Source organism: Arachnia propionica, assembly GCF_003859805.1.
Lineage (GTDB): Bacteria > Actinomycetota > Actinomycetes > Propionibacteriales > Propionibacteriaceae > Arachnia > Arachnia propionica_C.
On sequence record NZ_RQZG01000004.1, the window covers coordinates 1 to 57,671 of the forward strand.

Annotated in this window: 38 protein-coding genes and 2 tRNA genes (1 of these 40 running past the window's edge); 22 read left to right on the forward strand and 18 right to left on the reverse strand. The window is 68.4% G+C overall.

Going from position 1 to position 57,671, the window contains the following annotated elements; genetic code table 11:
- The 4 genes from EII34_RS04400 to EII34_RS04415 form a co-directional block, all read right to left on the reverse strand.
- Positions 1 to 745, reverse strand: a 745-nt coding sequence (locus EII34_RS04400) for a hypothetical protein (protein WP_221620197.1), incomplete at its 3' end; no start/stop codon positions are given.
- Positions 746 to 843: 98 nt separating this feature from the next.
- A complete protein-coding gene (locus EII34_RS04405) occupies positions 844 to 5,106 on the reverse strand; it encodes an FtsK/SpoIIIE domain-containing protein (protein WP_124843337.1) in 4,263 nt (1,420 codons plus the stop codon).
- Positions 5,107 to 5,109: 3 nt separating this feature from the next.
- Complete coding sequence (locus EII34_RS04410) at positions 5,110 to 6,414, reverse strand: ABC transporter substrate-binding protein (RefSeq protein WP_124843339.1); 1,305 nt, start codon at positions 6,412 to 6,414, stop codon at positions 5,110 to 5,112.
- A gap of 44 nt (positions 6,415 to 6,458) precedes the next feature.
- On the reverse strand, positions 6,459 to 9,212 hold the full coding sequence (locus EII34_RS04415) for a coiled-coil domain-containing protein (protein ID WP_185711176.1): 2,754 nt from the start codon (positions 9,210 to 9,212) through the stop codon (positions 6,459 to 6,461).
- 238 nt (positions 9,213 to 9,450) lie between these two features.
- Between EII34_RS04415 and EII34_RS04420 the strand changes: the two genes are divergently transcribed.
- Complete coding sequence (locus EII34_RS04420; RefSeq protein ID WP_185711177.1) at positions 9,451 to 11,385, forward strand: serine/threonine-protein kinase; 1,935 nt, start codon at positions 9,451 to 9,453, stop codon at positions 11,383 to 11,385.
- A 113-nt stretch (positions 11,386 to 11,498) separates the two neighbouring features.
- Positions 11,499 to 11,780, forward strand: a complete 282-nt coding sequence (locus tag EII34_RS04425) for a pyrophosphorylase (protein WP_124843346.1) — start codon at positions 11,499 to 11,501, stop codon at positions 11,778 to 11,780.
- Positions 11,781 to 11,872: 92 nt separating this feature from the next.
- Here the strand turns inward: EII34_RS04425 and EII34_RS04430 are convergent, their stop codons facing one another.
- Together EII34_RS04430 and EII34_RS04435 are read right to left on the reverse strand one after the other, a co-directional pair.
- Positions 11,873 to 12,937, reverse strand: a complete 1,065-nt coding sequence (locus EII34_RS04430; RefSeq protein ID WP_124843348.1) for a CobW family GTP-binding protein — start codon at positions 12,935 to 12,937, stop codon at positions 11,873 to 11,875.
- A complete protein-coding gene (locus EII34_RS04435) occupies positions 12,934 to 13,182 on the reverse strand; it encodes a type B 50S ribosomal protein L31 (RefSeq protein ID WP_124843350.1) in 249 nt (82 codons plus the stop codon). Before EII34_RS04435 ends, EII34_RS04430 begins: the two co-directional genes overlap by 4 nt.
- 83 nt (positions 13,183 to 13,265) lie before the next feature.
- Between EII34_RS04435 and rpmB the strand changes: the two genes are divergently transcribed.
- The 6 genes from rpmB (at position 13,266) to zupT (ending at position 16,538) form a co-directional block, all read left to right on the forward strand.
- The gene (rpmB, locus tag EII34_RS04440) at positions 13,266 to 13,502 is read left to right on the forward strand and encodes a 50S ribosomal protein L28 (protein WP_124843352.1); all 237 of its coding nucleotides are present in this window, start codon (positions 13,266 to 13,268) and stop codon (positions 13,500 to 13,502) included.
- 1 nt (position 13,503) lies between these two features.
- Positions 13,504 to 13,671 (forward strand): 50S ribosomal protein L33, encoded by a 168-nt coding sequence (rpmG, locus tag EII34_RS04445; RefSeq protein ID WP_124843354.1) that lies wholly within the window; start codon positions 13,504 to 13,506, stop codon positions 13,669 to 13,671.
- Entirely contained in the window at positions 13,671 to 13,976 is a 306-nt protein-coding gene (gene rpsN / locus EII34_RS04450; RefSeq protein ID WP_124843356.1) for a 30S ribosomal protein S14, read from the forward strand. Before rpmG ends, rpsN begins: the two co-directional genes overlap by 1 nt.
- Before the next feature lie 211 nt (positions 13,977 to 14,187).
- A complete protein-coding gene (locus EII34_RS04455) occupies positions 14,188 to 15,303 on the forward strand; it encodes an Ig-like domain-containing protein (protein WP_124843358.1) in 1,116 nt (371 codons plus the stop codon).
- Positions 15,287 to 15,685 carry a hypothetical protein gene (locus tag EII34_RS04460; protein ID WP_124843360.1) on the forward strand — a complete coding sequence of 133 codons (399 nt, stop codon included), beginning with the start codon at positions 15,287 to 15,289 and terminating at the stop codon, positions 15,683 to 15,685. Before EII34_RS04455 ends, EII34_RS04460 begins: the two co-directional genes overlap by 17 nt.
- Before the next feature lie 61 nt (positions 15,686 to 15,746).
- Positions 15,747 to 16,538: a zinc transporter ZupT gene (gene zupT / locus EII34_RS04465; RefSeq protein ID WP_124843362.1), complete on the forward strand. Its 792-nt coding sequence runs from the start codon at positions 15,747 to 15,749 to the stop codon at positions 16,536 to 16,538.
- Between the two features lie 10 nt (positions 16,539 to 16,548).
- Here zupT and EII34_RS04470 read toward each other — a convergent pair whose 3' ends face one another.
- The 8 genes from EII34_RS04470 to EII34_RS04505 are packed head-to-tail and all read right to left on the reverse strand — an operon-like array spanning position 16,549 to position 40,459.
- Positions 16,549 to 18,087 carry a hypothetical protein gene (locus tag EII34_RS04470; RefSeq protein ID WP_124843364.1) on the reverse strand — a complete coding sequence of 513 codons (1,539 nt, stop codon included), beginning with the start codon at positions 18,085 to 18,087 and terminating at the stop codon, positions 16,549 to 16,551.
- Positions 18,084 to 21,401: a DUF5682 family protein gene (locus EII34_RS04475; protein WP_185711191.1), complete on the reverse strand. Its 3,318-nt coding sequence runs from the start codon at positions 21,399 to 21,401 to the stop codon at positions 18,084 to 18,086. The genes EII34_RS04470 and EII34_RS04475 overlap by 4 nt, the downstream gene beginning before the upstream one ends.
- A gap of 4 nt (positions 21,402 to 21,405) precedes the next feature.
- Positions 21,406 to 22,497 carry an ATP-binding protein gene (locus EII34_RS04480; RefSeq protein WP_124843368.1) on the reverse strand — a complete coding sequence of 364 codons (1,092 nt, stop codon included), beginning with the start codon at positions 22,495 to 22,497 and terminating at the stop codon, positions 21,406 to 21,408.
- Positions 22,494 to 26,108 carry a hypothetical protein gene (locus tag EII34_RS04485; RefSeq protein ID WP_124843370.1) on the reverse strand — a complete coding sequence of 1,205 codons (3,615 nt, stop codon included), beginning with the start codon at positions 26,106 to 26,108 and terminating at the stop codon, positions 22,494 to 22,496. The genes EII34_RS04480 and EII34_RS04485 overlap by 4 nt, the downstream gene beginning before the upstream one ends.
- A complete protein-coding gene (locus tag EII34_RS04490) occupies positions 26,105 to 30,478 on the reverse strand; it encodes a hypothetical protein (RefSeq protein WP_124843372.1) in 4,374 nt (1,457 codons plus the stop codon). The genes EII34_RS04485 and EII34_RS04490 overlap by 4 nt, the downstream gene beginning before the upstream one ends.
- Positions 30,478 to 35,067 (reverse strand): hypothetical protein, encoded by a 4,590-nt coding sequence (locus tag EII34_RS04495; RefSeq protein WP_124843374.1) that lies wholly within the window; start codon positions 35,065 to 35,067, stop codon positions 30,478 to 30,480. Before EII34_RS04495 ends, EII34_RS04490 begins: the two co-directional genes overlap by 1 nt.
- Positions 35,064 to 39,617 (reverse strand): hypothetical protein, encoded by a 4,554-nt coding sequence (locus EII34_RS04500; protein WP_124843376.1) that lies wholly within the window; start codon positions 39,615 to 39,617, stop codon positions 35,064 to 35,066. Before EII34_RS04500 ends, EII34_RS04495 begins: the two co-directional genes overlap by 4 nt.
- A complete protein-coding gene (locus EII34_RS04505) occupies positions 39,614 to 40,459 on the reverse strand; it encodes a DUF4132 domain-containing protein (protein ID WP_124843378.1) in 846 nt (281 codons plus the stop codon). The genes EII34_RS04500 and EII34_RS04505 overlap by 4 nt, the downstream gene beginning before the upstream one ends.
- Before the next feature lie 129 nt (positions 40,460 to 40,588).
- Here EII34_RS04505 and EII34_RS04510 point away from each other — a divergent pair, with 129 nt between their 5' ends.
- On the forward strand, positions 40,589 to 41,875 hold the full coding sequence (locus EII34_RS04510; protein ID WP_124843380.1) for a hypothetical protein: 1,287 nt from the start codon (positions 40,589 to 40,591) through the stop codon (positions 41,873 to 41,875).
- A gap of 220 nt (positions 41,876 to 42,095) precedes the next feature.
- Complete coding sequence (locus EII34_RS04515) at positions 42,096 to 43,418, forward strand: hypothetical protein (protein WP_124843382.1); 1,323 nt, start codon at positions 42,096 to 42,098, stop codon at positions 43,416 to 43,418.
- 7 nt (positions 43,419 to 43,425) lie between these two features.
- Here EII34_RS04515 and EII34_RS04520 read toward each other — a convergent pair whose 3' ends face one another.
- A complete protein-coding gene (locus tag EII34_RS04520) occupies positions 43,426 to 44,463 on the reverse strand; it encodes a 2-oxoacid:ferredoxin oxidoreductase subunit beta (protein WP_124843384.1) in 1,038 nt (345 codons plus the stop codon).
- Positions 44,463 to 46,328, reverse strand: coding sequence for a 2-oxoacid:acceptor oxidoreductase subunit alpha (locus EII34_RS04525; RefSeq protein ID WP_124843386.1), 1,866 nt, complete (start codon positions 46,326 to 46,328; stop codon positions 44,463 to 44,465). The genes EII34_RS04520 and EII34_RS04525 overlap by 1 nt, the downstream gene beginning before the upstream one ends.
- Before the next feature lie 103 nt (positions 46,329 to 46,431).
- On the opposite strand from EII34_RS04525, the gene EII34_RS04530 reads away from it, so the two are divergent.
- From EII34_RS04530 to mptB, 4 genes are read left to right on the forward strand one after another with little or no spacing between them, the layout of a single operon-like run.
- Positions 46,432 to 46,818 carry an NADH-quinone oxidoreductase subunit B gene (locus EII34_RS04530; RefSeq protein WP_124843388.1) on the forward strand — a complete coding sequence of 129 codons (387 nt, stop codon included), beginning with the start codon at positions 46,432 to 46,434 and terminating at the stop codon, positions 46,816 to 46,818.
- Complete coding sequence (locus EII34_RS04535; protein ID WP_124843390.1) at positions 46,811 to 47,338, forward strand: NADH-quinone oxidoreductase subunit C; 528 nt, start codon at positions 46,811 to 46,813, stop codon at positions 47,336 to 47,338. Before EII34_RS04530 ends, EII34_RS04535 begins: the two co-directional genes overlap by 8 nt.
- Positions 47,335 to 47,649: a 4Fe-4S binding protein gene (locus EII34_RS04540; protein WP_124843392.1), complete on the forward strand. Its 315-nt coding sequence runs from the start codon at positions 47,335 to 47,337 to the stop codon at positions 47,647 to 47,649. The genes EII34_RS04535 and EII34_RS04540 overlap by 4 nt, the downstream gene beginning before the upstream one ends.
- A complete protein-coding gene (gene mptB / locus EII34_RS04545) occupies positions 47,646 to 49,142 on the forward strand; it encodes a polyprenol phosphomannose-dependent alpha 1,6 mannosyltransferase MptB (protein WP_124843394.1) in 1,497 nt (498 codons plus the stop codon). Before EII34_RS04540 ends, mptB begins: the two co-directional genes overlap by 4 nt.
- Here the strand turns inward: mptB and EII34_RS04550 are convergent.
- Positions 49,118 to 50,035 carry an exodeoxyribonuclease III gene (locus EII34_RS04550; RefSeq protein WP_124843396.1) on the reverse strand — a complete coding sequence of 306 codons (918 nt, stop codon included), beginning with the start codon at positions 50,033 to 50,035 and terminating at the stop codon, positions 49,118 to 49,120. The genes mptB and EII34_RS04550 overlap by 25 nt on opposite strands.
- Positions 50,036 to 50,082: 47 nt before the next feature.
- Here EII34_RS04550 and EII34_RS04555 point away from each other — a divergent pair, with 47 nt between their 5' ends.
- The 4 genes from EII34_RS04555 (at position 50,083) to EII34_RS04570 (ending at position 54,004) form a co-directional block, all read left to right on the forward strand.
- Entirely contained in the window at positions 50,083 to 51,054 is a 972-nt protein-coding gene (locus tag EII34_RS04555) for a hypothetical protein (protein ID WP_124843398.1), read from the forward strand.
- A 42-nt stretch (positions 51,055 to 51,096) separates the two neighbouring features.
- The gene (locus EII34_RS04560; RefSeq protein ID WP_124843400.1) at positions 51,097 to 51,999 is read left to right on the forward strand and encodes a DUF808 domain-containing protein; all 903 of its coding nucleotides are present in this window, start codon (positions 51,097 to 51,099) and stop codon (positions 51,997 to 51,999) included.
- A 173-nt stretch (positions 52,000 to 52,172) separates the two neighbouring features.
- Entirely contained in the window at positions 52,173 to 52,784 is a 612-nt protein-coding gene (locus tag EII34_RS04565; protein ID WP_124843402.1) for a class I SAM-dependent methyltransferase, read from the forward strand.
- A 35-nt stretch (positions 52,785 to 52,819) separates the two neighbouring features.
- On the forward strand, positions 52,820 to 54,004 hold the full coding sequence (locus EII34_RS04570; protein ID WP_124843404.1) for a winged helix-turn-helix domain-containing protein: 1,185 nt from the start codon (positions 52,820 to 52,822) through the stop codon (positions 54,002 to 54,004).
- A gap of 224 nt (positions 54,005 to 54,228) precedes the next feature.
- Here EII34_RS04570 and EII34_RS04575 read toward each other — a convergent pair whose 3' ends face one another.
- Positions 54,229 to 54,720: a YajQ family cyclic di-GMP-binding protein gene (locus EII34_RS04575; protein ID WP_124843406.1), complete on the reverse strand. Its 492-nt coding sequence runs from the start codon at positions 54,718 to 54,720 to the stop codon at positions 54,229 to 54,231.
- An 84-nt stretch (positions 54,721 to 54,804) separates the two neighbouring features.
- On the opposite strand from EII34_RS04575, the gene EII34_RS04580 reads away from it, so the two are divergent.
- The 4 genes from EII34_RS04580 to EII34_RS04595 all read left to right on the forward strand — a co-directional run.
- A complete protein-coding gene (locus EII34_RS04580; RefSeq protein ID WP_124843408.1) occupies positions 54,805 to 56,634 on the forward strand; it encodes a glycerophosphodiester phosphodiesterase family protein in 1,830 nt (609 codons plus the stop codon).
- A gap of 62 nt (positions 56,635 to 56,696) precedes the next feature.
- Positions 56,697 to 56,780: transfer RNA gene (locus tag EII34_RS04585), tRNA-Tyr, on the forward strand.
- Positions 56,781 to 56,846: 66 nt separating this feature from the next.
- Positions 56,847 to 57,557 carry a purine-nucleoside phosphorylase gene (locus EII34_RS04590; RefSeq protein ID WP_124843410.1) on the forward strand — a complete coding sequence of 237 codons (711 nt, stop codon included), beginning with the start codon at positions 56,847 to 56,849 and terminating at the stop codon, positions 57,555 to 57,557.
- Between the two features lie 54 nt (positions 57,558 to 57,611).
- A tRNA-Thr gene (locus tag EII34_RS04595) sits at positions 57,612 to 57,671 on the forward strand (it continues 13 nt past the right edge of the window).

Genomic DNA, 57,671 nt, shown 5'->3' on the forward strand with positions numbered 1-57,671 from the left:
TGGCATTCGCCACCGTCACCACGCCATCCCCACCAGCAGCCTCAAACGCCCCCGCCACCACATTCGCCCACGACACATCATTGTCATTCGCCGTGATGTAGGACTCAAAACCCGAGAACACCCCAGCAGCATCCAACCGACCCCAACCACAACTCCCCACAAAATTCGTGTAGGCCGTCTTTGCCGTGGCAGCCTTCGGTCTCAGCTCGTTGTTGGCACCAGCCGAGCTCGTGGCAAAACTCCGCAAATTCGCAGGACGCCCCGACGACGTGTCGGTATACCCCGACCCCTCCAAAGGAGGCCGATACTGCGGTGTCACCGCCGTCACCGAGAACTGCGGCTGCGGATCAGGCGGCCCCACCGGGGGAGCCTCACCGCCGGTGAACCAGTCCGCCACATGATCCCAGAAACCCCGCTCATCCTGACGCTGCTTCCACGCCCTGGCCGTCTCCCGACGCTCCTGCTCCGCCCTCGCAGCCCTCTGAAGATCCCCCACCGCAGTCGCCACCTCACGCAACCGGGTCACCACCAGCGATGCATCCGAGGCCTGAACCTTGCCGTTCTGCTCGAACAACTGGGCGTAGTACCCCGAGAAGTCCTCCAACCCGTGTGACAGCCAAGCAGAGCGGGAGGAAGTCTGATTCTCAACCGTGTCCGCAGCATCAGTACACGCCGTGATCAACGCATCAGCATGCTCATGATTGAACTGAACATTCTCCGAGATACCCTGCATCACATCACTCACGCTGCGTTCTCCTGACTCTGTGTGGACGATGAAGCTCCGGGAGCAGCGGGCCTACCGCTGCTCTGCTGGCGTGCTGAGGTCATGCCAACACCAGACCCTCAGGGGCTCGGCTGGACCGCTTGGATCAGCTCCACCGTGCCACCGGAACAGGCATAGCCGCGCCCCGTGCTGATCCGCACCGGGGCCCGACGGGGGAGCTGTGCCCCCAGGATCTCCCCGTCGAAGTCGACATTGGGCTGCAGCAGGACACCACAGCGCGACTTCCGCAGGGTCTTCGTCCAGTGGTTGTAGAGGCCGCGCAACTCGTCGGAGCGTCCCGAGGCGATGATGTGCAGATTCGGCGGAGTGTTCTCGACCAGGGAACCAAGGGTCTTGTCGGTGTCCGCGAAACGTTCTCCATCGTCGATCAGCAACAGCACAGGACCGGTGTGCAACCTGATCGCCGCGAGCACCGATGCCGTGGCATCCGGGGAGTCGGCCACCTGATCGAGTCCTGTCGCGGTGGCGAGTGGGGAGCGCCGGGTGCACAGACCGAACACCTTCACCCCGGGGTGCGCGGCACGGGCCCCCTCCGCGATCGCCAGCAGCACTGACGACTTCCCGGAGCGTGCAGGACCAGCGATGATGGCGTGTTCCCCCTCGAAGAGTTCCAGACAGTGCGGTTGCAGGTCGGATGCCCGCAGCCCCACCGGGAGCTGCCAGGGCTCACCGGTGAGGACCGCCGTGGCATCCAGGTCCCCCGGAGTGATCGACTCAGGCAACCTACCCACCACGGACTGCTTCGCGAGGGCATCCGGGTACTGCGCCGCCACCTGGGTCACTGCCTCCGGCAGGGAAGCAGTCGGGGTCGCGACATGGGTCTGCAGCTTCGTCTCCACCAGCACGGCCCGACCGGGGCCACCCAACGGGGCATCCTCTCGACGAAGACCGGAATTGGTGTAGTCGTACGGATCAGCCAGCTTGAACAGCCACTTCTGGGTGGTCACCTCATCCATCGCGGGTGGGATGGTCTTCGCCCGCGTGGTGGCCACGGCGATGTGGATGCCGACATCCACACCGTCGGCGTACGACCGGTACAGGCCATCCAGGAGAGGCTGACCGACGTAGTCCTGGTACTCCTCCCTGAGGGTTGCCATGCCATCGATCAGGACCAGCAACTTGCGGTGCGACGTGTTGCCGACACTGCGTCTGTCGAACTCCTCACGGATGTACTTCAGCAGCCGGGTCTGCTCCTCACGCGCCGCCGATCCGGGACCGACGTAGGCGATGGTGTGGGGAAGATCCTTCAGCGGCTCCAGATCCCGGTTCGAGACGTCGAAGAGCACCAGGTCCAGTTCATGGGGCGGGAAGTGCGCACACATCATCAGCGCGATGCTCGCGAGGGTCGTCGTGGTTCCTGAACCGGGAATGCCGGCGCAGATGAGGTTGCCCCGTTCGAAGTCCCAGCCGGCCGGGATCTGCCGCTGGTTGCTCGGATCATCGGAGACCGCGAACCACACGTGTGATCCGGCCACACTCCCCACCACCGGCATGTCCTCGTGCCCCGGCTCCCCGAAACCTGCCAGCTGCACCCGCTCGCCCAGCGCCTCCGGCCAGACCTTCCGGGGGCGGGCGTAGCCGCGTTGCGCATTCGCCTCGACGATGGCGTCGATCAGTTCGTCCATGTCCGTCTCATCGGACCTCGTCGTCGACGGCTTGCGTGACGGCGGCGGTGGCGGCGGGCCGAAGACCACCTCGGTGAGCTCCAGCTCGACGGCTTCCTCCTCCTCCACCCGTCCGGTCACCAAGGCCGTCTGGACCGGGGTGATGTCCTCCTCACCCAGTTTGACGTAGGCGCGCCCGCGCTGCTCCCGACCGATGGCGGAGGCGTGGGGCACGCCGATCACGTTGGAGGAGTCCTCCCGGCTCTGCACCCTGAGCGCCACCCGGAGGTTCGTGTTCGCCAGGATGTCGTTGTTGACCACACCGGCCGGACGCTGTGTGGCGAGGATCATGTGGACACCAAGGGTACGACCCACCGCCGCGACGCTGACCAACGCGCTCAGCACGTCCGGATAGTCCTTCGCCAGCATCGCGAACTCGTCGACGACCAGCAGCAGCCTCGGCATGGGCTCACTCGGGCCGGTGGCCCAGTAGGCGTCCAGGTTGTCCACGCCCTCCCCGGCCGCGGCGAACTTCTCCATCCGGTACCGCATCTCGGCCTCGAGGGCGAGCAGGGCGCGCTCAGCGAGCTGTGCGTCGAGGTTGCTGATCGTGCCGATGGTGTGCGGCAGCTGCTCCAGTGCCTTGAACGCGGCACCGCCCTTGAAGTCGATGAGGATGAAGGTCAGGCGCGTGGGGTCATGACGTGCCGCCAGGCCGCTGACCACCGACCGCAGGAACTCGGACTTGCCGGACCCCGTGGTGCCTCCCACCAGGCCATGGGGGCCGTCGCGCACCAGATCGAGCTCGAAGGAACCCTTCTCGCCGACACCGATCGGCGTCGAGAAGTCCCGGGAACGACTCCAGAACCCCAGGATGTCCTCGGCGGTGAGTCGGTGCACGCCCAGCAACGGGTTGAGCCTGGTCATCCGTGGGATCGACGCACCGGGCGTGAACAGTTCCGGGTCCTCGAAACGGGCGAGGCTCATCGCCACCTCGCGGGCCAGCTCCAGGCCCATCCCACTGCCGAGCACCTCCTCGATGTCCACCCGACGCTCCGGGTACGAGATGGTGCACTCGGCGTCGTCACCCACGGTGATGATCGACGTGCACATCGCCGGGAGCTGCTCCAGGGTCGGCGCGATCACGATCCCGGAGATCTCCAGCACCGCCCGGTCACTGCTGCTGGGACGCTGATCGCGGCCCTGGCCGAGAAGCTGGCGGGCCGTGGACTCGCGGCCCTCGGTGAGGACGTCGGAGTCCAGCAGGAGCAGCATCGCCGGCGTGGTGAACCCCTGCGCGGAATCCCGGATCGTGCGCAGCAGGGCATCGCTGCGCGCACGTTCGTGACTCAGCCAACGATCCCCGTTGGAGGACTGCAACATGCGGGTGTGCGGCAGCCACTTGGTCCACTCCCACTCCTGCTCGCGGCCGGGGTCGACGAAGACCCCGACCGTCAGGTCCGCCGGGCCACAGTGCACGACGGCCTGGACCAGCAGGGATCGGGCGAAGGCCAGGGCGGTCTCGCGTCCACCGACGATCCCCACCACTCCGGCGTTGGAGAGGTCAGCCACGATCGGCGCGGCCGGGATCACCGTGTCCGCGAGAACCTGTTTCACCTCCTCGTCACGGTTGGTGGGTGAACGATCGATCAGCGGCGGGGACCACGGAACGTTGCCGAGACCGACGTGCAGGGCCAGGAAGTCCGAGGTGCCGTGACGGCGCTCCCACAACCTCGTCGTGGGCAACGTGGCCCGCAATCGAACCGTCGCCACGTCCGGAACCAGGTCCTGCATCCGGGCACGTTCCTCCAGAGCTGCGTCACGGATCCCGGAACGCAGCACCTCGAGTTCCTCCTCGAACTTCTTGGCGGACTCACGGCGCTCCTTCTTCCCACGTGACTTCTGGTCGAAGAACGAGCCGACGGCCATGAGCGGTGAGAGCCCCCCGATGATTGCGTACCGCCAGCTGCCCATCACGCTCACCATCACGACGGCCATGAGCAGGGGCGACAGCACCATGATGAGTGGGAACCGGCTCTGGACGTTCACCTCCTTGCGCTTCGGCACGCTCAACTGCTCCGGCTCGGGGTAGCTGCCGGGCCTGGGTGGGCGGTTGAACGGCACGGTGCCGACGGGGGTGACGTTCGGCAGCGTTCCCGGCCTGGGGGCCAGGGTCTCCTGGTACCCGGAACTGACGGTCAACGAGTTACCGCCGGCGACGATGACGGCCCCGTCACCGAGCTCGCGCGAGTCCTCCCCCTCGACGAGGAGCCCATCGACGAGGGTGCCGTTGGTGGACTCGTCATCATGGATCCTGACGACGTCATCGGCGATCTCGAGTGAGGCGTGCCCCCAGGAGACGCTGTCGGACTCCAGGGGCACATCGGCCTTGGGGGAGCGGCCGATGACACTCGTCCGTCCTGTGGCCAAGGGCACTGTACGGCCGGCGGTCAGGGTGCCACCCAACCTCAGGTGCCATCCCGTCGGGGGATCGGGCACCGGGACCGGTGTGCGGGAGATCGTCACGGCCTCCAGCAACCGGACCTCGTCCAGCGGGGTGTCCGCGCGGAAGGCACGATCCGCCACGTGGATGAGCTCGTCATCGGCCACGCCCGCTCCGGTCACGTGCTCGACGAGGGTCTTCAGCGTCGTGGACCCGGCGACCGTGAGCAGCTCCAGTTCATGGATCACACCGTCCCACTCGACTGCCACCCGCATGGCTCACGAACCCCTTGCGGCTTCGAACCACCGCAGCATGGGGCCCTGACCAGGACGTTCAGTGGCGTGATCGGTGGTGCCGACGAGCGGTACCGGGCCACCGTCGACGAGTGCGGCTGGTCGGGAGAAGTTCAACGACGGCCCCACCAGCCCGTGGTCATGGGTGGCCGACATGCCCGGCAGCGTCGCCAGGACGATCTTCGGATCGCTGCTCCCGGCCTGTGCAGCCGCGGTCACGAGGGCGACGGTCGCATCGTGACTGGCCGCATCGGCCGCGTAGGCCACATCCGAGAACGGTGACTGTTCGAAGTACCGGGTGGCCTCGGGATTCTGGGCGGTGCTGTGGATGGCGTTGAGGAACGCCGTGACGGAACTCCCGGTGGCATCCGGACGCGACCCGGCGGGATCGTCGGTGGGCAGCCCCACGGTCCAGTAGGTTCCGTTCAGGCTTCCGGTGGTCTCCAGGAGCGTCGTGGAGAAGGTCGGGCTGGTGGCCGCGTTCGTGAGGATGATCGGGAGACCGAGCCCGGAACTGCGCACGGCAGCGGTGGCGAGCGCCGAGGTGGTGGCGTCACCGAGGATCACGATGGTGTCGGCCCCTTCGGCCGCGGCCTCCGTCAGTTCCTTCAGGAATTCGTCGTGGTCCTGGGCGCCGGGGTCGAAGTAGACCTCGTCCTGTGGTGCGAACCTCAGCGGTTTGATCGATCCCGGGGCGGTCACCTGGATCACATGGCTCCCTCCTTGGACCTCGAGGGTCTGGTGGAACGCCTCGTCGTGGGTGGACCGCAGCAGGCCCGTCGCCCAGGCCCCGTCTGCGAGGTATCTGTCCTCGGTGAGGTAGGGCAGCAGCACCGCGGTGTCATGTGTCCGGGCGGCTGCGATGGCATCGACCACATGCGTCCCGGAGGTGGCCAGGACGATGCCGGAGACCCCTTGGGTGACGAGTTCATCGACGGCGGCGCTGCTGCCGGCCGGGGTGCCCCGGTCATCCGCGACGACGATCTCGACGTCATGACCACCCATCTGGAACCGCTCGGCGGCGACCCTGGCCCCCTCGGCGGCCAGCGGCCAGTCCGCTCCCTCTCCCGGTGCGGAACTGAGTGTCACGATCACACCGATGCGTACCTTCTCCGGCAGTCCCTCGGCGGTCAGTGCCACGGGCTGCGGTGGTGCGGCGACCGGGGTGAACGAGGGCTCCGGGTCAGGCTCCTGCCCGGTGCAGCCCACGCACAGCATCCCGGCCAGCAGCAGGGCGAACACGCCGTGGGTCCTGCGTCCCGGCCACCGTGTGACATGCCGATCGAACATCTCGAACATCCTCGCAAGAGCCGCCCGGGGGCCGCCGTCGTGCCTCACCGGCTCTGCTCCGAGCGGATCTGGATGGTGTAGACGGTGGCGGTCCGCGCCCCGGGGCTGCTCTCCAACTGGAACAGCGGGAGCTCGTCGGCGACGTCCAAGGAGGCCAGGAAGACCGCGCGGCGCTTCTCGATGCTGCTGACGTCCTCGCTGCGGACATTGGCGAATGACGTCGTGGCGGTCGTGGCGAGGGTGACCTGTTCATCCGTCGTGGCGGCTGCCGCGGTGGAGGTCGCCATCGTGCCCAGCAGCCCACCTCCGTCGACGGTGGGGTCACCCAGGTCGGCCAGCGCGTTCTGGAGATCCAGCACGAGCTGTGCCCTCGTGCCGTCGATGTCCTGCGCGGAGTTCCCCAGGTTCTCGGCGAGCGCCTGACCGCCGACACTGAGCTGGTCCGAGATGAAGGCAGCCGCGCCGTCGCTGGTGTCCCGCAGCGCCTGGGCACGGTCCTCGATGGTCTGCTTGCTGTCGGCGGACAGGCCCCGGGAGACCTCCCGCAGGTCCTTGGCCGAGTTCCTGGTCGAGGCGTCCCAGGCCTCCGCGGTGCGTTGACCGTCGACCCTGATCTGGCGGATCGTCGGGTCGATCGCCTCCGACACGTCCTCGTTGACGTCCTCGATCACCTGGTCGAAGGTCTTGCGCAGGTCCTCCTGGAGCTGCTTCTGGGATGCGGCGAGCTGGTCGAGATCCTGACCCAGCTTGGTGTTCGTGGTCTCGAGCGTCGTCAAGGACTCCTTCAACGACTCGCGTGCCGAGTTCGCGGCGTCGTCGTTCTGTCCACCCAGATCCTCGAGACCCGTGACCTGTTCCGACATCTTCTGCTCAGCAGCACGCAGCCTGGCCAGGAGGGCGTGCCCGGAGGTCTCCTCGTCGCCCTCCGGGGACATCTCGGAGGAGATGGTTCCCCAGGCCTTGTGCTGCTGCCCCAGCTGCTCCTGGAGCGACTGGGTGTTCGCGTCCCTCGGGATCTGCAGCTCGGACCCATCAGCCAGGACACACGGCTCATCGGTCAAGGACCCGTAGACACGGGCCAGCTCGTCCGCCGGCTCGTCGCTGTTGCGGAGCAGCGTGCACAGCTCCTGTGCGGCCTCGCGGTTCTGCTTGGTCATCCGGTTGGTGTTCTGTTGCTGGGACTCGGCGAAGTCGTGTTGACGCTCCAGCCAGCTCTCCATCCGGCTGAGGTCCTTGGAGAAGTCCTGCAGGGCCTCGCGGAGTGCCTGCACATCCGGTTGCGTGATGCCCTCGTCGAGTGCCTTGACCCGCTCGTTCACCACGGTCAGGGCCTCACCGAGTTCCTTGTGGGTGGCGAAGGTCGCATCGAGGCTCTGGGGCTCCAGGGTCATGAGCAGTGCGTCACGGTCCTGGCCGAACTGCCGGGTGATGTTCTCCTGCGCGGTGGTTCGGGCCTCCCACAGCGCACAGGTCACCGGGACCTGACGTTGTTCCGGCTCCACCCCCTGCACGGCTCCGGACTGGTCGTCCTCGACCCTCCCCACCGGTGGGGGAGCGGGGCAGGCGCCTTCCTGACTCGGGTCCTCGGGGCCGAGCGAGGCGAGGATGGACTCACGTACCGAACCGCGGCACTCCTCGGAGGCGGTGGCGTACTGGTCGAGCTGGGTGGAGACCTGGGCGAGGAGCCCGGCGACGCTGCCGTCGCTCGAGGCCGGGACGACCCCACCGGAGCAGGCGTCACCACCGCTCGCGGGTGGGGTGGGGGTGGCGAACTGGTTGGGGTCGCCGAGCAGGCCTTCCATGGAGGCCACGCCCTGCTGGAGGGTGCTCAGCATGGCGGACTGGCTCTGGGAGAGCTGTGAGTCCAGGCTGTTCTGCAGGCCCTGGAGCTGCGACACGAGCGCCTGGGTTGAGTTCTCCACCTGCTGGTTCGACTGCTTCAACCCGGTCACCGCGTCGGCGCCGAAGGTCTCCGTGGAGGTGGAGAGGACCTTGCGGAGCTCGGCGACCGACTCACCGACGTCGTCCAGCACCAGTTGGACGTCACCCGCCAGGGCCACGGTGCGCTCCAGGAGCTCGGTCTCGGACTCCATCGCGCCGTCGAGGAAGGAGGCGCGGGGATCACTCACCACCCCCGGGTGCACGCTCAGGTCGAACTCGGGCACCTTCATCTCCTGTGCCTCGACCACCAGACGCAGCGTGGCGGTGTCCGTCGTGGCAGGCGGGGAGAGCAGCGTGGCCCACTGCACCGACGTGGTTCCGTCCGGCAGCTGTGCGAGCACCCCGTTCGTCGAGGAGGCATCCTGTTCCTCACCTTCGAGGACGACGGCGGACGGAGCCGTTCCCGGCAGGGTCGTGGCTGCGAAGATGGTCATCGGGGCACCGACCAGCGCCTGCTCCTGCAGGCTGCGACCGCCGGCGTCGTACTGGACGGTGGTGGGCCGCATGGTGAGGTTCTGGAGCTTCAACTCGATGACGACCCGACCCGTGTGGCCCGCGAGATCGGCGAGATCCGTTCCCCGGGTGGTGTCGGTCTGGTAGCTGGTGGTCAACCTCACCGGGAGGTCCTTGGCGAAATCGGCCGGACTGTACTGATTGCTGACCTGCACGGACTTCAACTTCTCCGGGCTCTCCGCCGCCGCCTCGGAGGTGATGCTCCGGATGGTGCCGTCAGGCCCCACGCCGAGGTTGACCGTCTGGAGGATGTTCGACGCATCGTCAGGGATCTCCGTCAGCGCAACGGGATCCGTCGGTTTGTCGGCCACCCCACCGAGGAAGAGCAGCCCCACGGTGAGCACGGCTGCAAGTCCTCGAACCAGCCAGGCCCGACCTTGTCGTGGAGAAGAAGCAAGCACCCTGAGTCCCCTTCAGGAGATTGACGAACGTTGCTACAGTAGCTGTTGCGGGGATCACCCAAAAAACAGGCCTTGTCACGAAAGTCACCAACGAGTCCGGCCGGTCGGAGCGAGTGCTCCGGGCCGTGGACGAATCCACGTGGCACGCCCTTGCCGTGACCCACTTCAGGAAGGACACCCCTTGGACTCGGGAACTCCGTTGGGAGCCAATCACCGGCTGCTCGAATCGGTGGGTGTGGGGGCATCCGGGGAGGTCTGGCGGGGAGTGGACACCCGGGACGACGCAACGGTGGCCGCGAAGGTCCTGCACGCACAGCACGCCAGGGACCATGACGTGGTCGCCCGTTTCGTGGCGGAACGTTCCCTGCTGACCGGGCTGGAGCACCCCTCCGTCGTGCACGTCCGTGACCTCATCGTCGATGATGGGCGTCTCGCGATCGTCATGGACTTCCTGCCCTCCTCCGCCAGGCAGGTGTTGGCGGAGCTCACGACCGTGCCACCAGCGGCGGCCGTCGGCATCATGATGCGTGTCCTCGAGGCGTTGGCCTACGCCCACGGGCGACACGTCGTGCACCGTGACGTGAAACCCGACAACATCCTGCTGTCGGAGACCTGGGGCGACCTGGGGCCGACGGATGTCCAGCTCACGGACTTCGGCATCGCCCGGATCGTGGGGGACGGGGACTCGTCGTCGACCGCCGGGATCGGCACGCCCGCCTACATGGCGCCCGAACTGATCGAGACCGGGCAGGCCGGGCCCGCCAGTGACGTCTACAGTGCGGGTATCGCGCTCTACGAGCTCCTGTCGGGCCGCACCCCGTTCGGCAACTCAGGTACCGCGATGACCATCGGCCTGCGCCATCTCCGTGAGATGCCGCTGCCGCTGCCGGTGCCCGAGCCCCTGGCCGAGGCACTGAGGGTCATGCTCGCGAAGGATCCGAAGGAGCGTCCGACGGCGGCCGAGGCCGCTGAACGGCTCAGGGAGATCCTGCCGGGGTGCAAGGATGAGCCCGCGTTGGAGCCGCTTCCTGACAGCGAGCTGCGTCAGGGTACGATCCTCAAGGGGGTCGCCCCCAGACCGCAGTCGGTCGTCTCTGCCGACACCCCGTCCTCACCCCCATCGGCACCCAACCTGGGGCACTCGGCGAGCGACACCGTCCTGAAACCCCTCCAGGAACTTCCCGCGACCAGACCGGTCGTCACCACCGACGAACCGAAGCGGTTCAGCAGGAAGAAGGTCATCGCCCTGGTCGCAGCCGTCGTGCTCGTCGTGGGTGGGGCCGCCGCACTCATCATCCCACGGGTGCTCGGTTCCCAGGCCGAGAAGAAGGAGGCCGCACCCAGTGCGGCTCCCAACGCCACCCAGTCGGACCAGCCGCTCCCGACGGGGCTGACCGTGACGCGTACGGCCACCTATGAGGCCTCACAGAAGCAGATCCGGCTGGAGATCCGCTACGCCGCGCAGAACTCCCCGCTGAGTGGCCCCTTCCTCGAGGTGGTTCCGGCGCCCGGGGACGAGCCGGGGTGCGCCGAGGTCATGTGGGCGGACGGCCAGGGTGCCGCGCACAGCCCGTCAGGAACCGGGATCACCGCGCGCTGTGGCTGGAGCCTCACCCCTGAGCCACTGCAACCTCAAGGTGGTGCGACGGTCACAGCCACCATCCCCGTGACGGCGGGGGACCTCTCCGTCCAGGACCTCGACCAGTGGTTGTCGGCCCTGTCGAACGGGACCAAGGAGGTGGTCACGGACAGTGACCTCAACTCCACCGCCTATCCCGTGCAGCGGATGACGGGGATCCAGCTGGTGGCCCCACCGAGGGTCTTCAGCCAGGTGCCGCTCGAGCTGACACTGTTGCCCGTGTGGCCCTCGGGGGTCGATGAGCTGCACCCGTTGCTCCACTCACCGTCGGTGGGCAGGCCCTCGAGCATGCTGACCGCCATCGCCGGGGAGCAGGGGGTACGGTTCGCCGACGGCTGTGGCGGGGCACTCCGGGTCTCCCCGGACGGGCTCACCGTGTCCACGGTCTCGATCTCGCCGTCGTGCCGGGTGAACGCCCAGGTCGGCAACTTCTCCTTCATCACCAGCAACGAGTTCGTCATCACGGCCCGCAGTTGAGCCGATTTTCGCGGTATCGACAGGGGTGATCCGATCGGTTGCTAACGTAGGCGCTGTCCTCATCCCGCTCCGCACCGTGTGGAGGGGGAACCATCGACACCGTTAGGAGTCACATGAGCCGCGTTCTCTCAACCGAAAGTGCCAAGACGGCCATTCGTCAGATTCAGTCCATCATCACCGGCGGCCTGACCGATCAGATCAACTCCCTGGACTCCCAGGGGCAGATCCTCTCGGATCCCAACAACTGGGACGGCCCGCTGGCCGAGACCTTCCGCAACGCCACGTGGCCCGAGACCAAGTCGGCTCTCGACAAGGCCACTCAGGAGCTCGAGGAACTGCGTCAGCAGTTGGAGACGATTGCGAGCAATATCTTCTCCGCCGGCGGCGGTTCCTGATCCGCTGCGTGAAGACAGAAACTCGGGGTGGGCGTCCGATCGGACGCCCACCCCGAGTCATGTGACTCCCACGACGACGTGGTCGAGGGCGCTCACTCCTGGTCGACCGCACCCAGCCACAGGTCCAGGCCGTCGTTGCCCTCCCAGTTCGTGACGTTGTGCATCTCCCAGTCGGTCAGCAGGATGTCGTGGAAGGCCCGCTCCACCCGGCCGCGGTCCGCCGCGTCGATGCCCGTGATGACCAGCCTGGTGTGGGGGAGGACGTCACCCCACAGGCCCGCGTCCCCGATGGACAGCTGCCCACCGGCACCGTCCCAGGCCACCACCATCTCCGGTCGTGACGGCACCCAGGTGCGACCCCGGCTGCGGAGGCGGCCTGCACCGATCAGTTCCACCTGTTCGTAGAGCCGTCCCGGGTGCAGGGGACGGTCACTGGAGAGCACCAGGGTCCACACCCCGTTGCAGTCGTGGGCGGCGTGCTGGTGTGGTCCCGTGGGGTCCACCCGGGCCTGGGCGGAGAGGAAGTCGTGGCTGCGTGACATGAGGGCGTCGGCGTCCAGCTCGTGGATCACGCACCCGGGACGATCTCCCAGCAGGTGACTGAGCGCCGTCCTCGTCGCCTCGTCGGGAGGGCCCAGCGTGGCGACGACGTCCGCGAAGTCCATCTGAGCACACACCGCTTCCCCGGCGGCCCGCTCGTCGTGGGCGGAGAGAGTGAGCCCCAGGTCCTCCAACGTGGCATCCCCGAAGACGTCGTCGACGACGGTGGTCTCATCCACGACGGTGAGCACGGCGGCCAGCTGGGCCGGGAGCGAGCCGTCCTGGATGGCCTCGATGACCTGCCACGTGACGGCCTCTGGGGCGGCGGTCAGGGGCAGGGAGACCACGACGTTGGTCCAGGTGCGTTGGTCGAGGATGCGGATCAGGGTCGGGACGAGATCCTCGCGTGTGGCGCAGGAGACGCAGCCGTGCCCGAGTGTGACCGAATCGCACTCCAGCACGCCGGTGGTGTCCCAGATGCGGCGGTTCAGTTCACCGCTGGGGGAGAGGTCGTGCTGGATCACCAGGCAGTCCGGAAGGTCGAACAGCAGGGCACTCGTGGCGGTGGCCCGGGCCACCTGGTCGAAGGCGGCCACGAGCACGATGCGTGAGGTCACTTCGTCTTCCCGTAGCGCTGCTGGAACTTCTCCACCCGTCCGGTGATGCTCAGCTTGCGGGCCTTGCCCGTGTAGAAGGGGTGGCTGTCAGCGGTGATCTCGACGTCCACCAGGGGGTAGGTGTTCCCGTCGGTCCACTCGATGGTCTGCCTGCTGGTCATCGTCGAGCGGATCAGGTAGGTGGCCTGGGTGGAGATGTCGCGGAACACGACGGGGCGGTACTCGGGGTGGATGCCGGGCTTCATGGTGGACCTCGCTGGTCGGATTGGAACTTGGACTGCGAACCATTATCATTATCTGTCGGCATTCGCACAACCTGAGGAGTCCCATGTCGCGCCACTGTGATGTCACGGGGGCCGTGCCCGGTTTCGGGCACAACGTCCCGTGGTCCAAGAAGAAGACCAAGCGTCGCTTCGACGTCAACGTCCAGTCCAAGCGGTACTGGGTGCCGTCGCTGGGACGCACCGTCAGGCTCACCGTCTCCGCCCGTGGGATCAAGGTGATCGACGCACGCGGCATCGACGCGGTGGTCGCGGACCTCATCGCCCAAGGAAAGAAGCTCTGACATGGCCAAGAAGAACGACCTGCGTCCACTCATCAAGCTGCGCTCCACCGCCGGCACCGGGTTCACCTACGTGACCCGCAAGAACCGCCGCAACGACCCCGACCGCATCTCGCTGCGCAAGTACGACCCGGTGATCCGTCGCCACGTCGAGTTCAAGGAGACCCGCTGATGGCCAAACGTTCCAAGATCGTCCAGAACGAACGTCGCAGGCGCATCGTCGCCCAGCAGGCCGAGAGGCGGGCGGCACTGAAGGCCGTGATCGCCGATCCCGACACCGATGCCGACGAACGGTTCGCCGCCGTGCGGAAGCTCGCCTCGCTCAAACGGGACGGATCCCCGGTGAGGGTGCGCAACCGGGATGCCCTCGACGGTCGACCTCGCGGCTACCTGCGGGTGGCGGGGGTTTCGAGGGTGCGATTCCGGCAGCTGGCCCACCGGGGAGAGCTGCCGGGGATCGTCAAGTCCAGCTGGTGACCTGCTGACAAGCGCGAAGGCCCATACCAGAGCGTCGCCGGACGCTCAGGTGTGGGCCCCAACTTTCGGGAAAAAATGTGATGATTGGCCATAAAGACCACAGAAAACGTCTACCTCGTGGTCCCGAGTGCAGTTAACTTTCCATAGATTCAAAGGACATGTTCGACAGAGGGGGTCCTTGGTGGTTGACAGAACGGGTGTACGTGCACCCATGAGCAAATTATTCGTTCTCCTGGCGTCTGCGCTCGTGCTGACGGGGGTCTTCCCGGCCAGCGCGAAGGCCGATGTCATCGAGGGCATCGTCCCCGGCAGTGTCAAGATCGTTCCGTGGAACGGTGATCCCGGCCAGCCGGTGTACCTGTGGGACGGCGTCAAGGTCGAGGCCAAGTGGGCCATCCCGGACCAGAGCGGCAAGGCCGGGGACCAGTTCAAGCTGGGGCTTCCGGACAAGCTGGCCGGTTTCGCGAGCACCTTCGATCTCAAGGGCGATGAGGGTGACCCCCTCACCTACGGCACCTGTGAGGTCAGCAGTGAAGAGCTGGTCTGCACCCTGAACGACAACGTCGTGGGCAAGAACGACGTCGGTGGTGACCTGTGGCTGGCGGTCCAGACCGTTGACACCTTCACCGAGGACGAGCTCGAGTTCACCTACGGCAACAACGGCACCGTCACCGTTCCGTGGATCAACGGCATCGACGTCGGCTACCGTCCGGCCCCGGGAGAGACCGTCAAGGAGGGCTGGACCACCGACACCGTCGAGAACGGTGTGTTCTGGCGCGTCGCAGTGCGCGGGTCGGATCTGGCAGGGGCCACCTCCACCACCATCACCGACACCTTCGCGATGGCCGGTCTCAACTTCACCGTGGCCCCCGGGTATCCGCAGGTCTACACCCTGAAGACCACCGACAAGTGCTGGAGCCTCCAGTACAGCGATGACTGCCGGGTGGACCTCAACGAGGGCACCACCCCGTCCGCCACCACGACGATCGACGAGGACGCCGATGTCGTGACCGCGACCATCAACGCGCCGGACGGGTTCGACCCGAACACCTGGTACGCGATGGACCTGCTGGTGAGCACGGACAAGCAGATCAAGGTGGGTGACACCTTCAACAACAAGGCCGAGGCCGGCGGCAAGCAGCTGACCGCCACCGCCGAGAAGGTGGAGGCCGGTGCAGGCACCGGACGCGGCACCACCCCGACGCCTCCGCCGCCGCCCGTGCCCCCGACCAAGACGGTGGTTCCGGTGTCTCCGAAGGTGACTCCGGGTGTGTGCAAGCCGGGTGATGATGTTCCGAGTGAGCCGACGGTTGAGGTTGCCGACTGAGGGGATCGAGTACTCGGCTCCGGTTGTGCGGACCGAGGGTTCGACGGTGACGGTGACGGTCAAGGCTGCGGCGAAGTCCGGGTTCAAGATCGATGAGAATGCGTTGCCTGAGGGTTGGTCCGTGGTGGGTGGTGAGATCGTGTTCACCTGGACCGGTCAGGCCGCTCCGTGTGCCAAGGCCGACCCCGACGCCGACTCCGAGCACGCCTGCTCCGAGCCCGTCGACGCCGACTCCGAGCGCACCTGCTCCGAGCCCGTCGACCCCGACTCCGAGCACACCCGCTCCCAGCAAGCCCGGAAAGCCGGGCAAGCCGACGCCGCCGAAGCCGTCCCCGGTGAAGCCGGGGCTGCCGAAGACCGGCGCCTGAGCCTGAGGCCTTGAAGGGGCGGAACCACGTGGTTCCGCCCCTTCAACCGTCTCGGGCCGGGATAGGGTCACAATCATGCTTCCCGATGTCTGGTTCGCCCTGCTGCTGACGCTGCTGGCCGGGCTGTCCACGGCCATCGGAGGGGCCATCGGGGTGTGCGGGAGGTCCGACTCCACGCGTCTGCTCAGTCTTGGTCTCGGGTTCTCCGCAGGGGTCATGGTTCACGTCTCCTTCGTCGAGATCCTCCCGAAGGGGCGGGACCAGCTCGCCGCCGCCTTCGGTGAGAAACCGGGCAACTGGTACACCCTGCTCGCCTTCTTCGGAGGTGTCGCGGTCATCGCCGTCATCGACCGCCTGGTTCCGGCCGCGATCAATCCACACGAGCCCGGATCGGTGCAGGATGAGCGGCGGCGCCGAGCCCTCATGCAGACCGGGGTGCTCACCGCCATCGCCCTGGCCGTCCACAACTTCCCGGAAGGGTTCGCCACGTTCATCTCCGGACTCCAGGACCCGGGGGTGGCGCTTGCGGTCGCGGTGGCCATCGCCATCCACAACATCCCGGAAGGACTTGCGGTCGCGCTACCGGTCCACCAGGCAACCGGCTCCCGCCGTCGTGGATTCTGGGCGGCGACTGCTTCCGGCCTGGCCGAACCCGCCGGGGCGGTCATCGGCTGGCTGCTGCTGACCCCCTGGTTCTCGCCCGCACTGCTCGGCGTGGTCTTCGCGGGCGTTGCCGGGGTGATGGTCTTCATCTCCATCGACGAGCTGCTGCCCACCGCTGAGGAGTACGGCGAGCACCACACGTCGATGTACGGGTTCATCGCAGGGATGGCAGTGATGGCCGTCTCACTGCTCCTGTTCCTGTGACTCAGTACTGTCAGTACTGACTGACCGCCAACCAGGCCCGGGCCAGGGCCTCGGGATCCGGTTCCCAGGTGCCGTCGAAACGCCGTCGCCCCTCCCGCGTCGAGTCGGCGAGACGCTGCAGGAGCTCAGCTGCGAACGGGGCACCGGCCCGGGACACCCAGGCGATGTCCTGGGTCAGCGAGGGAGATCCGAGGGCAGCCTGTCCGGCCTCCAACACCCGGGCACACCAACGGGAGGTGATCTCCTGCACCTCGGGAGAGGTCACGGCCCAGTCGGCAGGGTCCAGATCAGATTCCGGGTGCGGCGCGACGGGCAGGGTGCCCGCCCAGGAACGATCCACGACATCCAGGCCCGGCCACCAGAGATCGCCCAACCCCTCGGGGATCAGGATCAGCTCGCCGGAGGTGCGCATCCCCAGCAGATGCCCGTCGTGGACCAGACAGGTCACCTCGGCACCGAGTGCCGCACCGAACAGCTCCGTCGCGAGGCCCGCACCCAGGGCCCGTGCAGCAGGCAACAGTCGCAGTGGGGTCCCAGCCACCTCCAGCGACGTGCGGTTGCCGCCGGTGACCGGGCCGGCGACCACGTGATACCCGTCCGGGAGGTGCTCCCACCCGGCCACGGCCTCGCCACGGGCGGCCCGGACCTGGCGTCCCCCACCCAGCCTGCCGTCGTCACGCGCCGTGGCATCAGAGATCAGCAGGCGATGCCGGGACAGCACCGCATGGGAGTCGCTGATCCCGGCCCAGGTCTCCCCGGCCAGGTAGTGCGTCGGGACGTCGCGGGCCGTCCCCGGGCGCACCCGGGTGAGTTTCCACACCCGCCCCCCGGCATCGTTGAACGTGACCTGACTGCCCGCGAATCCCGATGCGGTGAGGATCGGTTCCGCACAGAGCGGGGTGAGCCGGAGCCCCCCGACGTCCCGGTAGGTCTCCCGGGCACGGCCCAGCAGGTCCCCGGACGGATCGCCTGGGCCCAGCTGCTCCAGCCGGTGGAGATTCAGCAGGGCCGAGGCGAATCCGGCCAGGTTGGGGCGACCTCGGCCACGCAGCGATGACACGTATCCGGTGAGTGCACGATCTGCCGTCACCAGGCCGAAGGTGCGCATCCGATGGAGGTCAGCGGCGAGATCCCCCCGATCCGCAGCGCTGAGACGTGTGGTCCCGATCAGCAGCACACGGCGCAGATGGGTCAGGGCAATGGTGACGGCATCGCGTTGCGCCGCCCTGAGAGGTGTCCTGCTGCTCTCCGCCCGGACTGGTTCCGGGGCAGCATCAGCAGGAGGAGGATTCTCCTCCTCATCGGCCACCGGCAACAGCAGGGCCACCACGGCACGGTGGGCACAGGCGGGGGCCAGCAGGCAGTCACAGGTCAGCTGCGCCTGGTCGGTGACCCGATCCACCTCGGCGACTCGCACCGTCGCATTGCCGAAGTCCACCACCGTCGCCAGCTCGGGTGGTGAGGCCAGCAGGGCATCCACCCGCTTTCTCACCCTCGGGGCGAGGGCCTCGACGATCCCGGCCAACACGGCGGGGGAGATGTCCCTCATGATGCCTCCCTCACCACGCTGCCCACCCAGCGGGCCAGGTCCAGCGGCGAGACCGCTGCCACCCGCATGCCCGCCGACGCCGCCTGCGCGGCGATCCCGGCGTTGTACGCACCCGTTCCTGAGTCGTTCAGAGCGGCGCAACCGAGCATCCTCACCCCGGCCCCGCGCAGCGCCTCGAGCTCACCGAGCATGGGGGTGACCGAACCGAACTCGTCGAAGTCACTGATGAGCACCAGCAGGGTGCGCGACGGGATCCTCACCCGGGAACGGGCCACCCGGAGCGCCCCGGCGATGTCGGTGCCGCCACCCACCTCCACCTCCAACAGCAGCTTGAGGGGATCGGTGACGTGCCCGGTGAAGTCCAGCACCTCGGTGGAGAAGGCCAGGAACTCCACGCTCAGCGCAGGGGACTCGGCCAGGATCGCCGCAGTCAACGCCGAGTAGACCACCGATTCGGACATCGAACCGGAGACATCCACCAGCACGATGAGATGCCAGTCGACCTCCTTCGCCACAGGAGCGCGGAACACCGGATGAGCCGGAACCACCTGGGGGCGACCGTCGAGGGGAACCACCTGTTTCAGGTTCGCCCGGAGGGTACGCTCCAGGTCGAGACGTCCCGTGCGACGGCGGGTCGGGCGTCCAACGGCCAGCCCCGTGAGGGCCGGACGCAACCGGATCGCCAACTCCGCGCTCAGTTCCCGGACCATCCTCGCCACCAGGGGACGCAGTCGCGACAACCGGGCCTCCGACAGGCCGCCGGTCAGGGACAGCGCCGTGGCGAGCAGCTCCACCGATGGGCGGGTCGTCTCCGGGTCCAGGCGCTCCAACACGTCCCCCCTGCCCGCAGCGGCGGCTTCGGCGAAGATCTCAGCCACCTCGCCGTGTCCGAACAGTGCCTCGATCTCCTGCTCCCACTGCCGCACGCCGAGCTGGGAGGGGCCGTTGGAGGCACCACGCGCCGCGCCGTCGAGACTGTCGGCATTGGGACGGCCGTAGAGTTCGTCGAGGGCCGAGGCCATGCGACGACCGGTGGGGGAGAGTCGCTCACGGTGCTCGCCGAGGATCAGCCGCCACCGTTCGGCAGGGGAGAACACGAGATCGGCCAGACCCAGGGCAGCCAGGCGCGAGCGGGCCGCCGTGTCGTACCGGGCCGTCCGCGCAGTCTCCTCCGGTGGTAGGACCAGGTTGCGGGAACGCCCCAACTCGCCGGCCAGGTCGTCCAGCAGCGCAGCCCGAGCCCCGGCGTCGAGCACGTCGAATCCGCCCCGGAGGCTGGGCAGCAGGGCGACGAACTCGTCGTCGTCGATCCGGCCGATGCGCGCCACCAGGGCCAGGGTGGCAGGGGCGGTGGTGAAGCGGCCCCGGGCCGCCACCAGCAGTCCGCTCAGCCGACGGCGCAGCGCGCGCCGGGCCGGGACGGTCGCGGCATCCAACCAGCCCGCGATGTGCGCGGATGCGTTCGTGTCGTCCAGCAGCAACCCGGCGGCCGCACCCTGCATCAGAGGTGAACCGTCGGTGCTCAGCCGGGTCAGGGCTGCTGTCAGGCTGAGCTGGTGTTCCTGGCCCAACTCCACGAAGGCAGCCAGTGCGGCGGCATCGGTGAGGTCGTCCGAGGCCTCGATGCCCTTCAGCTCCCGCACCGCGGCGGAGGTGAACTCGGCACGCAGCTCCCCGGCCCGTTCCCGGAGATCGGCGGACAGGTACCGGGCTCCGGGGATACGGGACAGCTCGATGTCACTCAAGGCCATGAGAACCTCGACGGCGGCATGGAACGACAAGTCGGCGGTGAGCGGGCTGAGCAGGGCCAGGGCACGTTCCAGGGCGGGCGTGGAGCCGCACGCGGCGGCGTCGACGAGCAGCCCACGGACCGCAGCCGCGTCGGAGATCTCACGGGTCAGCAGCGCAGTGGTGGCGATCTGTTCGGTGCTGAGGCCCTTCGCGGTGGCCACCTCGATGGTGGCATCGGTGGCAGCGGTCCACCTGGTGGTCCAGGTGGTGGCGGTGGTCTCCGCGCCCCGCCACAAGGTGCCGGAAGTGGGGCTGGCGAAGCTGATCCCGGCCACCATGAGCCGGGTGAACAGGATGTGACGGATGAGGTCCAGGCCACCACGCAGCGGGGTGAGGCTCCATTCCTCGTCACGGTCGGGATCGACCCGTGCGTCACGCAACTCGGTGACGATGGACTGACGGAGCGGGGAGACCGGGGAACCGGGGGCGAGCTCGCCCCGTCGGTCACCGATGAGCACCTGCTCCAGTGCCTCGGCGACGACCCGACCCCGCCCCAGCACCTCGCCCTGCGCCAGCACCGTCGTCACCGCCTCGATGAGTTCCCGACGCGACGGGGCGGCGAGTCCCCTGAGCGTGGCGAGATCCAGGGCGACACGTGCGGTCTCGGCGGCCTCACCGGGGCCGGCGGGATGGGACGCGTCGCGAAGCGCCCGGGTGATCTCGGTGATGGCACCGGTGGCGGACGCCCGGAGCAAAGAGGCGTCCAGCCGGGACTCGACCACGGCCTGCTGCCAGCCGGGGTCGCGGATGCCTGCGGGGTAGCCGGAGCGCGAGTCCAGGGAAGCGAAGGTGTAGGGCACCAGGGAGCCCGTCACCTCGGGGCCGAGGTCGGTGGGCGGGGTGGTGGCCCCGGTGGCGTCCACCAGTGCAGCCGCGTGGAAGGAGCCGACGACGGCAACCACCCGTTTCCCTGCACTCAGGTGCGGGGCGAGCATGCCGCGCATCCACTCCTCCCGGGCGGCGGTGAAGGCGTCGGGATCGCCTGCGGCCCGGCGGGAGGCCCAGCCGTGGGCCAATGCGGCGATCCGCAGCTGTTCCGGGGTGGAGCCGGGGGCGGGGGCCTCGACGAGGCGGTCCCAGGTCTCGTTCACATCACCCGGGGTGGTGCGGGCCCGGTGGGCCAGGGCCTCCTGCCACAGGGTCTCTCCCGATCCCGTCGTGTGGTCCTCCGGTGCCGGGGCCGCCAGGGGGAGGTCGATGCACACCACCGGCACGTCGTGGTGGCGTGCCCACCGGAGTGCGGCCAGCTCCGGGGAGAAGTCCGCGAACGGGTAGAACGCCAGGCCGTCACGCCCGGAGAAGGCCAGGGCCAGTGGCGCTCTCGCCTCGGGGTGGGTCAGCCAGTGCAGCCACTCGTTGGCCTCGGCGGGCAGCTCGATGGCCAGCACGTCGGGGCAGTGCTCGTCCAGCAGCGCGGGGATCGCCACGGCCATGGCCGGGGAGTGGTGGCGGATGCCGATGAGGAACGGGGAACGGCAGTCGACCAGATCGGCGACGGCTGCCCGGGGATCGAGGATGGCCACGGTGTCACTTCGCCAGGACGTGACGCTGTTCCCACAGCTGCACCCAGGTGTGACGGCCGTCCTTGGCGCGACGCTTGACCACCTGGTCCCAGTAGGCACGCAGCCTGGCCCCGTCCTCGGGGTCATCCTTGCGGACCGCGCCGAGCAGTTGACCGGGGATGAGTCGCACCCCGTCGCGGGCGTGCGGGAAGAAGGCCCCTGCCAGGGCGATGGAGCCGGAGATCGCCACCGCCTCCGCCGTGGACAGCACCGTCGAGGGCTTCTCCACTGACCAGCCCTCCTGGGTCCTCCCCGAGCGCAGCTCACGGAAGGCCGTGACGAGGGTCTCCACCACCACCTCGTCAACGGTGGCGGGGGCCCCGGCGGCGACCAGCGCCTGCCTGGTGCGTTCGGTCACGAGAGCGATCTCGGCCGCGGCGTCGGTGATCGGGTCGACGGCCTCGAAGTTGAACCGTCGCTTCAGGGCCGCGGACATCTCGGAGACGCCACGGTCACGCAGGTTGGCGGTGGCGATGATGCAGAACCCGGGGGCGGCGTGGACGGCGTACTCGCCGAGTTCGGGGACGGCGAGGCGACGCTCGGACAGCACCGAGACCAGGCCGTCCTGCACCTCGGGCAGGCAGCGGGTGATCTCCTCGATGCGGGCGACCCGTCCCGTCCGCATGGCGGCGAGGACGGGGGAGTCGACGAGCGCCTCCTCGCTGGGGCCCTTCGCGAGCAGCTGGGCGTAGTTCCAGCCGTAGCGCAGCTGGTCCTCGGTGGTCCCGGCCGAGCCCTGCACGGTGAGGCCGGAGGTGCCGCAGATCGCCGCGGCCAGCAGCTCCGACAGCATGGACTTGGCGGTTCCGGGTTCGCCGACCAGCAGCAGGGCCCGCTCCCCGGCCAACGTGATGACGCAGCGTTCGATGAGCGAGACGTCGCCGACGAACTTGCGGCTGACCTTCAACCGGTCGTTGCCTGAGATGAAGGACACCACCGCCGACGGGGTCATCCGCCAGCCGGGGGGTCGAGCCCCGGGCTCCTCGGCGAGCCGGGCCAGCTCGTCGGCATAGCGCACCTCGGGCGGCGGCACCTGCTGGGTCTGTGGGGAAGTCATCGTGTGTGGTGCCTCTCGGTTGTTTGGTCGTCGTGGCCGGGGATGTGGCCCTCACGGTAGCGCCGCCAGGCGTCGGTGAACAGTTGGGGGAGGGGAATGAGTGGGAGGACGACCTCGAAGGGTGGTTTCACCTTGGGGGTGTTCTCGAGGTGGTAGAGGGGGGTCTTCCAGGTCTCCAGGGGGAGGTGTGGGCTTCGGGCTTCAATCCAGGCGCCGGGGAGGAAGAGGGTGCGTCCGGCTCGGGGGCGTGTGGCCTCGATGACGAGGCCCGCTTCGATGAGGGGTTGGGCGGCTTTGAGACGCTGGGTTTTCTTCCAGTTGTTCCAGTGGTGGATGTTCTTGTCGGTGGGGTTGTGGAGGGTGAGGAGTTGGAGCCAGTAGCGGGCTGAGTCCTCTGGGAGGTCGAGGGTCTGTTGTACGTCGGTGACGAGGTCGGGTGTGGAGGCGAGGGGGTCCTGGGGCCAGCCGTGGCCGGGGGTGCGGAGCCAATCCTGGATGGGGGCGAAGTGCCCTGCCGCCACCGCTGCCAGGTCGGCGATGTCCGCAGCCTCGGAGAACCCCTTGGGCATGGCCCTGGCGCGGTCCAGTTCGAGGTCCCAGTTCTCGACCAGGTTGGGGTCGAAGACGATGTCGTCGTGGTCGTCGCAGTGGGTGATGCACCAAGGACCGACATGGGCGATGGTTCCGGCAGGGGCCTGCTCGAATCCGGGCAGGCCGAGAATGGCCCGGATGCGGTTCCGGTCAGGAGAGGCGGTTCCCACCATGTGGGAGTACTGGGCGCGTTTGCTGGTGGAGATCATGTGGTCCAGCCGGTCGGCGAGCCACGGGCGAAGTGGATCCTGCAGGGGAAGCTGGGTGGCCAGCCACAGCCAATGTGTCGTCAGGGTCAGGTCTGCGTCATTCGCGGTGAGCTGTCTGACACCGCTGCCCCCGCCGTAGGGGAAGCTTCGTTCTGCCTCGGTGATGATCGCCTCCGGCAGCGTGACCGAGGCAGCGTGGTGTTCCTGCCAGCGGGCGATCATCGCGTCGACGTCGAGACCGTCACGGGCGACCCGCATCGGGTCAGCGACCCCTGTGGACAGCAGATCGACCAGCACGGTGGTGCCCAGATCCTGGAGGAAGTCCTTGGCCGCTGCCGCCTCGGCGACCTTGAGCCCCAGGAACTCCCGGACCTGCTTCGGCAGCCAGTTGTGGTCCCAGGACTCCATGTTCGGCATCCCGGCCAGGAAGATCTTCGCGGCGGGCAGGGGCCAGCCGGTGGCCTCGGCGAAGCGTTCCGGGGCTGTCGGATCCCATGGCGGGGCGCCGTCCTCGAGCAGGATCATGAACGCTGCCACATGATCGTCGAGGTTGACCCCACTGGAGCGGCTGTGCGGGGCGGTGACGAATCCGTCCACCTCCGCCGGGATGGCCCCGCCGGGGGACAGACACACCGCGAAGAGCGTCAGATCCGGCCCCTCGAAGCCCAGGACGAGCCCTGGGCCGGTGGCGGTTTCCACCACGTCCCCGACATCCAGGGTGTCGTCGCGGCTGGCTGGCTGGCGGAAGGTGAAGAGCACGGACTCGGGGCGATGGAGGCCGCTGTCCCGGACCGCGCCCAGAGCTGCTGCAGCCCCCTCGATGAGCTCCCGCGAGGCGAATGGACGGCAGACCCCCGCCAGGAACAGCTCCGGATGCATGAGCTGGAGCTGCCCGATCCTGCCGGAATGGATCCTTGCGCTGGCCTGCCCGGCCAGGATGGCGTTCAACATGCGCAGGTCGTCGCGACCGTACACGCGCCCATCATTCACCCACGCGACGGCGTCCTTCGAGGGGGCCCAACCGCTGAAGGTTCCGTCAGCCTCGACAGTGCTTGCTGCCTGGAGTTGCCGTAGCTGTTGGACCTGGCGGTTGATGCGCAGGGCCAACCAGCCGACGGTGACGGTGAGGGCCGGGTCAGTGGTGCCGAGCAGTCGTTCCGCGGCGGCAATCACTGGTTTGGGCAATTTCTTTGGTTCCTCCGGGGACCAGTCGGGCAGGGTGGCGAGCAGATCGGCCACGTCCTCGGCCCGTATCGGTCGCATTCGGGTGCTTCCCCGGGTGTCGCGGATGGCCTTGGCAGTGAGCTCAGCGGGATCGGCGAAGGCCTCGAATTCGCTGAGTTCTTCGGCGAGCTCTGTACGTGCCCTGGGGGAGTACAGCCCTGCCAGACGCTCCAACTCCAAGGCGAAATCCGCCGCCGTGCTATCGGCTGTCAATCGTGTCCTGGCCCAACGGTGGAGAAGCTGTCGGCTGCCCTCATGAGCCAGAACGATGGACAGGTGATCCCGAATCACATCCTCCAAGCCACGGGCGGCGGTGTCGGCGTACTCGCTGGCGGCAAGGTGGCTGAGATCAGAACGACGGTCGTCGCACACCCACTCCCACAAGCGGAAATCATACGACCAGGTCGAGGGATTGTGTATCTGAACCCGGCATTCGAGTGAGAGAGCGGCGTCGAGCAGTTCCGGCTTGACGTCGAAGTACCTGAGGGTGAGTTCCAGGGTGCGGCCCGCCTGGGAAGGCAGGGCACGGATGAACCGGGAGAGCCCCGCAGGAAAGTCATCCCTCCGGCCGCGACATTCCTTGGTGATGAAACGCTGTATCCAGTCGAGGACGTCGCGGTCCCCGGCCCGCAGCTCGTCAGCGACACCGGTTGCCTCCAGGACCGGGAGCCAGTCGGCGGTCGTGACCCCGTCGGGAGTGAGGGTGAAGAGGCGATCCTTCAGCGCGGGGTTGTGCCGCGCCAAGGAGGTGAGCGCGGCAAGGTGGCTGTTCCAGAACGCGCGGGGTGCGTTGCCGATCGAGGCGGCGGGCAGCAGTGCGTTGAGGACACGTTCGTCGATCTCCTGCTGGTCGGCCCCGGCGGCCTTGACCAGGCGTTTGATGTCCGTGGCGAGGCCCGCGTGGGGAGGCAGGCCAGCTCGCACCCGGTCGATGTTGAGCTGGATGAACCGTTCCAGGGCGTCGGTGGGGTTGAGGCGTTGCAGGAGGGATGTGGATTCGGCGGTGAGTTCCTGGGCGCCGAGCGCCCCGGCGAGCGCGAACTCCAGCAGCGCGTGGTGGTGGCGCTCCTCGTCGATGGCAATGTCGTGGGTGCGCTCGGCTTCGCGGGCCTTGGCGAAGTACTGGGTGGCGTAGGTGCGGTTGTCGTGGGCCAGGAAGATGCGGGCCGCTTCCTCGAGAAAGGTGGGGAGGAAGTGTGGGGCAGAGGCGCTGAGCCCGGCGACGAGCTCATCGAGCATCCGCTTGGCCGCGCCCGGTCTCGATCCGGCCAGGTGGTTCGCCTGCTGGAGGTCGCCGACCAGGTTGAGGGCGTGCCGGGCGTTCGCAGGGTCGGTGAGGATGGGCCAGGCGGGGAAGCCGACGGCTCGGGTCCGGATGTGGTCGACCGGGGCAGAGGCGGTGTGGTGGAGGCCCAGTACCGCGAGGCTGAGGTCCTCGACCTCGGCGAGGGGTTCCCGAACGAGTCGGACGATCTGCCGGTCGCTGAGGGTCGGGTGGCGGTATGTGCGGGCCTGGGCAGGGACGGTGTCGGCGACGGGGGCCGTCGACACCCCTCCCAGATCTGCGGTGCGGATGTTGTCGATCATTGCCTGCGGTACCTCTCGGTTCTGAGTTCGACGTATCCCGGTACGTCGCCGCCCTGGTGACGCCGCCAGGCATCGGCGAACAGCTGCGCCACGGGGGTCGTCGGCGCCACCACACCCCGGCGGGGTTTCACCCTCGCGGCGTGCTCGAGGTCGAAGAAGGGAGCCTTCCACACCTCCATCGGCAGGTGTGGGCTGCTGGCCTCCAGCCAGCCGCCGGGGAGGAACAGGGACCGCCCGGCGCGAGAGCGTTTCGCCTCCACCACCAGCCCCTTGGCCAGCAGCTCCGTTCCTGCCGCCCGGCGCTGCTTCCTGGTCCACCCGTTCCACGACTCGACGTTCGCGTCGGTCGGGTCCGGCAGGGCCAACAGCTGCAGCCAGTAGCGGGCCGCCTCCATGTCCAACCCCAGAACCGTGGCGGCCTGCGCCACCAGCTGCGGTACCGAAGTGCTCGGGTCGGTGGCATGTCCTGGGCGGGGGAGACGGAGATCGGCCAGCAGATCGTCGATGCGGATCGGGTCGGTGGCCTCCCACAGCCGCTCCAACTGGTCGGCGACGAGCCGACGGAGCGGGTGCTCACCCGGCAACACGTAGGCCAGCCACAGCAGCAACGGGATCGAGCCCTGATCCAGGTCCTCGCCATCGCGCAGCCAATCGATCTGAAGCGAGCCACCCCACACCAGGCGATCCGCCCCTTGCCGAATCGGAGCGTCGATGAGGATGATCTCCGGGACAAGCTGTCGCCAACAGGAAATCATCGCCTCGACGTCGAGGCCCTCGGTCACCACCCGCAACGGGTCCTTGGCTCCCGCGGCGACCAGGCGTGGCAGCACCCCCACACCCAGACCATCCAGGAAGAGACGGGCAGTCGCAGCCCCGGTGTTGGTGATTCCAAGCTGAGCCAGCAGCTCGGAGGGTAACGCGTGGTTCCACCAGGGCAGGGCCGCCATGCTCACCGTCGCGGCGACACGTCCCCAACCAGTGGCCTCGGCCAGCTGCTCCGCGGGCTCCGGGCGCCACGAAGGCGCTTCCTGGTCCAGCAGGTGGGTGAAGGCATCGAGGACCTGCGCGACCGGCGTGCCTGTGGCTTCCAGTACAGGGGTGACCGTGAGGCCGTCGACGGCGGTGGGAATTGCGCCGCTCGGGCACCAGGCCAGCACGTCGGGATGGAGGTAGTGGTGATTCGTCCCCAACAGCACGCAGGGGCCTGTCGGGGTGTCAAGGACTGTGCCTGCCTCGTAGCGTTGCAGCGGGAGCGGGAACCGGAACAGTGCCCCTCCCGTCAGCCCCGCGTCCGCGAACGCCCCGACGAGTGCTGCCAGCCCGCCGACCTGTTTCCGCGTCAACCCGGGCGAGCAGGCGGTGGCGAGCAGCGCCTCGGGCACCACGATGGCCGCGGCTGTCGTGCCCTCGTCGAGGCTCTGCCACAGCCGGTGCGCACCCCGACTCCCGCCCAGCCTCTCAGCCAGCAGCCGGGCAGCCTTGCGCTGGTCGCGGTGTCGGATCAGGTTGTATCGGGGGAAGGCCCAGAAGGCCGGATCGGAGTTCGGTTGGTGGGAGGCGAAGCTGGGCTCTGGCGCGGCGGGCCTGGCCGGTGTCTCCTCGACGGCAGGGGTTGGGGCAGGCGTGGGAGCCTGCGTCGGGTTCTCCTTCTTTCGCTGTTTCGGCTGCCTGACCCGGGGCCCGAGCTCCGCCTTCAGCTGCACGATCTGCACGGCCAGCCAGGCGACGGCGTCCACCAGAGCGGGGTCCGTGGAGCCCAGCACGGCGACGGCCTCCGCCGTGAGATGCTCGGGAAGCCGGTGTGGCTTCGAGTTCCCTCCGGCCAGGACCTCCTCCGCGGCCGCGATGATGGCGGCCACGTCGTCGGCCTGGCAGCCTCGCATCCGGGCGCTCACCGCCTCGTCCCTGACCCGTAGCTGGTGCCAGGCCCCGGCGGCACGCTGCCCCAGCCGGTGCAGCAGGTGAGGCTTCCCGGCCGCGTCCGGAGCGGTGGGAAGCGGGCGCCCCTCGTCGGTGCAGAGCCTTCCCTGTTCCGTGAGCAACCAGTGCCCGCCACCGGGCCGACGGATCATTCCGATCATCGGCTGCCCGTCCGGGAGATGCACCGTGGTGCCGTCGACCCCCAGGTGCAGGATGCGGCCATCCGGGTGCTGCAGGGTGGCCCAGCCGTGGATGCCGTCCTTGGTGGGCAGCAGGGACGAGGATGTGGTGGGCGCGGCGGGGTGCCAGTGCAGCAGGCTCTGATCCCGGTACCGGGTGCTGAGCCACAGCCGCCACCCGTCGCGGAGCCACGGCTCGATCAGCCGGGCCAGGGCTTCCGGCAGCGAACGGCGAACCCGGCCACCCGTGACCGGGTTGACCTCCCACACCCCGTTGGGGGTGCGGTGATCCTCCACCCGCCAGTAGCGTTCCCCGTCGCTGAGGATCTGCACGGGGTCCTGGAAGTCGGCGGTGGTGTCACCGACCCGCTGGACGGCCTTCTTCACCAGGCGGCCACCGTCGACGGGCAGGCTGAGAGTCGGACCTTTGACGTGGAAGAGCCAGCCCAGCCGGTGCTCGGTTCCCGGGGCGTTGGACCAGGTGAGCACCCAGTCCTGCTTGGCAGTGGTCTTCTTGCATCCCGTCACCCCGTCGATGAGGGTGTAGAGCCACTGGTTGGCGTCCTGGACCTTCGTCCACGCCGACGTGCTCTCCGCCACCACCTGGTCGCCGTCGATCCACTTCACCACGCCACGGGAAGCCACACCGACGGCGGGCCACGCCTCGTGGAGGGTGACGGTGCCGGGGAACTCTGCGACGGCCCGTTCGAGGGCGGGCCAGGCGAGTTCGGTCAGCAGCCCATCACGCAACGAGCGCGCCAGCAGCTCCGCGGGTTCGAAGGCATCGGCCAGGGCGGGGGCGAGATGGGCGAACTCGGCTCGTTTCGAACGGAGAAACGCGCCGAGGCGCTGCTGCTCGGCGGTGATCTCCGCCAGCGTGGGCTCCTCGGGCAGCCGGGGCTCAGCCCACTCCAGCAGCAGCCGGGCCGTACCAGGGCAACTGGCGAGGGCCTTCAGGCGACCCGACTTCAGGGCCTCGGGAATGCCGCCAGCGACCAGCCAGGCCAGATCGCTGGTGCACAGGGCAACCAGGTCCGCTCTCGGCTGGGCGTTGCTCCACCAGCCGAGGTCCAGGGCGTCGGTGGGATGTTTCGCCTGCTGGATGTGGACCGTCATTCCCGCCGCAAGGAGGGCGTCAACTGTTTGGGGATGGATCCGGCCGAGCGGCAGCGGGATCGTGACGTCGCGCCCTGTCAGGTTCGGCAGCTCACGAACCAGCGCACACATCGCGGCGACGTCGCTGCGGCTGGTGGCGACGTGGTCGCGGATCACGTACCGCTCCACCCAGCGGTGGGAGTCCAACTCCCCGGAACGTAGCCCGTCGGCCACCCCCGAGGCCTCCAACACCTCCAGCCACACGTTGGAGGGCAGGGCGGCGGGGACCACGGCCAGCAGCGCGTGCCTCAGCTTCCCATCCAAGCCGGTGAGTTTCGGCAACAGGGGAGTGAGGGCGTTCCAGAAACCGGCGTCGGCCGATCCGAGGGCGGGCAGCGGGGCCAGTTCGGTGACGAGCCCCAGCACAGTCTGCTCGACGTCGCGCCCGGCGGCCCTCGCCAGACGCGTCACATCGGTGAGCAGGCTGGGATACGGAGGGACCCCGCCCGCGGTGCGCAGCACCACCAGGTGCAGGAACTGCTCCAGCGCCTGCTCGGCCCCGACCCGCTCCACCATCGCCCGGGACTCGTTGCCCAGTTCCTTGACGCTGATCGCCCCGGCCAGGGCGAACTCCAGGAAGGCCTCGCGGTGCCGGTCCTCGTCGATGGGGAGGTTGTGGACGCGTTCCGCCTCCCTGGCCTTCCCGAAGTACTGCGTCGCGAACTTCAGTGACTCCACCCCGATGAAGATGCGGGCCGCCTCCTCGAGGAAGGTGGGGAGGAAGTGGGGTGCGGAGTTGCCCAGCGTCAGGGCCAGTTGGTCGAGCAGTTCCTTGGCCAGCTTGGGTTTCGTGCGGGCCAGTTTCGCCGCGCGGTGCAGGTCGCCGACGAGGTTGAGGGCATGGCGGGCATTGGCCGGGTCGTGGCGGATCGGCCACGCCGGGAAACCTGCGGTGCGCGGCCGGGTCGCGCCGACGGGGGTTGCGGCCGTGCGTCGGAGCCCGATGGCCGCCAGCGCCATGTCCTCCGCCTCGGTGAGGTTGTCGCCGACGAGCCGCACCACCACCCGGTCCTCGAGGGCCGGGTGCTGGTAGCGCAGGGCCAAGGCGGTGACGGTGTCGGGCTGGGGTGTGACGGGGATTCCGCCGAGCTCGGCGGTGCGGGGGTCGTCGATCATCAGCGGCGGGTCCTTTCGGTTCTGAGTTCCACGTAGCCGGGGACGTCGCCGCCCTGGTGACGCTGCCAGGCGTCGGCGAAGAGCTGGGGGAGGGGGACCCGTGGCACGACGATGTCGTGGTGCTGTTCCAGCTTGGGGATGTCCTCGAGGTCGTAGAAGGGTGCCTTCCAGGCCTCCAGCGGCAGGTGTGGGGTCGTGGCCTCCAGCCAGCCGCCGGGGAGGAAGTAGGAGCGTCCCGCTCGGGCGCGTTTCGCCTCGATGATGAGTCCCTTCTCGACCAGCGGTGCGGCTGCCTTGACCCGGTGGGCCCTCTTCCAGCCGTTCCAGGTCCCGATGTTCTTGTCGGTGGGGTTGGGCAGGGCCAGCAGTTGGAGCCAGTAGCGGGCCGAGTCCTCCGGCAGATCCAGCGCGGCTTGCACCTCGGCGACGATCTCGGGCGCGGAGGTCATGGGGTCCGGTGCCCAGCCGTCGCCCGGGGTGCGCAGCCATTCCTGGAAGACGGCGAAATGCCCTGCCGCCACGGCGGCCAGGTCGGCGATGCGGCGGCTCCAGTAGGAACTGACGGTACGCATGGTTCGGGCGCGCTGGAGTTCGAGTTCCCAGTCCTCGACCTTGGCGGGGTCGAAGGTCAACTGGTCGTCGTGCTCGCCCCGGGTGAGGGTCCACGGGCCGACCTGCTGGATCGTCCCCTGTGCGGTTGCGGCGAAGGTCGGTAGGCCGAGGATGGCGCGGACCCTGTCCTTGGTGTCCGAGTACATGTTTCCCTCGATCTGACGGTCGAGGCTGGTGGTGAGCATGGGTTCCAGCCGGTCGGCGAGCCATGGGCGCAGCGGGTCGTTCAGGGGAAGCCGGGCGGCCAGCCACAACCAGCCGGGCAGGTCATCGAGGCTCGCCTCGTCCGTGGTCAAATGGTCGACTCCTCGGTTGCTGCCGTGGTAGCGCACCGCCGGTTCAGCGTCGGCGAGGATGTCCTCGGGAAGGACGACGGTGTCGTCCTCGGGGAGCGATGTGGTGTCGCCGGCGTTGGCCTTCCAGCACGCGATCATCGCGTCGACGTCGAGGCCGTGCCGGACCGTCCGCATCGGGTCGCTCGCCCCGGCCCGGACCAGCTTCATCAGCAACCCGTCATCAAGACCTTCCAAGAACTCCTCCGCCGTCCTGGCATCGACCACCTTGAGGCCCAGTAGTTCCCGAACCTCCTTCGACAGACGGCCGCGGCGTGAGCACCCCCGCCACGATATTCCAGCCAGGAAGATCTTCGCCGCGGGCAGCGACCAGCCGGTGGCCTCAGCGAAGCGTTCCGGTGCGGTGGGGTCCCATTCGGGTCCGCCGTCGGTGAGCAGCGACTCGAAGGCGGCCCGGTGGGTGTCGAGGTCGATCCCACTGGAGCGGCCGACAAGTTCCGTCGGCGTGTCCTTCACCTCATCGGGGATACCTCCACCCGGGGAGAAGAAGTGGAACTCCCTCCAGAAGACCGCTCCGTAGGAGCTCAGCACGACAGCAGGGCCGGTGGGGGTGCCCACCAGGTTCCCGTTCTCGAAGGCCTGTCTGGTCCCGTAGTACGGTGATTCCCGGAGCTGGACGCTGAAGATGGTGGCCTCGGGGACGTGGAGCCCGCTGTCGAGGATGGCTCCGAAGGCGGCGGCCGCACCTTGGATCACCTCGACGGAGGCGAAGGGACTGCATGCTCCGGCGAGAAGCAGCTCCGGGTGCAGCAGACAGGTACGGGTGGTGGGACCGATATGGTCCATCTCCTTCAACCTCCCGGCCAAGGCGTCGCTGACCTGCCGCAAGCTGTCCCGTGACGGGACATCGAATCCCCAGAGCCACGAGACCGCCTCATTGGAAGGCCTCCAGCGGCTGAAGGTGGCGGCTTCCTCGCGCCTGCAACTCTCCCGCAGCTGCTGGAGTCGCTGGACTTGGTGGGTGATGCGCAGGGCCAGCCAGCCGACGGCGACGCTCAACGCCGGATCGGTGGTGCCGAGCAGCCGCTCGGCCGCCTCGACCACCGTGGCAGGCAAGCAGGCCGGTTCACCCGTCGTCCATTCCGGCAGGGTTGCGATGAGATCCGCCACGTCCGCTGCCTGGATGGTGCGCATGCGGGTGCTGACGGCCTCGTCGCGGATGCGGAGGTGGTGCCAGCCCGCCAGGGGCAGGCGGTGGAGGAGGTGGGGTCTGCCATCCGCGGCGCTGGCCGTGGTGAGCGGGGCGAGGCTCTCCAGGTGGAGGGCACCGTCGAGATGGATGAGCCAGTGGCCGCCTCCCGGCCGGGACAGTCTGCCCCCGAGCCACGTGACGTCCTGCGCCTCCGTGCCCCGCCAGCTGAACCCGTCGATCGCGTGGGCACGGAACTCACCGTCGCGTTCCAGGAGGACCCAGCCATGCTGGCCGTCGGCGACACCCAAGGGCGAGTTCACCGTATCGGGAGTGGCGGGCATCCACTGGGTCAGTGACGGGATCAGCGAGAAGCCGTCGCGGAGATCCGCTTCGACGAGGTCGGCCAAGCGCGGCGGCAGCGACCGCCGACCGAGTGTGCCCCTGGCTGGAGCCAGCTCTTGGAACACTGGCCAGCTGTCGTAACCTATCTTGTGGCCCCAGTAGGAGGACCCTTCCTGGAGTACGTGACCAAGCTCCTCCTCGGGGAAAGCCGTTGCGGCGGGTCGGAGGATTCCCGCACCGATCAGTCGTCCGGCCTCCGTCTCGAGGGAGATGTCATGGAAGGATCGGTGAACCCAGTATGGCGACATCCTGTGGTGGTTGGCGGGGTCGCTGGCCCAGGTGAGGTGTTTGTCCCTGGAGTCGGTCCAGCTGAGACAGGCGGTGTCCTCGCCCACCCGGAACCAGGCCCACTGGAAGAAGCGATCGCCGTGGGGGACGTCGATGGTGACATCCGCGCCGCGCTCATCGCCCTTGACCCAGATGATGCGGTTCTTCCGGGTCACGCCGAACCAGGGCCAGGACTCCTGGATGGACACCTCGTCGGGGTCGGCCTCGTCGTACCCGAGCTCGCTGGCAGCGGCCTCGAGGGCGGGCCAGGTGAGCTCGGTGAGCAGGCCGTCACGGATGGCCTTGGCGGTGAGTTCCGCGGGGTCGGCGAGAGTCTCGAAGTGGCTGAGTTCCGTGTCGAGTTCGGCGCGGGTGGTGGGGGTGTAGAGAGGCTTCAGGCGGTCGAACTCCTTGAAGAACTCGGGGGCGGTGGAGTCCTCGGTGAGGGTGGTGGTGGCCCAGCGATGCAGGAGCTGGCGGCTGCCCTCGTGGGCCACCAGCACGTCGAGAAGCCCATCGAGGTCCACCTCGTCCAGTGCGGCCGCAGCCTTGCTGGCGTGCTCGCTGGCTGCCAGATGCGTGAGGTCAGAGCGGCGGTCATCCCACAGCCAGCCACCGAGGCGTAGGCGTTGCCGGTCAGGGTTGCTCGATTCGATGAACTCCACCCGGCAGCCCCGCGAGAGCAGGGCATCGACCAGTTCGGCAGTGACACGAACGGGAGGGCAGCGGAAGCTGATGGTTCGTCCGCCCAGGCGTGGGAGGGAACGGATGAACTGGGACAGTTCCGCTGGGAGGACGGAGGAACGTTGGGACTCGCGGAGAACGAACCGCCTCAGCCAGTCGGTGACGTCCAGGGTGTCGGAACGCATCTCCTCGAGGACCCCTCCTGCCTCGAGCAGGTCGAGCCAGGTCCTCATCGTCACCGTGCCCGGGGTGAGGGTGAACAGCGCTCGTCTCACCTCGCCGGAGTTCCGTGCCATCGTGGCGAGGGGCTGCGAGTAGGTCTCCCAGAAACTCTGTGGAGCCGTACCGAGCGACGGGGAGCGCAGCAGGGCGGTCAGCAGACGTTGGTCGACCTCCGACTGCTGGGCCCCTGCCGCATTCACCAGGCGCTGGATGTCCTTCTGGAGGCTGGAGTGCGGGGGAACGCCACCGTTGGCGCGACCGATGATGAGTTGGATGAACTGTTCCAGCGCGGCAGCAGGTTCACAGCGGTCGAGAAGGGCCTTGGCCTCGATGGTGAGTTCCTTGGCGCTCAGCACTCCGGCGAGGGCGAACTCCAGGAGGGCGTGACGGTGCCGCTCCTCGTCGATGGGGACGTTGTGGACGCGCTCCACCGTGCGGGCCTTCGTGAAGTAGGCGCCGGCGTACTGGCGGTTCTCCTGGGCCAGGAAGATGCGGGCCGCCTCCTCCAGGAAGGTGGGGAGGAAGTGCGGGGCGGAGGAGGCGAGCCGGGTGGCGAGGTCGTCCAGCATCGTTCTCGCGGCCTTCGGCTTGGAGCGGGCGAGGCGCTCTGCGCGGTGGAGGTCGCCCACCAGGTTGACGGCGTGCCGGGCGTTGGCGGGATCGTTCAGGATGGGCCAGGCGGGGAAACCGATGGCCTGGGCGCGGACGTGCCCGACCGGACGCGAGGCGTCCGGGGCAAGGCCGAGGACCGCCAGGGCGATGTCCTCGGCCTCGGTGAGGGGTTCGCGGACCAGCCGGACGACGGTGCGGCCATCCATCATGGGGTGGGTGTAGCTGCGGGCCACCAGGGGGGTGGTGTCAGCGACGGGGCTTGTCGCGACACCACCCAGCTCGGCGGTACGGATGTCGTTGATCATCGGCGGCGGTACCTCTCGGTCCTCAGCTCTTCGTAGCCGGGGACGTCGCCGCCTTGGAAGCGCTGCCAGGCGTCGGCGAAGAGCCGGGGGAGGGGAACGGTCGGGACCACCACGTACCAGCGGGAGTTGACCTTGGGGGTGTCCTCCAGCTCGTAGAAGGGCGCCTTCCACACCTCCAGCGGCAGGTGCGGTGCCCTGGCCTCCATCCAGCCGCCGGGGAGGAACCAGGAGCGTCCGGCGCGGGAACGTTTGGCCTCGATGACAAGGCCCTTCTCGAGCAGCGGTGCTGCGGCCTTGACCCGGTGGGTCTTCTTCCACCCGTTCCAGAGATCGATGTTCTTGTCCGTCGGGTTGTGCAGGGCCAGCAGTTGGAGCCAGTAGCGGGCCGAGTCCTCGGGTAGGTCCAAGGTGGTCTGCACCTCGGCGAGGGTCTCGGGTGCGGAGGTCAAGGGGTCTGCGGCCCAGCCGTCGCCCGGGGCGCGCAGCCATTCCTGGATGGGGGCGTAATGCCCTGCCGCCACGGCGGCCAGGTCGGCGATGCGGCGGCTCCGGTGGAACCCATCGGCGGGCATGGACCGGGCGCGCTGGAGTTCGAGTTCCCAGTCCTCGACCTTGGCGGGATCGAAGGCCAACTGGTCGCTGTGCTCTTCGCGGGTGAGGGTCCATGGGCCGACTCGCTGAACCGTTCCCTTGCTGGTGGAGGCGAAGGTCGGCAGGCCGAGGATGGTACGGATTTGGTCCTTGGTGTCGGAGTAGATGCTTTCCTCGTACTCGCGGTCGAGGCTGGTGGCGAGCATGTGCTCCAGCCGGTCGGCGAGCCACGGACGCAACGGATCCACCAGAGGAAGCCGCGATGCCAGCCACAGCCAGTGCGGCAGCTGATCCAGGCTCGCACCGTCCTCGGTGAGCCGTTTCACACCGTGACTGCCGCCGCCGGCGATGACCCGACCGGCCTCGGTGATGATCTCCTCGGACAGGGTGATCGAACCAGCCGTGTGCTCCTTCCAACACGCGATGATCCCGTCCACGTCCAGCCCATGGTGGACCACGTGCATCGGGTCGGTCACCCCGGCCCTGACCAGGGCGACCAACAGTTCCAGGGGCAGACCGCGCAGGAACGTACGCGCTGCTGCTGCCTCGGCGACCTTGAGACCGAGGAATTCCCGGAGGTCCTTCGGCAGCCAGTTGTGCTCCCACGAGTCGAGATTCGGCATTCCCGCCAGGAGGATCTTCGCCGTGGGCAGGGACCACCCGGTACCCTCGGCCAGACGCTCCGCAGCGCCAGGCTCCCAGGCCGGGCCACCGCTGCTGAGCAGGGCCTCGAAGGCGGCGGTGTGGGCGTCGAGATCGATCCCACTGGAGCGGTCGACCAGTTCGGTGGCCTTCTTGTTCACCTCGGCAGGAATCCCACCCGATGGACAGAGGAGGAAGAAGACCCGGTCATCTCTGGTGTAGTCGGAGTCCAGCACGACGGCGGGGCCGGTGGGGGTCTCCACCCGATGCCCGTACTCCAGGTCGGAGACGAACAACCCGTCGGGATACCTCACCAGGAAGGTGACGGTCTCCGGTTGGTGCAGACCGCTGTCCTTGATTGCCCCGAAGGCCGCCGCAGTGCCCTGGATCAGCTCCGGAGAGGCCAGGGGAGTGCATGCCCCAGCGAGCAACAGCTCCGGGTGCAGCAGCGTGGTGCGGGCCTTGGAAGTGACGACGAAGCGGTCCCACCGCTGCCCGTCGAGCGCCCGGTTGATGCGGGTGAAGCCCTCATGGGTGAGTACGCTGCCCCTGGGCAGCCAGCCCACGGCCTTGTCTGACGGCATCCACTGCCCGAAGGTCCGGGAGGTGTCGCCCTCGCTGTCATCCCGGAGCTGCTGCAGCCGCTGGGTGGCGCGGTTGAGGCGCAGCGCCAGCCACCCGACGGCGACACTCAACGCCGGGTCGGTGGTGCCGAGCAGCTGCTCGGCGGCCTCGACCACAGCATCCGGGAGGGATTCGGGCTCGTCGTGGGACCACTGAGGCAGGGCCGCGATGAGCCCCGCCACATCTGCGGCCTGCATGGTGCGCATCCGTGCGCTGACGGCCTCGTCGCGGACGCGGAGGTGGTGCCAGCCCGCCACGGGGAGGTCATGCAACAGGTGAGCCCTGCCTCGGGCGCTGCAGGCGATGCTGAGCGGAGCAAGGTTCTCCAGATGCAGGATGCCGTCCACGACCAGCCAGTGCCCGCCTCCTGGTCGGGCCACGTGGGCACCCGGCCAGGATGAGCCGTGATGTTGTGTCACACCTCGCCATGTGAAGCCGTCGATGCCACGGGCCAGCAGCTCGTCGTCGTCGCGCGTCAGCAGCACCCAGCCGTGCTGGCCGTCAGCAACCCCCAGAGGGGAGCCCAAGGTCTCGGGGACGGCTGGCATCCACTGGGTCTGCCGGGACTCCAGGCAGAAGCCGTCGCGAAGGTCCGCCTCGACGAGGGCGGCCAGACCCGGGGGCATCGATTCCCGGCCGAGTTTTCCGGTGTCCGGGTCAAGGGCATGGGGGTCCTGTTCCCACGGTTCATGGCTCCAGTGGGAGGAACCCTCCTGGAACACGGTGGCCCGCCCGGAGGTGGGGAACTGCGCCGCTGAGGGGCGGAGCAGCCCCGGGCCGCGCAACCGACCGGCCTCGACCTCGAGGGAGAAGTCACCGAAGTCAACGGACGGCCAGTGGTGAAATTCCTGCTTGTGGTGGGTGGCGGGATCGCTGGCCCACGTGAGATGCCTCGACCATGAGGAATCCCAGCTCAGGCAGGCCGTGTCTCCAGCCACGAGGAGCCAACGCCACTCGCTGAACTTCTGCGCACCCGGGACGTCGATGGTGACGTCTGCGCCGCGCTCATCGCCCTTGGTCCAGATGATGCGGTTCCTGCGGGCCACGCCGAACCAGGGCCAGGACTCCTGGACGGACACCTCGTCGGGGTCGGCCTCGTCGGAACCCAGCTCGGCAGCTGCGGCCTCGAGGGCGGGCCAGGTGAGTTCGGTGAGCAGGCCGTCGCGGATGGCCTTGGCGGTGAGTTCCGCAGGGTCGGCCAGGGACTCGAAACGCGCCAGCTCGCCTGCCACCTCGGCGCGGGCGGCGGGGGTGTAGAGGGGCCTCAGGCGTTCCAGCTCTGTGAAGAATTCAGGTGCGGTGGAGTCCTCGGTGAGGCTGGTGGTGGCCCAGCGATGGAGGAGTTGTCTGCTGCCCTCGTGGGCCAGCAGGACCTCCAGGTGTTCGCCGAGCTTCACCTCCGCGAGCCCTGCCGCAGCTCGGGGGGCGTGCTCGCTGGCGGCCAGGTGGGTGAGGTCGGAGCGGCGGTCATCGGCCAGCCAGCCAGCCAGGTCGAACCGGTTGCGCCAGTCGTGAGTGTGGTCCATCTCCACCCGGCAGCCACGCGACAGGACGGCGTCGATCAGCTCCGGTTCGGTGTCCCTCGGGTGCAGAGGAAGCTCCAGCACCCTGCCCTCCTGGGAGGGAAGGCTGCGGATGAACTGCGAGAGCTCGGCCGGGAAGTCGCTGTTCCAGGTGCGGCTCTCCTTGCAGATGAAGCGGTCGACCCAGTCGAGGACGTCGCGTTCCCCGCTCCGCATCTCGGCCAGGATCCCAGCGGTCTCCAGGACCTGCAGCCAGCCAGCCGTCTTGGCGCCGTCGGGGGTGAGGGCGAACAGCAGGTCCCGCATCTCGGGGGTGTGTTCCGCCATCCGGGCGAGTGGTGTCATGAAGGCGTTCCAGAAGGCCTGCGGGGCCTTGCTGACGGCGGGGGAGCGGAGCATGGCGTCGAGGAGACGTTCGTCCACCTGCTGCTGGTCGGCCTTGGCGGCCTTGACCAGACGCCTGGTGTCGGTGTGGAGGTTCGCGTAAGGGGGGAGGCCGCCCTTGACGCGGTCGATGTTCAGCTGGATGAACTGCTCGAGCGCCTCCTCCGGGCTGTGGCGTTCCAGGAGGGCCTTGGACTCGGTGGTGAGTTCCTTGGCGCTGAGCGCCCCGGCGAGGGCGAACTCCAGCAACACCTGACGGTGGCGGGTCTCGTCGATGGGCAGGTTGTGGATGCGTTCGGCCTCGCGGGCCTTGGCGAAGTACTGCGTGGCGTAGGCGCGGTTGTCCAGCGCCAGGAAGATGCGGGCCGCCTCCTCCAGGAAGGTGGGGAGGAAGTGCGGAGCAGAGGCGCCGAGCCTGCTGGCGAGTTCATCGAGCATGTCCTTGGCCGGCCCGGGGCGGGACCGGGCGAGCTTGGCCGCGCGTTGCAGGTCTCCGACGAGGTTGAGGGCGTGCCGGGCGTTGGCGGGATCGTGGAGGATCGGCCAGGCCGGGAAACCGATGGCCTTGGTCCGGACGTGTCCCACCGGAGCCGAGGCAGCGCCCTCGAAACCCATGACGCCGAGGCTCAGGTCCTCCACCTCGGTCAGCGGGACGCGGACCAGCCGCACGACGGCGCGGTCGTCCAGCATCGGGTGGGTGTAGGTGCGAGCGAGCAGCTCCACGGAGTCGGGCACCTCGGTGGCCGCCACCCCACCCAGTTCGGCGGTGCGGGAATCGGGGATCATTCGTCCTCCTCCTTGGCCACCTTGCGACCGGCGAAGATGTGGGCGGCCATCCTGACCCCCTCGGAATAGGCCAGGGGCCCGACCTCAGCCACCGGGATCACCTGATCCGCCACCGTCCAGTGCAGGTCCCCCGTGACGGTCTCGGCCTCGGGGTAGTCCGCGCCGATCCAGTACCGCGCGGTCACCGGCTCTCCCTCCTCGAAGCACACGCAGGTGGCGTACCCGCCCGAGACCTTGAACCCGGCGGAGCGGGCCCGACCCGTCGCGAACCGCAGCTCCTGGAACTCCCCGCCCGCCCAGTCGTTGAGCTCGGTGGTGGCCGCCTCCAGGTCGGCGGGCTTGCGATGCACCTCCCGGAACAGCTGGTCAAGGCGCTGCTTGATACCGAGTTCCACCGAGAACTCCCGGAGATCCTCCAGATCCTCCAGCAGCGCCGGGTGCGGCAGGAGCACCCGCTCCGCCGTGATCGTCACAGACTCCCCATCGAGGTCGACGATGCCGAGGCCCTTCTCGTCGGCGGAACGCAGGAACCCGGCGACGCCGTCGTCGGTGGCGATGACGAGGTCATGCAACCAGGACCGCCACGACTCGTCGGCCCACACCTCCGCCAGGAGGACCCGTGGGACCGGCAGGGACCGCAGCAGCCATCGCTCCACCTCAGCACCCGCCTCGAGGTCGTGCTGGTGCAGGAAACTCAGCAGGGCGTCCAGGTCGTCGAAGGCCTGACTCCTCTTTGCCTTCGGGGGCACGGAGGCCAGCTCCTTGCCCTTGTCGTTGCGGGCGATGATCGCGCCGTCGCGGATGGTCAGCTCGTGTCCGGTACCAGTCGGGGTCCAATCCATGCGTGAAGGCTATCGAGGGGCACTGACAAAAATGAAGTACCAAGTGGGAGGCCGGTTGGGCGACAACCTTCAGGGGTGTCCCGGTCAGTCGCCGTCCGAACACCTAGAATGCCGATGGGAAGGAGAGCGATGTCCACGCCACATGATCCCCAGCACAACCAGCCGAACCAGTTCCCGGGCCCGGACGGTCAGGGGACTCCGCAGAACATCCCACCGCAGGGCTACCCTGCTCCGCAGGGCTACGGTGCTCCGCAGCCTGGTGGACCACAGCAGCCCCATGGTCAGCAGCCTGTGTACGGCCAACCGCAGGGGTACGGCCCGCAGGCCGCCCACGGTCAGCAGGCCGGACACCCGGGCCAGACCGAGCCACCGAGAAAGAAGAACCTCCCGCTCATCATCGGGGCCGCTGTCGTGGCCCTGGCAGTGCTGGGACTCGGCATCGCCGCGGCGATGGGGGCCTTCGGCACGAAGGACGACGACACCAGCCCCACGCCCCAGCCGAGCGCTGCGGAGACCAGCGACGGTGGGCAGGCAGCCCCCAACAGCCTCAAGGGCGTCGTCGAGGCCTACCTGAACGCCCTGGCCAAGGGAGACGCCAAGGCCGCCCTCGCGTTGATCACACCCCTCAGCAACGCTGACCTCTCACTGCTGACCGATGAGGTGCTGAAGGACTCCCTGACCAGGGCACCCATCACCGACATCCAGGTCTCGGAACCGGAAGGCACGGATTCCCCGACGGTCAAGGCGTCCTACAAGCTGGGTGACGAGGTCGTCGAGGATGAGTACAAGTTCAACGGGGATGACAAGAAGATCTTCAGCCCACTGACGGAGCTGGGCCTCCACTCGGTGAAGAAGATCACGACCACGGTCAACGGGGTCGATCCCAAGACGGACAATCCGGTGGTGTTTCCCGGCAGCTACATGGTGGCCAGCGACAACGAGTACCTGGAGGTGGAGGGAGAACTCCCGATCCTGAAGAGGAACTCGCAGGACCACGCCACCACCTCCCTCACGATCAAGGTGAGCCAAGCCGGTGTCGACATGTACCGCTCCAAGGTGATCCCCGAGGCGGAGGCCTGCCTGGCCTCCAAGAACCTGGACCCCGGCTGTGGCATGCCGTTGGGGGACACCCTGGACGATGGCACCACCCTCGCCGAAGGGTCCATCACCCGCACCCAGAACGCCGAGGCGCAGAGCACGCTGCGGAACATCACCCCTCAGCCGGGAAACGATGTGCCGACCGTCATCACGGCCCGGGACTTCGGCAGTTTCGAGGTGTCAGCCACCTGCACCGAGCCCAGTGGGGAATCCGGTGAGTGCGGTGTCATCGGGTTCGGCAAGAACGGTCTGTCCTGGCCGAACGCGTCGATCGACCTCAACGATCCCGAACTGAAGGTGATCTGGGAGTACCAGTGATCTGAGACCACGTGACGGGAGGCCTGTTCGGGGAAGCGTCCACAGCATCTCTGAGCGAGGATGCTGCTGTTCTCCGGACAATCCTCCTGGAGCCGGACTGCGGGAGAACCCGTTGTCCGGCTCCTTGCCGTGATGGGCACTTCGATGGTGACGTGTCGATCGTCCTGTTCGTCGGCACTGCCACGGGTGTGTCCTGGAATTCAGCCGAGGAAGGAAACCGATGTCAACGCCGCATGATCCCCGTCAGGTCCCGCAGAGTGCTCACCCCGGTCCTGACTTCCAGGGGCCACCTCCGCCGACCCACGGGACACCTCCGGGACACGGTGCCCCACCGTATCCCTCTCCCTGGGGACAGCCCGGGCAGTTCTCCCAGCCGGGGTACGGCGACCCGCACCAGGCCCATGGCGCCCAGGTGGGACCCCACCAGCAGTATCCCCACGGTTGGCAGCCGACCCACGATCCCCACGGCCACCCCATCCCGCCCGCCCCCAGAAGGAACACAGCGCTCATCATCGTGGCCACGGTGGTGGCGGTCGCCGTGATCGGCCTCGGTGCGGCCTTCGCGGCGGGACTGCTCCCGCTCAAGGGATCAGCCAGCCAGGAAGCCGGTCCCGGTGCGACGGATGCGTCAACAGAACCCTCCCCGACATCGCCTCCGACCCGTCTTCCCAGCACACCCAAGGAGGTCGTCGAGGACTACCTCGGGGCCATCGCCCGGGGAGACGCGGAAGCCGCCCGAGCCCTGATCGTGGACTCCACCAACCCGGACAAGTCCCTGTTGACGGATGAGGTGCTGAAGGAATCCCTGACACGTGCACCCATGACCGACATCACCGTCGAGGAGGGTTCAGGATCGAACCTCCGCGACGCCGTCAAGGTGACCTACACCCTCGGCGGCGAGGTCATCAGCGACGAGCTCAACGTGAACATGAACGAACGGAAGATCCACTACGCGCTGCCCCACCTGTACCTCGGCCCGGTCCAGGGGTTGGCGGTCAAGGTCAACGGGGTGGTGCCGCAGAGCGACCGGCCCCTGGTCTTCCCCGGCAGCTACCAGGTGGTGAGCGACAACGAGTACCTGGAGGTGGCGGGCGAGAACATCATCACCAGGAAGTACTCCTCGGACCACACCTACACGGACCTGAAGGTCCAGGTCAGCCAGGCGGGCATCGACCTGTACCGGGAGAAGGTGGTCCCCGAGGTCAAGGCCTGCCTGGCCTCCACCCAGATCGATCCCGGTTGCGAGATGGCGTTGTCCGCGACCTCGAACGACGGCGCGACGATCACGGAGGGCACCGTCGTGCGCACTCTCGACGCCGAGGGGCAGCAGACGCTGGAGAACGTCGTTCCCAGGCCCGGGTACGACATCCCGACCGTCATCAGTGCGAACGACTTCGGGTACCTCAGGATCACGGCCCGGTGCACCACCGCGGACGGCGGGTCCGCCGAGTGCCGGCCACGCATCGGAGCGGGCACCCTGTGGTCCACCGCATCCATCGATGTGACCGACCCGGACCTGAAGGTGGTCTGGAGCAGGCGGTGAAACCGGGTCAGCCGATCTCCCAGGAGGAGCGCCCCTCCATCGCCGCCTGCAGTGCCGCCGTGGGGTCCTCCGCCCGTGCGGAGGCCAGCTGGGAGCGCAGTTCGGCGTCGTAGGCGGGGCGTTCCACCCGGCGGAAGATCCCGACGGGGGCGCGGTGCAGCACCCCGTGGTCGGTCAGCTGGGCCAGGGCGAAGGCCTGCGCAGGATCGTCGCGGGAGACGTCGTGCACCACGACCCGGTCCTCGGGTGTGTCCGCGGTCTCCGCGACCTCCAGCACACCGTCGTCACGGCGAGCCACGCACCGCTGCCCCTCCGCGCCGAAGAGGATCGGTTCCCCGTCACGCAACGGGATCAGCGCCTCCGTGGCCGCCGGTCCCTTCAGGGCGTCGAAGGCCTCGTCGTTGAAGATCGGGCAGTTCTGGTAGATCTCGATGAGGGCGGCCCCTTGGTGTCGGGCCGCGGCCGCCATCACCTCGGTCAGCATCGCCCGGTCCGAGTCGACGGCGCGCGCCACGAAGCTGGCCCCGGCCCCGAGTGCCAGGGCCACCGGGTCGAACGGGGCGTCGAGGGACCCGTAGGGGGAGGACTTGGTGAGCTTGCCCAGCTCCGAGGTCGGGGAGTACTGCCCCTTCGTCAACCCGTAGATCCGGTTGTTGAACAGCAGGATGGTGAGGTTCACGTTGCGACGCAACGCATGGATCAGATGGTTCCCGCCGATCGAGAGCGCATCACCGTCACCGGTGACCACCCACACGTTGAGGTCCTCGCGAGCCGAGGCCACCCCCGTCGCGATCGCGGTGGCACGCCCGTGGATGGAGTGCATCCCGTAGCAGTCCACGTAGTACGGGAACCGCGACGAACACCCGATGCCGGAGACGATGACGGTGTTCTCCCGCGCGATGCCGAGCTCCGCCATCATCGCCTGGAAGGTGGAGAGGATCACGTAGTCGCCACACCCGGGACACCAGCGGACCTCCTGGTCACTCGTGTAGTCCTTGCGGGTCAGCGGGCCGGACGCGGCCGGGACCAGTGAGAGACCGTTCATCACTTCTCCTCCAGGTGAGCGATCTGATCGATGAGGTGCTCCTCCAGCTCCGCGATGGAGATGGGAAGCCCGCGGACCCGGGAGTAACTGGCCACGTCCACCAGGTAGCGGGCCCGCAGCAGGAAGGCCAGCTGGCCCAGGTTCATCTCCGGGACGATCACCCGGTCGTAACCACGCAGCACCTCGCCGAGGTTGGCGGGCATCGGGTTGAGATGGCGCAGGTGCGCGGAGGCCACCTCATGGCCGCGAAGCCGCACCCTGCGAGCCGCCGCCGTGATCGGACCGTAGGTGGAGCCCCACCCCAGCACCAGGATGCGGGCACTGCCCGACGGGTCATGGACCTCGAGGTCCGGGATGTCGGCGACGATGCCCTCCACCTTCGCCGCACGGGTGCGCACCATCGCGTCGTGGTTGTCCGGGTCGTACGAGATGGCCCCGGTGACGGCGTTCTTCTCGATGCCGCCGATCCGGTGCTCCAGCCCGGGGGTGCCTGGGATCGCCAGGGCCCGGGCCAGCCGTTCGTCGCGGACGTAGGGGTGGAAGGTGGGGGTGCCATCGGGTCGGGTGCCGTTCGGCTCCGTGGTGAATCCCGGATCGATGGCGGGGATGTCGGCCAGGTTCGGGATCCGCCACGGCTCGGCACCGTTGGCGATGTAGCCGTCGGTCAGCATGATGACCGGGGTGCGGTAGGTCAGGGCGATCCGGCAGGCCTCGACGGCGGTGGTGAAGCAGTCTGCGGGGGACTGGGCGGCCAGCACCGGTACCGGGGCCTCCCCGTTGCGTCCCAGCACCGCCTGGAACAGATCGGCCTGTTCGGTCTTGGTGGGCATCCCCGTCGACGGTCCCGCCCGCTGCACGTCAACCACCACCAACGGCAGCTCGGTCATCACCGCCAGCCCGATGGCCTCCATCTTCAGCGCCATGCCCGGACCCGAGGTCGTCGTCACCCCCAACGCCCCCGCGTAGGAGGCCCCGATCGCGGCACACACCCCGGCGATCTCGTCCTCCGCCTGCACCGTCATGACACCGACGTCCTTGCGGCGGCTCAGCTCGTGGAGGATGTCGGAGGCCGGGGTGATGGGGTAGGAGCCCAGGAACAGCTGCAGCCCGGACCGATCCGCACCCGCCATCAGCCCGTACGCGGTGGCGAGGTTGCCCGTCACCTGCCGGTACCGGCCCGAGGGCATCGGGGCGGAGGCGACGGTGTAGCGGTGCTCGAAGACCTCGGTGGTCTCACCGTAGGCGTGTCCGGCGTTGAAGGCCGCGATGTTGGCGTCCCGGATCTCGGGCCTGTCCGCGAACTTCGTGCGCAGGAAGTCGAGGGTGCCCGCCGTCTCCCGCGAGTACAGCCAGCACAGCAGCCCGAGGGCGAACATGTTCTTCGTGCGGTTGGCCTCCTTGCGTCCCAGCCCGAACGGTTTCGCCGCTGCCGCCGCCATGCCGCTCAGGTCCAGTGCGTGCACCTTCCAACCGTCCAACGAACCATCGGTCAACGGATCGGAGTCCCAGCCCACCTTGGCCAGGTTGCGTTTCGTGAAATCGGCCTGGTCGACGATGATGACGCCTCCGGCCGGCAGGTCACCGAGGTTCGCCTTGAGGGCCGCCGGGTTCATCGCCACCAGCACGTCGGGACGGTCCCCCGGGGTGACGATGTCGTAGTCGGCGAAGTGCACCTGGAACGACGAGACCCCCGGCAGGGTTCCCTGCGGGGCGCGGATCTCCGCGGGGAAGTTCGGCAGGGTCGCGATGTCATTGCCCAGTGACGCCGACTCGGCGGTGAACCGATCCCCCGTCAACTGCATCCCGTCACCGGAGTCCCCGGCGAATCGAATGACCACGCGATCCAACGAGCGTGTCTCAGCCACGGCCTGTTCCCTCCTCAATCGGCACCGCGCAAGTCTACGGCCTGTTGCCCGTGGCACCGCACCGAAGACGTGGGGTGATGCCGGATGCCCGTAGGATGCGGGTATGGCCCACTTCCACGACTGGTTCGGCGACGCCTCGCTGTACGTCCTCGACGTGCCGCTGGCGTGCTGTGCCCTCGAGTCGCAGGAAGCAGCGGCCGAGCGGCCGCGCACCACACCCCCGGCCGATGCACGCCTCGCCGTGGTGCTCTCCGGCACCATCACCCACGCGGTGGCCCCGGCGGTGCGGCAGCTCATCGACTCCCTGCCCGGCCGTCCCGCCGTGCTGGCGTTCGGTACCTGCGCCGCGACCGGTGGCCCGTACTGGGACTCCTACGCGGTGGTGAAGGGGGCCGAGGAGTTGGGCATCCGGATCGACCAGTTCATCGCCGGGTGCCCGCCCCCGCCCGAGGCCCTCACCCGTGCCCTCGAGGAGGTGCGCCGTGGCTGAGACCGTCGCCGTCGCCGACTGGCACGACCGCGTCGAGCAGGCCCGGCGGGACGGCTACGACTTCCTGATCAACCTCACCGCCGTCGACGAGATCGGCCGCAGCCCCCACATCCGGGTGCTGCTGTGGCTGCGCAACCGCAACCACGAGACCCTCACCCTCGCGGCGATGTGCGACCGCGACGACCCCCACCTGCCGGACATCACGGACCTCTTCGCCGGAGCGGCGTGGCTGCAACGGCAGGTCCACGACTTCTTCGGCGTGGTCTTCGACGGGGCGGACGACAGCCCACTGCTCAACCGCACCGGAGGCACCCCACTGCGCAAGGACGTGCTGCTGACCCCACGGATCACCACCAGATGGCCCGGTGGGCTGGAACCCGGGGAGACCCAGGCCAGCCCCGGTCGGCGTCGTCTCGTGCCGCCCGGGGTCCCCGACGCCACGGTGTTGGCGGATCCCGAGGCCACAGCGGAGACCATCGCCCAGTCGGCGGCGGGGGTGCGGATGGGACGGGCACGATGATCCACGGCTACATCGAACTCGTCGAGGAACGCTGCACCTCCTGCATGATCTGTGCCCGTGAGTGCCCCACCTGGTGCATCCGGCTCACCTCCCACCAGGAACACACCACCCCTGCCCCGGGAGCCAGGCAACGCACCCACAACGTGCTGGACACCTTCGAGATCGACTGGGCGCGGTGCATGTACTGCGGGGTGTGCATCGAGCAGTGCCCCACCGACGCCCTCCAGTGGGCGGGTGCGCACGTCCCGGCCGCAGCATCGCTGCACGACCTGGTCCATGGGCGCGACCGGCTGGCCGGTGAGGCCCGATGACGTTGGCGGAGGCGACGGCGAGTGCCCGTCAGGCCCTGCGGGTGGCCTTCCAGCAGCGGGCCGTGAGATTCGGGCTGCTCGGCTCGGTGCTGCTGGTGCTGGGATCGCTGTCCCCGGCGTACCTGCCCCAGGTCTCGCCCCTGACCCGGTTCATGACCTCCCTCGGCCTCGACGGCCCGATCTCCAAGTGGACCGGAACCGTGTTCACGATGGTGGGGTTGGCGTTGCTGCTGGAGTTCTGGCTGCGGATCCGGCCCGCCCGCCGTGAGGCCCAGGGGCTGCCACAACTGCGGCACTGGGCGGTGCTGGTCATCGTCGGGGCACCGATGCTCATCGCACCCCCCATCTTCAGCCACGACGCGTACTCCTACGCCGCCCAGGGCTGGCTCCTCGAGAGCCACCTCAACCCCTACCTGGTGGGCCCCGGCACGTTGCCCGGACAGTTCGCCGACCAGGTGGCCTGGGTGTGGCGCTCCACCCCCGCCCCGTACGGGCCGTTGGCCATCAAGATGAGCCAGGGCCTGATCCTGGTCGCCGGGCTGGACCCGTACTGGTCCGTGGTCATCATGCGCCTTCCCGCGTTGATCGGGGTGGCGCTGATCGGGTGGTGCACCCCACGCATCGCCCGACGTTTCGGCATCAACCCGGCAGCCGCCAGCTGGTTCGTGCTGACCAACCCCATCCTCGTCATCGACTTCATCGGGGGAGCCCACAACGACTCCCTGATGACGGGACTCATGGTGCTGGGGATCTGGGTGACCCTGAAGTACCGGGTCTGGTGGTGGGGTGCCGCCATCATCGGGGTGGCCGCGGCCATCAAGCAGCCCGCGTTCCTCGTCGCCGTCGCCCTGCCGTTCCTGATCGTTCCCTGGACGTCGTGGAGGATCCGCGCGGTCGCCGTCGCAGCCGGACGTTCCCTGCTCAGCCTCGCCGTCGCCGTCGCCGTGTTCGTCGCACTGAGCCTGGCGACGGGGCTGGGCTTCGGGTGGACCAACGCGGTCAACGTGCCGGGGATGGTGGACACCGTCTCACCCTTCACGGTGCTGGGCCACCTCATCCAGTACCCGGTCGATGCACTCGGACTGGACCCCGCCGGGCGTACGGTGATCCGGACGTTGCGCAGTCTCGGCCTGGTGGTGGCGGCCATCGGGATCGTGTGGATCGCCGTGCGGCACCTGGGCAGACGGCCGCTGCACTTCGTGTCGTGGTCGTTCCTGCTGTTCGCGTTCTGCGCCCCGGCCATCCACTCCTGGTACGTGCTGTGGGGCGGGGTGCTGTTCCCTGTCACCCGACCGAGCACGCGGGTGCTGCGGGTGGCCATCGTGGTGACCGGGGTGCTGCTGGGCTACGCGGCCATGAACTTCGCGTTGCGCAACGACGCGTGGATGCTGGCCCTGCTGCTGATGTGGACGCTGTGGGAGTCGGTGCGCGCCCACGAGCTGAGCCAGAACTGGGAGGACGAGGCCCCTCAGGAGAGCCTGGTCAGGTCGTAGTCCACGACGACCGGGCAGTGGTCGCTGATGCGGGAGTCGTAGTCGGCCTCCCGCAGTGAGGTGGCGCGGGTGGCGCTGGCGGCCAGTCCCGGGGTGGCCAGGTGGTAGTCGATGCGCCACCCGGAGTCGTTGGCGAAGGCCTGCCCCCGCCACGACCACCACGAGTAGGGGCCGTCCTGGTCAGGATGGTGCTGCCGGACCACGTCGACGAGGGTGCGGGGCCCCAGCTGCTCGGTGAACCACTCACGCTCCTCGGGCAGGAAACCGTCGGTGCGTTGGTTGGAGCGCCAGTTCTTCAGGTCCAGTTTCGTGTTGGCGATGTTGAAGTCCCCGACGATGACGTACTCGCGCCCGGTGTCGGCGGCCTGTCTGCGGGCCACCTTCAGGTACCGGCTGAGCCCCGCCATGAAGGTCATCTTGCGTTCGTACTTCGGGGTGTCGGCGTCCTCGGGTCTCCGGGCGTGGTGCTCGGGGACGGCCCCCTTCGGCAGGTACAAGGAGGCGACGCGCACGGGGGCGTCGGCGAGATCCACCTCGATGTAGCGGCCCTCGGTGGCGAAGGGGGCGAGGTCCCGGTTGGTGACGGTGTCCACCTCGGTGCTCTCGATCACGCCGTCGGGGGAGACGACGGCGGCCTCACCACTCAGGGTCGCGATGCGTTCCGGCACGTCGCGGGTGAGGATCGCCACCCCGTTGCGTCCCGCCTGGGCTGCGGGAGCCCAGGCGGTGTGGTAACCGTCGAAGGTTCCCGCGGGCAGGTCGGTCACCTTGCACCTGACCTCCTGGAGGCAGATCACATCGGGCCGTTCGCTCTCCCACATGGTGTGCAGGCCGCGCCTGAGGGCGGCGCGGATGCCGTTGACGTTGTGGGAGATCAGCCGGAGCGAGTTCATGTCCCGGAATGCTACCTTCAGGGCTCACGAGCAGAAGGAGGATCACGGTGGAGTGGGAAGAGCTGGAGGAGCTGGCGAAACGTCACGGGGTCGACCCGGAGGTGCTGGCCGAGCTGAACGACGGTGCCCACCAGATGTTCGAGGCGGGCCAGCTGGCGGATGCCGCCGAACTCTTCGTGGAGTTGACCGGGCTGGTCCCCGATCACTCCCCGTACCACTACATGGCGGGATTGGCGTACAAGTACCTGCGTCGGTGGCCGGAGTCCCTGGCCGCGAACCTGAAGGCCATCGAGGTCGCGAGGGAGTTCGACGAGGCCGCGCACTGGAACGCCGGCATCGCGGCGACGGCGTTGTCGGACTGGGCGACGGCCCGTCGCATCTGGGAGGCCTGCGGCATCGAGCTCACTCCCGGCGAGGGCGAGATCCGGGAGAACTTCGGGTTCGTGGTGCTGCTGCTCAACCCGTGGGGGAACATGGAGCGGTTGTTCGCACGTCGCATCGACCCGGTGCGCGCCGAGATCGTCAGCGTCCCCTACCCGCAGTACGGGCACCTGTGCGGGGACGTCGTGCTGCACGACGGCGCGTCGCTCGGGGTGGCCCGGGTGGGGGAGAAGGAGCTCATGGTCTTCAACGAGCTGCAACGTCTCGTCCCCTCGCGGCTGCAGACCTTCATCGTGGAGGTCACGTGTGAGGATCCCGACCAACTTCAGGAACTGCTGGACGCGCTCTCGGAGCTGGGGGAGGCCGAGGACTGGACGCAGGACAGGTGGATCTGCGCCTCCTGCGCCCGGGGTGACCAGGAAGGTGCTGAGGAGCACCACGAGCACGACGGGTCTGAGCTGGAGTGGGCGCCGGACCGGGAGGTCGCGGTGGCGGCCGAAGACCTCGACGCCGTCACCGGCGTGCTCGCCGTGTGGGAGGAACAGGAGGGCCGCAGGGTGCACACCCTGACCCCCGTCGAGCCGGAGGCCATCCCCGGCCCGGAGGACGGCACCTTCTGGTGGGAGGCCCGGCCGTAGGGGTGCTACCTTCTTCTGGACCGCTCTGACTGGAGGACGTGAATGGCTGGAGGCCTGGCAGCACTGCTCGACGACGTGGCGATGATCGCCAAGCTGGCCAGTGCGGCCAGCACGAAGGCGATGGGGGTGGTCATCGACGACGCCGCCGTGACACCTCGGTACGTCACGGGCCTGAAACCGGCGCGCGAGCTGCCGATCATCTGGAGGATCGCGAAGGGGTCGCTGCGGAACAAGGCGATCATCCTCGTCGCCGCGCTGGCGCTCAGCCAGGTCGCGCCGTGGCTGCTCACCCCCGTGCTCATGCTGGGCGGCGCCTACCTCTGCTTCGAGGGGGCGGAGAAGGTGTGGGAGTCCGTCTCGGGTCATCACGAGGCCGAGGCGAGGACCCCGGGGGAACCCCAGGACGAGAAGGCCCTCGTCGCGGGAGCCGTCACCACGGACTTCATCCTGTCCGCCGAGATCATGGTGATCTCGCTCAACGAGCTCGCTGCACAGGGTTTCTGGATGCGGGCGGCCGCGCTCACCGTCGTCGGCCTGCTCATCACGGTCCTGGTCTACGGTGTGGTGGGGCTCATCGTGAAACTCGACGACATCGGTCTGCGCATGATGGAGGGCGGCTCCGAGGGCCGCAGGAAGCTGGGCCAGGGCCTGGTCAACGCGATGCCGAAGGTGCTGGCCATCCTGTCCACCGTCGGGATCGCCGCGATGCTGTGGGTGGGTGGCCACATCATCCTCGACGGTCTGCACACGTTGGGATGGCATGCGCCCCTGGACCTGGCCCACGGTGTGGCTCACCTGGCCGCCGGGGTCCCCGCCGTCGGTGGTGTGCTGGAGTGGCTGATCGAGACCGTCCTGTCCGCGCTCCTCGGCCTGTTGCTCGGTGGACTCGTCGTGGCGGTGGCGCATCTCATCCCCCGCAGGAAGGCCGGGACGGCCGCACACTGATGCCCCTGTGTCCCGACGGCCTCGGCACCTCGGCGAACCGACGCGAACCACCGTCTGCGGATGACGTCCAGACGTTCTTCATCGGCGATTCATGCCGCGGTTCGACGACGGGGCGGTGCGGGTGGGAGCGGGCTCCCGATGTGATGGCGGCGGGACCCGGATAGGGTGAGGTCATGGCCCATGACTTCGACCACGATGCCCCCACCTGGGACGACAAACCTGAACGGCTCGAGCGGTCGCACCGGGTCGCGGCTGCGATGCGTCCGCTGATCCCTGCGGGGCACCCCCGAACCGTCGAGCTGGGGGCCGGGACCGGGATGCTCTCCCGTTGTCTCGCCGAGCACCTGGGACACGTGGTGCTGCTGGACGCCTCACCGGGCATGGTCGAGGTGGCGCGACGTGAGACCCGTGCCCACGGCTGGGAGGCCCGGGTGGCCGACCTCACCGACGGCGAGATCGACGGCGGTCCCTACGATCTGGTGCTCAGTCAGCTGGCCATGCACCACATCCCCGACGTGTCGGCCCTCCTGACCCGCGTGCACCGGTGCCTGGTCCCGGGAGGACGGCTGCTCGTCGCGGATCTCGACCACGACGCGGAGGGCCACTACCACGCCCACGTCGATGGTTTCGACGGGCACCACGGCTTCCATCGCGGCGAGTTCGCCATCTGGCTGGAGGCGGCAGGATTCACCGCCGTCGAGTTCCACGACGTCGGGAACATCGGCAAGGAGGTCGAGGGGCATCGTCAGGACTTCCCGCTCTTCCTCGCCGCAGCCACGGCGTAGGTCCTGCATCCGGTGTGAGACATGAAGGACACCACATGGAGGTGCTGAGCGCTGCGGAGGCCCGACGGATCAGTCTGGCCGCCCACGGACTCACCGGGCGACGGGGAGGCGCCACCCGGGCGTCCCTGAGTGCCATGGTGCATCGGCTCCGGGTGCTCCAGCTCGACTCGGTCAACGTCTTCGAGCGCAGCCACTACCTGCCGGCCTTCTCCCGGTTGGGGACCTACGACAGGAGCCTGCTCGACACCGTCGCCGCCAGCGACCTGACCGAGGCCTGGGCCCACGAGGCGACCCTGGTCCCGGTGGCGGACATCCCGCTGTTCGCCTTCCGTCGGCATGCGATGCGGCAGCGCCACAGCGCAGGGGTCTACACGGATCAGCCGGAGCTCAGGAGGTGGATCACCGATCAGATCGCTGAGCGCGGACCGCTCCGGGCCCGCGACCTCGTCCACGACCAGAACCGACGCAGTGGCCCGTGGTGGGGCCTGTCGACGGTCAAGCAGCTGCTGGAGCTCATGTTCCTCTTCGGCGACCTCGCCACGGCTCCCCGGATCGGGTTCGAACGCTGCTACGCCCTGCCGGAGCAGGTGTGGCCCGATGAGGTGATCGACGTCGATGTCCCGGCGGCCGACGCACACCGGGAGCTGGTGCGTCGCGCCGCGGTGGCCCTGGGAGTGGCGACGGCCGATGACCTCGGCGACTACTTCCGGTTGCGCACCGCGCAGGTCACCCCCGCCATCCGGGACCTCGAGGAGTCAGGGGAGCTGGTCCCGGTCCGGGTCGCCGGGTGGGAACGCTCGGGCCGTCCGTCGTCGGCCTGGCGACACCGGGACGCGACGCTGCCCGCACGGGTCAGCAGGGATGCGATCCTCACCCCCTTCGACCCGGTGGTGTGGTACCGCCCGCGGGCCGAGCGGCTCCATGACTTCCACTACCGGATCGAGATCTACACTCCCGCGGCGAGGCGTCAGTTCGGGTACTACTGCCTCCCGGTGATGCTGGGAGGTCGCCTCGCCGGGCGCGTCGACCTCAAGAACGACCGCCAGCGGAAGGTGCTGCGTGTCCAGGCGGCCTGGACCGAACCCCACGCTCCCGGGGATGCACCGGAACGTGTCGCGACGCTCCTGCGTGAGGCCGCCCGATGGCAGGGCTGTCAGGACTTCGTCGTGCAGGACTGGGGCAATCTCGCCCCGGCGCTCACGGCCGAGCTCATCCGCTGAGGTCGTCGCCCACCCGCGCCCCGTCATGTTTCGCCTGTCCTGATGCCGCTTCGCCTGCCATTTTCCCTGCTCGCCTGTCTTGCAACGCAGGCAGATCGGAACAGGACAGGTATTTCCACCCCAAGGCAGGCGAAACAGTCACAAGGCAGGCGAAACAGTCACAAGGCAGGCGAAACCGTGGGGGCGTCGGAGAGCGGGTGGTCAGGGAAGGCAGGAGAGGGCGATCAGCGGTAGTTGACGAACTGCACCGCGAAGTCGTAGTCGGCCTCCTTGATGAGGCGCTGGACCTCCTGCAGGTGGTCCCGGGACTTGGAGCTGACCCGCAGCTCATCGCCCTGGATCTGCACCTTCACACCCTTCGGGCCCTCGTCACGCACCAGCTTGGAGATCTTCTTCGCGTCCTCCTGCTTGATGCCCTGCTTGGTGGTGCAGGTGATCCTCCACATCTTCCCGGAGATGCGCGGTTCCCCGGCGTCGAGGGCCTTCAACGACACCCCGCGCTTGATGAGCTTCGACTGGAACACGTCCAGCACCGCCTTCGCGCGCTCCTCGCCGCTGGACTCGATCTCGATGGCCTCGCCCGACCAGCGGATGGAGGAATCGGTGCCCTTGAAGTCGAAGCGCTGTGAGACCTCCTTCGCGGCCTGGTTGAGGGCGTTGTCGACCTCCTGGCGGTCAACCTTGCTCACGACGTCGAACGAGCTGTCAGCGGCCATGGGTCCTCCTCGATCGGGGTTCGGGGTCCCCATTCTGCCAGTTCAGGGCTTAAGGTATCCGCAATCGTCGCACGAGGGGAGAACATGACCACCACACCCGATGCCCCCGCACGGCGTGGCTGGCGGAAGGTCGCGGCCCTGAAGGGCGGGACCGCCAGTGACCTGTGGCTCTACCTGCGCTACCAGACGTTGTCGAAACTGCTGCTGGCCCTGGTGGTGATGCCGCTGTTCAGCCTGCTCGCGACCCTGCTGATCGCCAGCACCGGGCGCGCCAGCATCACCTCCGGTGATTTCACGGGCTTCGCCCTCAGCCCCCAGGGGGCGGCCCTCGCGATCACCGCCACACTGCTGGTGGGTCTCCTCGTGGTGCTGGACATCGCCGCGTTCGTCATCGCCGAGCTGGCGAGGCTCCGGGGAACCCCCATCCGCACCGGTCGACAACTGCTGCTGCGGGCCGTCGGCTCCGTGCCCAGGTTCCTGCACCCGTCGATGCTGCTCTTCCTGGCCCATGTCGTGGTGGTGGTCCCACTCGCCGGTCTGGGACCGACGCTCAGCGTCCTGTCCTGGGTCAGGATCCCGAACTTCGTCACCGAGGTCATCGTCAACTCCACCACGTTGTCCATCCTCTACGTCATCGTGCTGCTGGTGCTGGCGGTGCTGAGCTTCTTCCTCATCGTCACGGTGCAGGCCATGTTCACCGATGACCTCAACCCGTGGCAGGCGATGGGTGCCTCCATGAAGTTCGTGAGACGCCACTGGTGGGCGATCACCGTGACCCTGGTGCGTGGTCCGCTGGTGCTGGGGAGCATCGTGCTGGGGTTCATGGTCGTCGTGTTCGTCGCGCTGGCGCTGCTGGCCCTGCTGCTGCCCGAGAGCGTGACCGCGACCCGGTTCAGCGCCGTGCTGGCCACCCTGCTCCTGGCCGGGGCGATCGGCTTCTTCCTGCTGTTCCTGGTCCCCATCGAACTGCGGAACCTGACGCGGGCCTATGCGGTCCTCACCGACGCCGTTCCCGTCGGTCCCAGGGAGGAGGTTCGGGTCGCCGATCGTCGCGCCCGTCCCCGACTCGTCGCCGCCGCGGCTGCCGCGCTGGCTGCCGCCATGGGTGCCTCGGCGCTCGGGGCCCATTTCTTCGAGGAGCTGTTCATCAACGAGCACCGGATCGTGGTGATCGCGCACCGGGGTGGGGGAGACCTCGACGCCGAGAACTCCCTGGAAGGCGTGGAGGCCGCCATCGGGGCGGGGGCGACGTGGTCGGAGATCGACATCCAGCGCACCAGGGACGGGGCCTATGTCGTCAACCACGACGCCACGTTCGCCCGTCTGTCCGGGGTGAAGAAGGCGTCCTCCGAGATGACCCTGGCCGAGATCCAGGAGTTGAGCATCACCAATGCCTTCAGCCCCGGTCGGCCTGCCCGCAGGGTGCCCACCATCGAGCAGATGATGGACGTGGCCAAGGACCGGATCGGACTGTTCGTCGAGCTGAAGGGCGTCACCGCCGATGAGCGGATGGTCGACGACATGGTCGATCTCATCAAGGAGCGGGGGGTGCAGGACCAGGTCGTGCTCATCGGTCTGGACCATGCCCTGATGAGCTACGTGGAGACCACCTACCCCGAGATCCTCACCGGTTACCTCTACTACTTCGGCGTCGGCGACACCGCCAGCCTCGACTTCGACTACCTCATCATCGAGGAAGGGGTGGCCTCCTCGTCGAGGGTGCACGAGCTGCAGGAGGCCGGACGCAAGGTGGTGGTGTGGACCGTCAACACCGAGGACTCCATCAACCGGTTCGCGGGTTCGCGGGTCGACGGGATCATCACCGACGTCCCCGTCGAGGTGGCCGAGGGGGTCGCAGCCAAGCGGGAACGCGATGACCTGGAACTGATCCTCGACTCGATCCTCGGGGAGTAGGTCGACGCCCTCCGGTGGCGTGTCCCACCACCCCTGTGCTATCTTTTGCGAGCTGTCAGCAAGGCAGGTTGCCCGAGTGGCCAAAGGGAGCGGTCTGTAAAACCGTCGGTTCGCCTACGTTGGTTCGAATCCAACACCTGCCACCAGACCCCCGGAATCGGATTGATCCGGGGGCCTGTGCTTTTCAGGGCGGTCAACGGTATCGTCAGGCCATGGCAACCCCACACATCGCATGTGAAGCAGGAGACGTCGCGCCACTGGTCCTGATGCCCGGAGACCCCCGTCGCGCCGAACGCATCGCCAGGGAACGGCTCACCGAGGTCCGGCTCGTCTCGGAGGTGCGTGGCATCGGGGTGTGGACCGGTCTGCTCGACGGGGTTCCCGCCACCGCGATGGCCTCCGGCATGGGGGTCCCCTCCCTGTCGATCTACGCCACCGAGTTGTTCACCCGGTTCGGGGTGAGACGCATCTGTCGGGTCGGCACCTGCGGTGGGATCTCCCCGGCGGTCAAGGTCCGCGACGTCGTCATCGCCTCGGCCGCACACACCGACTCCGCCGTCGCGACGCTGCCCATCCCCGGGGTCTCGCTGTCGCTGGCCCCCAGCTTCCCGATGCTGGCCGGTGCCGTGTCGCGGGCCCGTGACGGTGAGGTTCCGGTGCACGTCGGACCGGTCTACACCTCCGACTTCTTCTACAACTCCCGTACCGACATCGTCGAGGAGCTGGCGAAGGTCGGCACCCTGGCGGTGGAGATGGAGGCGGCAGGACTGTACGCGGCGGCGGCCCGCACCCAGGGGGAGGCCCTGGCCGTGCTCACCGTCTCGGACCACCTGGCGGATCACTCCGCGGACCTGACCAGCGAGGAGCGGGAGGCCATGTTCGCCCATGCCCTCGAGGTCGCCGTCGCGGCGTTGCTGGCCTGACCAACCCCCGATTTGTGTCCGTGGCTTCCGCCGTGTAATGTTTCCCGACGGCTGGCCCCTATAGCTCAGTAGGCAGAGCGTCTCCATGGTAAGGAGAAGGTCTGCGGTTCGATT

What these genes read in the sequence shown, in the direction of transcription:
- EII34_RS04405 (WP_124843337.1), bottom strand. Translation starts at nt 5,106, where the DNA reads ATGCGGGTGGCAGTCGAGTGGGACGGTGTGATCCATGAACTGGAGCTG.
- EII34_RS04410 (WP_124843339.1), bottom strand. Translation starts at nt 6,414, where the DNA reads ATGTTCGATCGGCATGTCACACGGTGGCCGGGACGCAGGACCCACGGC.
- EII34_RS04425 (WP_124843346.1), top strand. Translation starts at nt 11,499, where the DNA reads ATGAGCCGCGTTCTCTCAACCGAAAGTGCCAAGACGGCCATTCGTCAG.
- EII34_RS04435 (WP_124843350.1), bottom strand. Translation starts at nt 13,182, where the DNA reads ATGAAGCCCGGCATCCACCCCGAGTACCGCCCCGTCGTGTTCCGCGAC.
- rpmB (WP_124843352.1), top strand. Translation starts at nt 13,266, where the DNA reads ATGTCGCGCCACTGTGATGTCACGGGGGCCGTGCCCGGTTTCGGGCAC.
- rpmG (WP_124843354.1), top strand. Translation starts at nt 13,504, where the DNA reads ATGGCCAAGAAGAACGACCTGCGTCCACTCATCAAGCTGCGCTCCACC.
- rpsN (WP_124843356.1), top strand. Translation starts at nt 13,671, where the DNA reads ATGGCCAAACGTTCCAAGATCGTCCAGAACGAACGTCGCAGGCGCATC.
- EII34_RS04455 (WP_124843358.1), top strand. Translation starts at nt 14,188, where the DNA reads ATGAGCAAATTATTCGTTCTCCTGGCGTCTGCGCTCGTGCTGACGGGG.
- zupT (WP_124843362.1), top strand. Translation starts at nt 15,747, where the DNA reads ATGCTTCCCGATGTCTGGTTCGCCCTGCTGCTGACGCTGCTGGCCGGG.
- EII34_RS04470 (WP_124843364.1), bottom strand. Translation starts at nt 18,087, where the DNA reads ATGAGGGACATCTCCCCCGCCGTGTTGGCCGGGATCGTCGAGGCCCTC.
- EII34_RS04480 (WP_124843368.1), bottom strand. Translation starts at nt 22,497, where the DNA reads ATGACTTCCCCACAGACCCAGCAGGTGCCGCCGCCCGAGGTGCGCTAT.
- EII34_RS04485 (WP_124843370.1), bottom strand. Translation starts at nt 26,108, where the DNA reads ATGATCGACAACATCCGCACCGCAGATCTGGGAGGGGTGTCGACGGCC.
- EII34_RS04490 (WP_124843372.1), bottom strand. Translation starts at nt 30,478, where the DNA reads ATGATCGACGACCCCCGCACCGCCGAGCTCGGCGGAATCCCCGTCACA.
- EII34_RS04495 (WP_124843374.1), bottom strand. Translation starts at nt 35,067, where the DNA reads ATGATCAACGACATCCGTACCGCCGAGCTGGGTGGTGTCGCGACAAGC.
- EII34_RS04500 (WP_124843376.1), bottom strand. Translation starts at nt 39,617, where the DNA reads ATGATCCCCGATTCCCGCACCGCCGAACTGGGTGGGGTGGCGGCCACC.
- EII34_RS04505 (WP_124843378.1), bottom strand. Translation starts at nt 40,459, where the DNA reads ATGGATTGGACCCCGACTGGTACCGGACACGAGCTGACCATCCGCGAC.
- EII34_RS04510 (WP_124843380.1), top strand. Translation starts at nt 40,589, where the DNA reads ATGTCCACGCCACATGATCCCCAGCACAACCAGCCGAACCAGTTCCCG.
- EII34_RS04515 (WP_124843382.1), top strand. Translation starts at nt 42,096, where the DNA reads ATGTCAACGCCGCATGATCCCCGTCAGGTCCCGCAGAGTGCTCACCCC.
- EII34_RS04520 (WP_124843384.1), bottom strand. Translation starts at nt 44,463, where the DNA reads ATGAACGGTCTCTCACTGGTCCCGGCCGCGTCCGGCCCGCTGACCCGC.
- EII34_RS04530 (WP_124843388.1), top strand. Translation starts at nt 46,432, where the DNA reads ATGGCCCACTTCCACGACTGGTTCGGCGACGCCTCGCTGTACGTCCTC.
- EII34_RS04540 (WP_124843392.1), top strand. Translation starts at nt 47,335, where the DNA reads ATGATCCACGGCTACATCGAACTCGTCGAGGAACGCTGCACCTCCTGC.
- mptB (WP_124843394.1), top strand. Translation starts at nt 47,646, where the DNA reads ATGACGTTGGCGGAGGCGACGGCGAGTGCCCGTCAGGCCCTGCGGGTG.
- EII34_RS04550 (WP_124843396.1), bottom strand. Translation starts at nt 50,035, where the DNA reads ATGAACTCGCTCCGGCTGATCTCCCACAACGTCAACGGCATCCGCGCC.
- EII34_RS04560 (WP_124843400.1), top strand. Translation starts at nt 51,097, where the DNA reads ATGGCTGGAGGCCTGGCAGCACTGCTCGACGACGTGGCGATGATCGCC.
- EII34_RS04565 (WP_124843402.1), top strand. Translation starts at nt 52,173, where the DNA reads ATGGCCCATGACTTCGACCACGATGCCCCCACCTGGGACGACAAACCT.
- EII34_RS04570 (WP_124843404.1), top strand. Translation starts at nt 52,820, where the DNA reads ATGGAGGTGCTGAGCGCTGCGGAGGCCCGACGGATCAGTCTGGCCGCC.
- EII34_RS04575 (WP_124843406.1), bottom strand. Translation starts at nt 54,720, where the DNA reads ATGGCCGCTGACAGCTCGTTCGACGTCGTGAGCAAGGTTGACCGCCAG.
- EII34_RS04580 (WP_124843408.1), top strand. Translation starts at nt 54,805, where the DNA reads ATGACCACCACACCCGATGCCCCCGCACGGCGTGGCTGGCGGAAGGTC.
- EII34_RS04590 (WP_124843410.1), top strand. Translation starts at nt 56,847, where the DNA reads ATGGCAACCCCACACATCGCATGTGAAGCAGGAGACGTCGCGCCACTG.